The sequence below is a fragment of the Rubellimicrobium sp. CFH 75288 genome (assembly GCF_009904055.1).
Lineage (GTDB): Bacteria > Pseudomonadota > Alphaproteobacteria > Rhodobacterales > Rhodobacteraceae > Rubellimicrobium.
The window spans coordinates 1-55,421 of sequence record NZ_WYDP01000017.1 but is presented as its reverse complement, the minus strand read 5'-3'; the positions used below and the strand labels follow the sequence as shown (position 1 = coordinate 55,421).

General features: G+C 72.7%; 52 protein-coding genes and 1 tRNA gene. 36 read left to right on the top strand and 17 right to left on the bottom strand.

Annotation, left to right across the window (positions count from 1 at the left end; translation table 11 throughout):
- The first annotated feature begins 175 nt into the window (after positions 1-175).
- From hemJ to GT358_RS13110, 7 genes are all read left to right on the top strand, one after another.
- Entirely contained in the window at positions 176-634 is a 459-nt protein-coding gene (gene hemJ / locus GT358_RS13140) for a protoporphyrinogen oxidase HemJ (protein ID WP_166583088.1), read from the top strand.
- A 187-nt stretch (positions 635-821) separates the two neighbouring features.
- Positions 822-2,093 (top strand): transcription termination factor Rho, encoded by a 1,272-nt coding sequence (gene rho, locus GT358_RS13135; protein ID WP_166583087.1) that lies wholly within the window; start codon positions 822-824, stop codon positions 2,091-2,093.
- 20 nt (positions 2,094-2,113) lie between these two features.
- The gene (gene mnmE, locus GT358_RS13130) at positions 2,114-3,391 is read left to right on the top strand and encodes a tRNA uridine-5-carboxymethylaminomethyl(34) synthesis GTPase MnmE (protein WP_166583086.1); all 1,278 of its coding nucleotides are present in this window, start codon (positions 2,114-2,116) and stop codon (positions 3,389-3,391) included.
- A 4-nt stretch (positions 3,392-3,395) separates the two neighbouring features.
- Positions 3,396-5,270, top strand: coding sequence for a tRNA uridine-5-carboxymethylaminomethyl(34) synthesis enzyme MnmG (gene mnmG / locus GT358_RS13125; protein WP_166583085.1), 1,875 nt, complete (start codon positions 3,396-3,398; stop codon positions 5,268-5,270).
- Positions 5,267-5,890, top strand: a complete 624-nt coding sequence (locus tag GT358_RS13120) for a 16S rRNA (guanine(527)-N(7))-methyltransferase RsmG (protein ID WP_371416293.1) — start codon at positions 5,267-5,269, stop codon at positions 5,888-5,890. Before mnmG ends, GT358_RS13120 begins: the two co-directional genes overlap by 4 nt.
- Positions 5,883-6,671, top strand: coding sequence for a ParA family protein (locus tag GT358_RS13115; RefSeq protein ID WP_371416292.1), 789 nt, complete (start codon positions 5,883-5,885; stop codon positions 6,669-6,671). The genes GT358_RS13120 and GT358_RS13115 overlap by 8 nt, the downstream gene beginning before the upstream one ends.
- Before the next feature lie 10 nt (positions 6,672-6,681).
- On the top strand, positions 6,682-7,548 hold the full coding sequence (locus tag GT358_RS13110) for a ParB/RepB/Spo0J family partition protein (RefSeq protein ID WP_166583083.1): 867 nt from the start codon (positions 6,682-6,684) through the stop codon (positions 7,546-7,548).
- Here the strand turns inward: GT358_RS13110 and hemW are convergent.
- From hemW to rph, 3 genes are read right to left on the bottom strand one after another with little or no spacing between them, the layout of a single operon-like run.
- On the bottom strand, positions 7,545-8,699 hold the full coding sequence (gene hemW, locus GT358_RS13105; protein WP_166583134.1) for a radical SAM family heme chaperone HemW: 1,155 nt from the start codon (positions 8,697-8,699) through the stop codon (positions 7,545-7,547). The two genes, GT358_RS13110 and hemW, sit on opposite strands and share 4 nt — an antisense overlap.
- Positions 8,700-8,742: 43 nt before the next feature.
- Positions 8,743-9,354 carry an RdgB/HAM1 family non-canonical purine NTP pyrophosphatase gene (gene rdgB, locus GT358_RS13100; RefSeq protein WP_166583082.1) on the bottom strand — a complete coding sequence of 204 codons (612 nt, stop codon included), beginning with the start codon at positions 9,352-9,354 and terminating at the stop codon, positions 8,743-8,745.
- Positions 9,351-10,061: a ribonuclease PH gene (rph, locus tag GT358_RS13095; protein ID WP_166583081.1), complete on the bottom strand. Its 711-nt coding sequence runs from the start codon at positions 10,059-10,061 to the stop codon at positions 9,351-9,353. Before rph ends, rdgB begins: the two co-directional genes overlap by 4 nt.
- A 147-nt stretch (positions 10,062-10,208) precedes the next feature.
- Here rph and hrcA point away from each other — a divergent pair, with 147 nt between their 5' ends.
- From hrcA to GT358_RS13080, 3 genes are all read left to right on the top strand, one after another.
- Positions 10,209-11,303, top strand: a complete 1,095-nt coding sequence (hrcA, locus tag GT358_RS13090) for a heat-inducible transcriptional repressor HrcA (RefSeq protein ID WP_243730885.1) — start codon at positions 10,209-10,211, stop codon at positions 11,301-11,303.
- An 11-nt stretch (positions 11,304-11,314) separates the two neighbouring features.
- Entirely contained in the window at positions 11,315-11,875 is a 561-nt protein-coding gene (locus GT358_RS13085; RefSeq protein WP_166583080.1) for a nucleotide exchange factor GrpE, read from the top strand.
- Between the two features lie 99 nt (positions 11,876-11,974).
- A complete protein-coding gene (locus tag GT358_RS13080) occupies positions 11,975-13,015 on the top strand; it encodes a LacI family DNA-binding transcriptional regulator (RefSeq protein ID WP_166583079.1) in 1,041 nt (346 codons plus the stop codon).
- 334 nt (positions 13,016-13,349) lie between these two features.
- On the opposite strand, the gene GT358_RS13075 is transcribed toward GT358_RS13080, so the two are convergent.
- Positions 13,350-13,790: an NUDIX domain-containing protein gene (locus GT358_RS13075; protein WP_166583078.1), complete on the bottom strand. Its 441-nt coding sequence runs from the start codon at positions 13,788-13,790 to the stop codon at positions 13,350-13,352.
- Positions 13,791-13,911: 121 nt separating this feature from the next.
- Here GT358_RS13075 and GT358_RS13070 point away from each other — a divergent pair, with 121 nt between their 5' ends.
- The 7 genes from GT358_RS13070 (at position 13,912) to GT358_RS13040 (ending at position 22,368) form a co-directional block, all read left to right on the top strand.
- A complete protein-coding gene (locus GT358_RS13070) occupies positions 13,912-14,913 on the top strand; it encodes an Hsp33 family molecular chaperone HslO (RefSeq protein WP_166583077.1) in 1,002 nt (333 codons plus the stop codon).
- A complete protein-coding gene (locus GT358_RS13065) occupies positions 14,900-15,568 on the top strand; it encodes a CoA pyrophosphatase (protein ID WP_371416291.1) in 669 nt (222 codons plus the stop codon). Before GT358_RS13070 ends, GT358_RS13065 begins: the two co-directional genes overlap by 14 nt.
- Positions 15,565-16,722, top strand: a complete 1,158-nt coding sequence (locus tag GT358_RS13060; protein ID WP_166583076.1) for a CCA tRNA nucleotidyltransferase — start codon at positions 15,565-15,567, stop codon at positions 16,720-16,722. The genes GT358_RS13065 and GT358_RS13060 overlap by 4 nt, the downstream gene beginning before the upstream one ends.
- 111 nt (positions 16,723-16,833) lie before the next feature.
- Complete coding sequence (locus GT358_RS13055; RefSeq protein WP_166583075.1) at positions 16,834-18,687, top strand: ABC transporter ATP-binding protein; 1,854 nt, start codon at positions 16,834-16,836, stop codon at positions 18,685-18,687.
- A complete protein-coding gene (locus GT358_RS13050) occupies positions 18,684-20,549 on the top strand; it encodes an ABC transporter ATP-binding protein (protein ID WP_166583074.1) in 1,866 nt (621 codons plus the stop codon). The genes GT358_RS13055 and GT358_RS13050 overlap by 4 nt, the downstream gene beginning before the upstream one ends.
- Positions 20,550-20,593: 44 nt before the next feature.
- Entirely contained in the window at positions 20,594-21,763 is a 1,170-nt protein-coding gene (locus tag GT358_RS13045) for a class I SAM-dependent RNA methyltransferase (protein ID WP_166583131.1), read from the top strand.
- Between the two features lie 86 nt (positions 21,764-21,849).
- Entirely contained in the window at positions 21,850-22,368 is a 519-nt protein-coding gene (locus GT358_RS13040) for a L,D-transpeptidase family protein (RefSeq protein ID WP_166583073.1), read from the top strand.
- 31 nt (positions 22,369-22,399) lie between these two features.
- On the opposite strand, the gene GT358_RS13035 is transcribed toward GT358_RS13040, so the two are convergent.
- Complete coding sequence (locus GT358_RS13035) at positions 22,400-22,921, bottom strand: CAP domain-containing protein (protein WP_166583072.1); 522 nt, start codon at positions 22,919-22,921, stop codon at positions 22,400-22,402.
- 170 nt (positions 22,922-23,091) lie between these two features.
- On the opposite strand from GT358_RS13035, the gene GT358_RS13030 reads away from it, so the two are divergent.
- Positions 23,092-23,694, top strand: coding sequence for a L,D-transpeptidase (locus GT358_RS13030; RefSeq protein ID WP_166583071.1), 603 nt, complete (start codon positions 23,092-23,094; stop codon positions 23,692-23,694).
- A 23-nt stretch (positions 23,695-23,717) separates the two neighbouring features.
- Positions 23,718-24,386 carry a ribulose-phosphate 3-epimerase gene (rpe, locus tag GT358_RS13025; RefSeq protein ID WP_166583070.1) on the top strand — a complete coding sequence of 223 codons (669 nt, stop codon included), beginning with the start codon at positions 23,718-23,720 and terminating at the stop codon, positions 24,384-24,386.
- 16 nt (positions 24,387-24,402) lie between these two features.
- Here rpe and hemH read toward each other — a convergent pair whose 3' ends face one another.
- Together hemH and GT358_RS13015 are read right to left on the bottom strand one after the other, a co-directional pair.
- Entirely contained in the window at positions 24,403-25,488 is a 1,086-nt protein-coding gene (gene hemH, locus GT358_RS13020) for a ferrochelatase (RefSeq protein WP_166583069.1), read from the bottom strand.
- Positions 25,485-26,288, bottom strand: a complete 804-nt coding sequence (locus GT358_RS13015) for an SAM-dependent methyltransferase (protein WP_166583130.1) — start codon at positions 26,286-26,288, stop codon at positions 25,485-25,487. Before GT358_RS13015 ends, hemH begins: the two co-directional genes overlap by 4 nt.
- A gap of 84 nt (positions 26,289-26,372) precedes the next feature.
- On the opposite strand from GT358_RS13015, the gene GT358_RS13010 reads away from it, so the two are divergent.
- The 3 genes from GT358_RS13010 (at position 26,373) to GT358_RS13000 (ending at position 28,269) form a co-directional block, all read left to right on the top strand.
- Entirely contained in the window at positions 26,373-27,134 is a 762-nt protein-coding gene (locus tag GT358_RS13010; RefSeq protein WP_243730883.1) for a ComF family protein, read from the top strand.
- Between the two features lie 64 nt (positions 27,135-27,198).
- Complete coding sequence (gene grxC / locus GT358_RS13005) at positions 27,199-27,456, top strand: glutaredoxin 3 (protein ID WP_166583067.1); 258 nt, start codon at positions 27,199-27,201, stop codon at positions 27,454-27,456.
- Positions 27,457-28,269, top strand: a complete 813-nt coding sequence (locus GT358_RS13000; RefSeq protein WP_166583066.1) for a carbon-nitrogen hydrolase family protein — start codon at positions 27,457-27,459, stop codon at positions 28,267-28,269.
- Between the two features lie 8 nt (positions 28,270-28,277).
- Here GT358_RS13000 and ubiG read toward each other — a convergent pair whose 3' ends face one another.
- Positions 28,278-29,066, bottom strand: coding sequence for a bifunctional 2-polyprenyl-6-hydroxyphenol methylase/3-demethylubiquinol 3-O-methyltransferase UbiG (ubiG, locus tag GT358_RS12995; RefSeq protein ID WP_166583065.1), 789 nt, complete (start codon positions 29,064-29,066; stop codon positions 28,278-28,280).
- A 46-nt stretch (positions 29,067-29,112) separates the two neighbouring features.
- On the opposite strand from ubiG, the gene pip reads away from it, so the two are divergent.
- From pip to GT358_RS12960, 7 genes are all read left to right on the top strand, one after another.
- The gene (gene pip, locus GT358_RS12990) at positions 29,113-30,144 is read left to right on the top strand and encodes a prolyl aminopeptidase (RefSeq protein WP_166583064.1); all 1,032 of its coding nucleotides are present in this window, start codon (positions 29,113-29,115) and stop codon (positions 30,142-30,144) included.
- A 3-nt stretch (positions 30,145-30,147) separates the two neighbouring features.
- The gene (locus tag GT358_RS12985; protein WP_166583063.1) at positions 30,148-31,452 is read left to right on the top strand and encodes an ABC transporter substrate-binding protein; all 1,305 of its coding nucleotides are present in this window, start codon (positions 30,148-30,150) and stop codon (positions 31,450-31,452) included.
- Between the two features lie 178 nt (positions 31,453-31,630).
- A complete protein-coding gene (rimP, locus tag GT358_RS12980) occupies positions 31,631-32,278 on the top strand; it encodes a ribosome maturation factor RimP (RefSeq protein ID WP_166583062.1) in 648 nt (215 codons plus the stop codon).
- Positions 32,278-33,999, top strand: coding sequence for a transcription termination factor NusA (nusA, locus tag GT358_RS12975; protein WP_166583061.1), 1,722 nt, complete (start codon positions 32,278-32,280; stop codon positions 33,997-33,999). Before rimP ends, nusA begins: the two co-directional genes overlap by 1 nt.
- Positions 34,000-34,005: 6 nt before the next feature.
- Entirely contained in the window at positions 34,006-34,647 is a 642-nt protein-coding gene (locus tag GT358_RS12970) for an RNA-binding protein (protein ID WP_166583060.1), read from the top strand.
- Positions 34,648-34,662: 15 nt separating this feature from the next.
- Positions 34,663-37,158 carry a translation initiation factor IF-2 gene (infB, locus tag GT358_RS12965; protein ID WP_166583059.1) on the top strand — a complete coding sequence of 832 codons (2,496 nt, stop codon included), beginning with the start codon at positions 34,663-34,665 and terminating at the stop codon, positions 37,156-37,158.
- Between the two features lie 144 nt (positions 37,159-37,302).
- Positions 37,303-38,442 (top strand): hypothetical protein, encoded by a 1,140-nt coding sequence (locus GT358_RS12960; RefSeq protein WP_166583058.1) that lies wholly within the window; start codon positions 37,303-37,305, stop codon positions 38,440-38,442.
- Positions 38,443-38,600: 158 nt separating this feature from the next.
- Here the strand turns inward: GT358_RS12960 and GT358_RS12955 are convergent, their stop codons facing one another.
- The 4 genes from GT358_RS12955 to GT358_RS12940 form a co-directional block, all read right to left on the bottom strand.
- Positions 38,601-39,530, bottom strand: coding sequence for an IS1595 family transposase (locus GT358_RS12955; RefSeq protein ID WP_166583057.1), 930 nt, complete (start codon positions 39,528-39,530; stop codon positions 38,601-38,603).
- Positions 39,531-39,679: 149 nt separating this feature from the next.
- On the bottom strand, positions 39,680-40,111 hold the full coding sequence (locus GT358_RS12950; RefSeq protein WP_166583056.1) for a (deoxy)nucleoside triphosphate pyrophosphohydrolase: 432 nt from the start codon (positions 40,109-40,111) through the stop codon (positions 39,680-39,682).
- A complete protein-coding gene (gene argJ, locus GT358_RS12945; protein WP_166583055.1) occupies positions 40,080-41,315 on the bottom strand; it encodes a bifunctional glutamate N-acetyltransferase/amino-acid acetyltransferase ArgJ in 1,236 nt (411 codons plus the stop codon). Before argJ ends, GT358_RS12950 begins: the two co-directional genes overlap by 32 nt.
- A 4-nt stretch (positions 41,316-41,319) precedes the next feature.
- Positions 41,320-42,222 carry a peptidylprolyl isomerase gene (locus GT358_RS12940; RefSeq protein WP_166583054.1) on the bottom strand — a complete coding sequence of 301 codons (903 nt, stop codon included), beginning with the start codon at positions 42,220-42,222 and terminating at the stop codon, positions 41,320-41,322.
- 201 nt (positions 42,223-42,423) lie between these two features.
- Here GT358_RS12940 and secA point away from each other — a divergent pair, with 201 nt between their 5' ends.
- Together secA and GT358_RS12930 are read left to right on the top strand one after the other, a co-directional pair.
- Positions 42,424-45,162, top strand: a complete 2,739-nt coding sequence (secA, locus tag GT358_RS12935) for a preprotein translocase subunit SecA (RefSeq protein WP_166583053.1) — start codon at positions 42,424-42,426, stop codon at positions 45,160-45,162.
- A 110-nt stretch (positions 45,163-45,272) separates the two neighbouring features.
- Positions 45,273-46,250, top strand: a complete 978-nt coding sequence (locus tag GT358_RS12930; protein WP_166583052.1) for a hypothetical protein — start codon at positions 45,273-45,275, stop codon at positions 46,248-46,250.
- A gap of 8 nt (positions 46,251-46,258) precedes the next feature.
- On the opposite strand, the gene radC is transcribed toward GT358_RS12930, so the two are convergent.
- From radC to dnaK, 3 genes are all read right to left on the bottom strand, one after another.
- Positions 46,259-47,011 carry a DNA repair protein RadC gene (radC, locus tag GT358_RS12925; protein ID WP_166583051.1) on the bottom strand — a complete coding sequence of 251 codons (753 nt, stop codon included), beginning with the start codon at positions 47,009-47,011 and terminating at the stop codon, positions 46,259-46,261.
- A gap of 96 nt (positions 47,012-47,107) precedes the next feature.
- A complete protein-coding gene (dnaJ, locus tag GT358_RS12920; protein ID WP_166583050.1) occupies positions 47,108-48,259 on the bottom strand; it encodes a molecular chaperone DnaJ in 1,152 nt (383 codons plus the stop codon).
- Positions 48,260-48,341: 82 nt separating this feature from the next.
- Positions 48,342-50,255, bottom strand: coding sequence for a molecular chaperone DnaK (dnaK, locus tag GT358_RS12915; protein WP_166583049.1), 1,914 nt, complete (start codon positions 50,253-50,255; stop codon positions 48,342-48,344).
- Between the two features lie 178 nt (positions 50,256-50,433).
- Here dnaK and GT358_RS12910 point away from each other — a divergent pair, with 178 nt between their 5' ends.
- From GT358_RS12910 to GT358_RS12890, 5 genes are all read left to right on the top strand, one after another.
- Positions 50,434-51,069, top strand: coding sequence for an alpha-ketoglutarate-dependent dioxygenase AlkB (locus GT358_RS12910; RefSeq protein ID WP_166583048.1), 636 nt, complete (start codon positions 50,434-50,436; stop codon positions 51,067-51,069).
- Positions 51,066-51,482: a DUF1810 domain-containing protein gene (locus GT358_RS12905; protein ID WP_166583047.1), complete on the top strand. Its 417-nt coding sequence runs from the start codon at positions 51,066-51,068 to the stop codon at positions 51,480-51,482. Before GT358_RS12910 ends, GT358_RS12905 begins: the two co-directional genes overlap by 4 nt.
- Positions 51,479-52,339: an SDR family oxidoreductase gene (locus GT358_RS12900; RefSeq protein ID WP_166583046.1), complete on the top strand. Its 861-nt coding sequence runs from the start codon at positions 51,479-51,481 to the stop codon at positions 52,337-52,339. Before GT358_RS12905 ends, GT358_RS12900 begins: the two co-directional genes overlap by 4 nt.
- Before the next feature lie 163 nt (positions 52,340-52,502).
- Positions 52,503-53,525, top strand: coding sequence for a TerC family protein (locus GT358_RS12895; protein WP_166583045.1), 1,023 nt, complete (start codon positions 52,503-52,505; stop codon positions 53,523-53,525).
- Between the two features lie 82 nt (positions 53,526-53,607).
- Entirely contained in the window at positions 53,608-54,447 is an 840-nt protein-coding gene (locus GT358_RS12890) for an ion transporter (RefSeq protein WP_166583044.1), read from the top strand.
- On the opposite strand, the gene GT358_RS12885 is transcribed toward GT358_RS12890, so the two are convergent.
- A tRNA-Trp gene (locus GT358_RS12885) sits at positions 54,448-54,523 on the bottom strand.
- A gap of 61 nt (positions 54,524-54,584) precedes the next feature.
- Positions 54,585-55,280, bottom strand: coding sequence for a tellurite resistance TerB family protein (locus GT358_RS12880; RefSeq protein ID WP_166583043.1), 696 nt, complete (start codon positions 55,278-55,280; stop codon positions 54,585-54,587).
- Between the last annotated feature and the right edge of the window lie 141 nt (positions 55,281-55,421).

Below are 55,421 nucleotides of genomic sequence, written 5' to 3'. Positions count from 1 at the left end.
CCAGACTGGGGAGGACTCGCCCCGGAAACCGGCCGCTGCGCCCTCCGGCGGGCCTCAGCCCCTGGGGACGACTCGGAGGACAGTGCCGAGTCGTCCCCTCCGTCCACAGACCCACCGCCCCCTCTTCCCTTTCCCCTTCGACGGGAAGAAGAAGGGCGCCGAGGAGGGATCGCCGATGCCCGATGCCGTCCAGGAGGCGCTCGCGCCCTTCTACCTGTGGCTCAAGGCGGCCCATGTGATCGCCATGGTCGCGTGGATGGCGGGGCTGTTCTACCTGCCGCGCCTCTTTGTCTATCACGCCGAGCAGGCCCCCGCGGGCTCGGCGCTCGATGCCACCTTCCGCGTCATGGAACGCCGGCTGCTGCGCGCCATCATGAACCCCGCGATGGTCGCGACCTGGCTTCTGGGGCTTCTGCTCGCCAGCCTCGGCGGCTGGTGGACGGCCGGGTGGTTCCACCTCAAGCTCGCCGCCGTTCTCGGGCTCACGGCCTTCCACGGCTGGTGTGCCTTCCGCCGGCGGGATTTCGCCGCCGGACGCAACACCCGCTCGGGGCGCACCTTCCGCCTGATGAACGAGGTGCCGACGCTTCTTCTGGTGGTGATCGTCGCGGCCGTCGTCGTGAAGCCGTTCTGAACCGCCCCGCCGCCCCCTCGTCGGGACCCCCGTTGACCGCCGCCCCGGAGGCGCTTATGTCGAGGGCGCCGCCCGTCCGGGCCGGCCTTTCACGACCCTTGACTCCGTCCTCCCTCGCGGGAGCGTCCGACCAGCGCCGCCCCCCGGTCCACCGGACCGCGGGCGGGCCGCGCGTCACAGGATTTCCATGACCCAGGACCGCCTGAACCTCGCCGATCTCAAGGCGCAATCGCCCAAGGACCTTCTCGCCCTCGCCGAGGAACTCGAGATCGAGAACGCCTCGACCATGCGCAAGGGCGACATGATGTTCGCCATCCTCAAGGAGCGCGCCGAGGAGGACTGGGTCATCGGCGGGGACGGCGTGCTCGAGGTGCTCCAGGACGGCTTCGGCTTCCTGCGCTCCCCCGAGGCCAACTACCTGCCCGGCCCCGACGACATCTATGTCTCCCCCGAGATGATCCGCCAGTACGGGCTCCGGACCGGCGACACGGTCGAAGGCGTGATCCAGGAGCCGGGCGAGAACGAACGCTACTTCGCCCTCGTCTCGGTCGAGCGCATCAACTTCGAGGAGCCCGAGCGCGCGCGCCACAAGGTCGCCTTCGAGAACCTCACGCCGCTCTATCCCGACCAGCGGCTGCGCATGGAGATCGACGATCCCACGCTCAAGGACCGCTCGGGCCGCGTCATCGACCTCGTGGCCCCCATCGGCAAGGGTCAGCGCTGCCTGATCGTGGCCCCGCCCCGCACCGGCAAGACGGTGCTCCTGCAGAACATCGCCCACTCGATCGAGAAGAACCACCCCGAGTGCTACCTCATCGTGCTGCTGATCGACGAGCGGCCCGAGGAGGTGACCGACATGCAGCGCTCCGTGAAGGGCGAGGTCATCTCCTCGACCTTCGACGAGCCCGCCTCGCGCCACGTCGCCGTGGCCGAGATGGTCATCGAGAAGGCCAAGCGCCTCGTCGAGCACAAGCGCGACGTGGTGATCCTGCTCGACTCGATCACGCGGCTCGGCCGCGCCTACAACACGGTCGTGCCCTCCTCGGGCAAGGTGCTGACGGGCGGCGTGGACGCCAACGCGCTGCAGCGGCCCAAGCGCTTCTTCGGGGCCGCGCGCAACATCGAGGAGGGGGGCAGCCTCACGATCATCGCCACCGCGCTCATCGACACCGGCTCGCGCATGGACGAGGTGATCTTCGAGGAGTTCAAGGGCACCGGCAACAGCGAGATCGTGCTCGACCGCAAGGTGGCCGACAAGCGCACCTTCCCGGCCATGGACATCCTCAAGTCCGGCACCCGCAAGGAGGACCTGCTGGTGGACAAGGCCGACCTGCAGAAGATGTACGTGCTGCGCCGCATCCTCAATCCGATGGGCACGACCGACGCCATCGAGTTCCTGCTCTCCAAGCTCAAGCAGACCAAGACCAACGCCGACTTCTTCGACTCGATGAACGCCTGATCCCGGCCCGCCGGGGCCCCATGGACACGATCTTCGCCCCTGCCACGCCGCCCGGCCGGTCGGGCATCGCCGTCCTCCGCCTGTCGGGGCCCAGCGCCCGCGCCGCCGCCGAGGCGCTGGCGGGGCCGCTGCCCGCCCACGGGCGCGCCTTGCGCATCCTGCGCGACCCCTCCTCGGGCGAGCCGCTCGACGAGGCGCTGGTCCTGACCTTCGCCGAGGGGCGCTCCTTCACCGGCGAGGAGGCGGCCGAGATCCAGGGTCACGGCTCGCCGGCCGCGGTCGCGGCGATCCTCGCCGCCCTGGCCGCCCAGCCCGGGCTGCGCCTCGCCGAACCGGGCGAGTTCGCCCGCCGGGCGCTCGCGAACGGCCGGCTCGACCTCGCCCGCGTCGAGGGACTGTCGGCGCTTCTCGACGCCGAGACCGAGGCCCAGCGGCGCCAGGCGATGCGCGTCTTCGGCGGCGCGCTCGGCCGCCGGGCCGAGGGCTGGCGCAACCGCCTGCTCGAGGCCGCGGCCCTGACCGAGGCGATGATCGACTTCGGCGATGAGGACGTCCCCGAAGCCTTTCCCGAGATCGCCCGCCTCTGCGGCCGGCTCGCCGCCGAACTCGAGGCCGAGGCCGAGGGCGCGCGCGTGGCCGAGCGGCTGCGCGAGGGCTTCGAGGTCGCCATCGTCGGCCCCCCCAACGCGGGCAAGTCCACCCTCCTCAACCGCCTCGCCGGACGCGAGGCCGCCCTCGTCTCCGAGATCGCGGGCACCACGCGCGACGTGATCGAGGTGCGCCTGGTGCTCGACGGACTGCCCGTGACGCTGCTCGACACGGCCGGCCTGCGCGAGACCGGGGACGCGGTGGAGCGCATGGGTGTGGAACGAGCCCGCGCGCGGGCCGCCGCCGCCGACCTGCGGGTGCATCTCGTGCTCCCCGGCCATTCCGCCCCGCCCGAGGGGCCCGACGACATCGTGCTGCGCGCGCAGGCCGACCGCCATCCCGGCCCCGGCCCCGGCCTTTCGGGGGTGACGGGCGAAGGGGTTGACGCGCTCGTGGCCGAGATCGCCCGGCGCCTGTCCGCCCGCACGGCCCTTCTCGGCGCGGGGCTCACGCTGCGCCACGCCGCCGCCATGACCGAGGGCGCGCAGGCCCTGCGCGAGGCCGAGGCCCTTGCAATCGCCGCCGCCTCCCCCGAAGTGACGGCCGAGGCCCTGCGCCGGGCGCTCGCCGCCCTCGACGCCCTTGTGGGGCGCGTCGGGGTGGAGGATATTCTCGGCGCGATCTTCGGGCGGTTCTGCATCGGCAAGTAGGGCGGTGTTTCACGTGAAACAGGCCAGGGAACGGGATTTCGACGTCGTCGTGGTCGGCGGCGGGCATGCGGGCACCGAGGCCGCCGCGGCCGCGGCGCGGACGGGTGCGCGCACCGCGCTTGTCACCCTGCGCCCCGAGACGATCGGCGCGATGTCCTGCAACCCGGCCATCGGGGGGCTCGGCAAGGGCCATCTCGTGCGCGAGGTGGACGCGATGGACGGGATCATGGGCCGCGCCGCCGACGCGGCCGGCATCCAGTTCCGCCTGCTCAACCGCTCCAAGGGGCCCGCCGTCCAGGGGCCCCGCGCCCAAGCCGACCGGCGCCTCTACCGCGCGGCCGTCCAGCGGATGCTGGCCGCGCAGCCCCGGCTCTCGATCCTCGCGGGCGAGGCGTCCGACCTGCTGGTGGAAGGGGGCCGCGCCGCGGGCCTCAGGCTCGCGGACGGCTCCGAGATCTGCGCCGGGGCCGTGGTGCTGACCACGGGAACCTTCCTGAACGGCGTCATCCATCTGGGCGAGGAGACGCGTCCCGGCGGCCGGGTGGGCGAGCCGCCCTCCCGGGCGCTGGCCGCGCGCCTCTACGGTCTCGGCCTGCCCATGGGGCGGCTCAAGACCGGCACGCCGCCGCGGCTCGACGGGCGCACGATCGCCTGGGACCGGCTCGAGAGGCAGCCCGGCGACGACGATCCCGCCATGCTGTCCTTTCTCTCGGACGGCCCCGCCGTGCGCCAGGTCGCCTGCGCCATCACCCACACGAATGCCGCGACGCACGCGATCATCCGCGACAACCTGCACCGCTCGGCCATGTACGGGGGGCGCATCGCGGGGACGGGCCCGCGCTACTGCCCCTCCATCGAGGACAAGGTGGTGCGCTTCGCCGACAAGGAGAGCCACCAGGTCTTTCTCGAGCCCGAGGGGCTCGACGATCCGACCGTCTATCCCAACGGCATCTCCACCTCTCTGCCCGCCGCCGTGCAGGAGGCCTATGTCCGCACGATCCCCGGCCTCGAGGCGGCCGTCATCACCCAGCCGGGCTATGCGATCGAGTACGATTTCGTGGACCCGCGCGCGCTCTCGCCCGCGCTCGAGCTCAAGGCCCTGCCGGGCCTGTTCCTCGCCGGCCAGATCAACGGCACGACCGGCTACGAGGAGGCCGCGGCCCAGGGGCTGGCCGCCGGGCTCAACGCCGCGCGCGCCGTGCGCGGCGAGCCGCCGGTCGAGTTCAGCCGCGCCACGTCCTATCTCGGCGTGCTCATCGACGACCTGACCGCGCGCGGCGTGCTCGAACCCTACCGGATGTTCACCTCGCGCGCCGAGTTCCGCCTGTCCCTGCGCGCCGACAATGCCGACCAGAGGCTCACGCCGCTCGCGCGCGGCTGGGGACTCGTGGGCGAGGCGCGCTGGGCCGCCTTCTCGGCCAAGGCCGAGGCGCTCGAGGCCGCGCGCGAGGCCTTGCGCGCCCGCCGCTTCACCGCCCGCGCGCTCGCAGGCGCCGGGCTCAACCTCTCGCCCGACGGGCCGAGCCGCGACGGGCTGGGCGCGCTCGCGCTCGCCGATGCGGGCTGGGAGGCGCTCGCCGCGCTCGATCCCTCGCTGCCGCTGCCGCCGCCCCCCATCCGCGACCAGATCCGGCGCGAGGCACTTTATGCCCAGTATCTCGACCGGCAGGCCCGCGACGCCGAGGCGCTGCGGCGCGAGGAGGGTCTGCGCCTGCCGCCCGATTTCGACTATGCCGCGCTCCCCGGCCTGTCGCACGAGCTGCGCACCAAGCTCGAGCAGGCCCGCCCCCCGAGCCTCGGCCATGCCGCGCGCCTCGACGGCATGACGCCCGCGGCGCTCTTGCTGATCGCCGCCCGGCTGCGGCGCGAGGCGGCGTGAGCACGGCGCTGCGGGACCTGCCGGGGCTGGAGGCGTCCCCGGCCGCGCTCGAGCGGCTCGCGGCGCTGGAGGGCCTGGTGCGGCGCTGGACCGCACGGATCAACCTCGTCGCGCCCTCCACCCTGCCCGATCTCTGGACGCGCCACATCGTCGATTCGGCCCAGCTCTGGCCGCTCGCGCCGCCCGGCGCGGGGCTCTGGGCCGATCTCGGCGCAGGCGGCGGCTTTCCCGGCCTCGTCGTCGCCGCGCTCGCGGCCGAGAGGGGCGCGCCGCGGGTGGCGCTGGTCGAGGCGGATGCGCGCAAATGCGCCTTCCTGCGCGAGGCCGTGCGCCAGCTCTCCCTGCCCGCCGTGGTCCATCACGCCCGCGCCGAGACGCTCCCCCCCCTCGGGGCGGATGTGGTCTCCGCCCGCGCGCTCGCGCCCCTGCCCGCGCTGCTGCCGCTCGTCGCGCGCCATCTCGCGACCGACGGGGTGGCGCTGCTGCCCAAGGGCCGCGCCTGGCAGGAGGAGGAGGGGGCCGCGCGGGAGGCCGGCTGGCGCTTCGCAGCCGAGGCGCTGCCCTCGGCCACGGACGCCTCCGCGCGCATCCTGCGGCTGCGGGAGATCGCCCGTGGCTGAGCGCGCCTCCCCCCGCATCATCGCGATCGCCAACCAGAAGGGCGGCGTCGGCAAGACCACCACCGCCATCAATCTCGGCGCCGCGCTCGCTCGGCGCGACCGGCGCGTGCTCCTTGTCGATCTCGATCCGCAGGGCAACGCCTCGACCGGCCTCGGCATCCCGCCCGAGGCGCGCGAGCGCACCTCGCTCGACCTTCTCCTGGGCGAGGCCACGCCCGAGGAGGCGGCCAGGCCCACCGGGGTGGAGGGGCTTCTTCTGGTGCCCGCCTCGCCGGATCTCTCCTCCGCCGACACGGACCTCGCGTCCCGTCCCGGCCGGGCGGGGCTCTTGCGCGGGGCGCTGCGCCAGCCGCTGATGGACCGGCTCGCGCCCGACTACATCCTGATCGACTGCCCGCCCTCGCTCAACATCCTGACCGTCAACGCGCTGGTGGCGGCGCGCTCGGTCCTCGTGCCGCTGCAGAGCGAGTTCTTCGCCCTCGAGGGGCTGTCGCAGCTCATGCTGACCATCCGCGAGGTGCGCCTGTCCGCCAATCCCGCGCTGCGCATCGAGGGCGTGGCGCTGACGATGGTGGACCGGCGGACCACGCTGGCCCAGGCCGTCGAACAGGACGCGCGCGAGAATCTCGGGGAGCTGGTCTTCCAGACGGTGATCCCCCGCAACGTGCGCCTGTCGGAGGCCCCGTCCCACGCGCTCTCCGTGCTCGACTACGACCCGGCCTCGGCCGGAGCCGCCGCCTATCGCGCGCTCGCCGCCGAACTTCTCGCCCGCGAAGCCTGAAAGGAGTCCCATGGCCGACAGCCGATCCCTCCGCCGCGGCCTCGGGCGTGGCCTCTCAGCCCTGATGGCCGATCTCGGCGCCGCCGCGCCCGGCGCGGAGCCCGAGGCGCCCGCCGCCCCCGCGCCCGACCGGATGCTGCCCATCGCCCTGATCCGGCCCAATCCCGACCAGCCGCGCCGCCGCTTCGACCCCGAGGCGCTCGAGGATCTCGCCGCCTCCATCCGCCGCAAGGGCGTCATCCAGCCCCTCATCGTGCGCCCGCGCGGCGACGGATTCGAGATCGTCGCCGGCGAACGGCGCTGGCGGGCGGCGCAGAAGGCGGGTCTGTCGGAACTGCCGGTGCTCGTGCGCGACTATTCGGATGCCGAACTGCTCGAAGTCGCCATCATCGAGAACGTCCAGCGCGCCGACCTCAACCCGATCGACGAGGGCGCGGCCTATCGCGCGCTGATCGACCGCTTCGGCCACACCCAGGAGGAGGTGGCCGACGCGCTGGGCAAGAGCCGCTCGCACATCGCCAACCAGATGCGCCTGCTGCAACTGCCCCCCGAGGTGCAGGAGATGCTCTCGGACGGCCGCCTCACGGCCGGCCAGGCCCGGCCGCTGATCGGTCATCCGCGGGCGGCCGAACTCGCCCGCCGCATCCACGACCGCCGCCTGAGCGCGCGCGAGGCCGAGCGCCTCGCCCGCCGCCCCGAGACGCCGCCCCGCCCCCGCCGCGCCAGGGACCCCGACACCGTCGCGCTCGAAGCCGAGCTCTCCGCCTCGCTGGGTCTTTCGGTGCGCATCGACCATGGCGCCGCGGGCGGGCGGGTGACGATCGCCTACCGCACGCTCGAGGAGCTCGACGACCTGCTCGCGCGGCTCGGCCGCTAGGCCAGGATCGCGCGCAGCAGCGCATCGAGAAGGGGCCGCCCCCGCTCGGTGGCGCGCAGCCGCCCGCCCTCCCGCACCAAGAGCCCCTCCGCCTCGAGCGGCCCGAGCCGCGCCTCCAGATCGCCCAGCGGCCCGAGCGCGGCCTCCTCCACCCCCTCGGCCAGGCGCAGCCCCATCATCAGCCGCTCCTCCGCCGCCTCCCGGGGCGGGAGCGCCTCGCGCGCCGCCTCGCCCGAGCCGCGCCCGGCCACCGCGGCAAGCCAGGCGCCCGGCGCGCGCACGGCCTCCGTGGCCCAGCGCCGGCCCCCCAGCGTCAGACGCCCATGCGCGCCCGGCCCGATCCCCACCCAGTCGCCGCCGCGCCAGTAGGTCAGGTTGTGCCGGCTTTCCTCGCCGGGGCGCGCATGGTTGGAGATCTCGTAGGCGGGCAGCCCCGCGGCCTCGGTCAGCCGTTGCGTGACCTCCCACAGGGCCACGGCCCGGTCCTCGTCGGGCAGCCCGCGCAGCCGCCCCGCCCGCCAGCGCGCCCCGAAGGCCGTGCCGTCCTCGATCGTGAGCGCATAGAGCGACAGATGCCCGTCGGCGAGCCGCAGCGCCTCGGCCAGTTCCGCCGCCCAAGCCTCGGGCGTCTGGTCCTGCCGCGCATAGATCAGGTCAAGGCTCACCCGGCCGAAGACCTCCCGCGCGAGCCGCAGCGCCGCCCGCGCCTCATCGGCGCCGTGCAGCCGGCCCAGCGCTCGCAGCGCCCGGTCGTCCAGCGCCTGCACCCCCAGCGACAGCCGCCCCACCCCGGCCGCCGCATAGGCGCGAAAGCGCCCCGCATCGGCCGAGGCCGGGTTGGCCTCCATGGTGATCTCCACGTCGTTGCGGAAGCCCCAGGCGGCGCGCGCGGCCTCCAGCACCGCCTCGACCGTCTCGGGCTCCATCAGCGAGGGCGTGCCGCCCCCGAAGAACACCGACGAAAGCGGCCGCGGCCCCGTCTCCGCCCGCATCCGTGCGATCTCCGCCACCAGCGCGCGCCGCCAGCCCTCGTGGTCCACGCGCGGGGCGACATGCGAGTTGAAGTCGCAATAGGGGCACTTGGCCGCGCAGAAGGGCCAATGGACATAGAGCGCGAGCGGCTCCGCGGGCGGGGCGGGGTCGGGGATCATCGGCGGCAGATAGGCGCTCGGGCCCCCCGCCCGCAAGCGCGCCTCAGGGCAGGCAGGCGGCGGCAAAGGCCCTGAGCGCGCGGCCCCGGTGGCTCAGCGCGTTCTTCTCGGCCGGGTCCATCTCGGCAAAGGTGCGCGTCTCGCCCTCGGGCACGAAGACCGGATCGTAGCCGTGCCCCATCCGCCCGCGCGGGGGCCAGACCACGCGCCCCTCGCAGATGCCCTCGAAGGCGGCCTCCGAACCGTCCGGCCAGGCCAGGACCAGCACGCAGACGAAGCGCGCGCGCCAGGGCTCGGGCGCGCGGGCCGCGAGCAGCGCCTCGTGGGTGCGCGTCATCGCGCGCAGGAAGTCGCGCCCCCCCGGCCCCTCGGCCCAGTCCGCGGTCCGCACCCCCGGCGCGCCGCCCAGCGCCTCCACCGCGATGCCCGAATCGTCGGCCAGCGCCGGCAGCCCCGTCGCCCGCGCGGCCGCCAGGGCCTTGAGGCGCGCATTGCCCAGAAAGGTCTCCTCCGTCTCGGCGGGCTCGGGGAGACCGTGCGCGGCCGCCCCCTCCACGCTCAGGCCGCGCGGCCCCAGGATCTGGCGCATCTCCTCGAGCTTGCCCGCATTGTGCGTGGCCACGAGCAGCCTCGCCCCGCTCCCGAGCCGCCTCATGTCCCCGCCGCCTCGCGCTGCGCGGCGGCCAGCGCCGCCGCCCCGCCCGCGGCGAGGTCCAGCAGGCGGTCCATCTCCGCCCGCCCGAAGGTCGCGCCCTCGGCGCTCATCTGCACCTCCACGAGGCGGTCGCCGCAGAAGACCACGTTGGCATCCACGCCCGCCTCGCTGTCCTCGGGATAGTCGAGGTCGAGCACCGGCACGCCTGCATAGAGGCCCACCGACACGGCCGAGACGGGCTCGCCCAGGGGGTCGCGCAGGATCGCCCCGGCCGCCATCAGCCGCGAGAATGCCAGGCGCAGCGCCACCCAGCCGCCGGTGATGGCCGCGCAGCGCGTGCCCCCGTCGGCCTGCAGCACGTCGCAATCGACGACCACCTGCCGCTCGCCCAGCGCCACGAGGTCGCAGCCCGCCCGCAGGCTGCGGCCGATCAGGCGCTGGATCTCCTGCGTCCGGCCCCCCTGCCCCTCCTTGGCCTCGCGGCGCATCCGCGTGGTCGTGGCGCGCGGCAGCATCCCGTATTCGGCCGTCACCCAGCCCCGCCCCATGCCCTTGAGAAAGCGCGGCACGCCCTCCTCCACGGTGGCGGTGCAATGGACGACCGTGCGGCCCAGCCGGATCAGGCAGGAGCCTTCGGCATGGACGTTGACATGGGTCTCGATGGAAAGCGGGCGCAGCGCGTCGGGGGCGCGGCCGGAAGGTCGCATGGATCGGGGCTCCGTCAGGGGGGCGTCGGCGCTCCCATACGCGCGGGCCGGCCGGAAGGAAACCCGTCCCCCCGGGCCGGGACGGGCGTTGACGCTCCCGCCCGCTTCGCTTACATCCCCTCGCCCCCCCGGCGCCAAAGGACGCCCATGCCCACCCGCCCAGGCCTGATCGAGGAGATGAACGAACGCTCGCGCGAGGTCTTTCGCCGGGTGGTCGAGGCCTATCTCGAGACCGGCCAGCCCGTGGGTTCGCGCACCCTCACCCGCTCCATGTCCGAGCCGGTCTCGGCGGCCACGATCCGCAACGTCATGCAGGACCTGGAGGAGATGGGGCTTCTGGGCCATCCGCATGTCTCGGCGGGCCGGATGCCGACCCAGGCGGGCCTGCGGCTCTTCGTGGACGGCCTTCTGGAGGTGGGACCGCTCGAGGGCGAGGATCGCGCGCGCATCGAATCCACCCTGGCCGCGGCCCTGCCTCCGGGGCGGGCGGGCGCGGACATCCCGGCGGCGCTCGACCGGGTGGGGGCGGCGCTGTCGGCGCTGACGCGCGGCGCCTCGCTCGTCCTCGCGCCCAAGCGCGATGCCGCGCCGATCCGGCATGTGGAATTCGTCCCCCTCGCGCCCGGCCGCGCGCTGCTCGTGCTCGTCTTCGCCGACGGGCATGTGGAGAACCGCGTCTTCTCCCCGCCGCCGGGCCAGACGCCCTCCTCCATGCGCGAGGCGGCCAATTTCGTGAACGCCTTCGCCGAGGGCCGCACCCTGCCCGAACTGCGCGCCGCGCTGGCCGCGGCGGCCGAGCAGCGCCGGCGCGAGGTGGACGGGCTCGCGCGCGAGCTGGTGGAATCGGGCCTCGCCGCCTGGGTCGAGGAGGACGGCGCCGGCAGCGCCACGGGCCGGCTCATCGTGCGCGGCACCGCCAACCTCCTGTCCTCGCCCGAGGCGCAGGCCGATCTGGAGCGGCTCGGCACGCTGATGGACGATCTCGAGCGCAAGAGCGACATCGTGCGCTTTCTCGAACTCGCCGAGGCTGCCGAAGGCGTACGCGTGTTCATCGGCTCCGAGAACCCACTCTTCTCGCTGGCGGGTTCCTCGCTCGTCGTGTCGCCCTACATGAACGCCGAGCGCACCGTCGTGGGCGCCGTCGCCGTGCTGGGGCCCACGCGGCTCAATTACGGACGCATCGTGCCGCTCGTGGACTACACGGCCCAGCTCGTGGGCCGCCTTCTTTCCGAACGCAGCTGACAGGACAGATCATGGCCGAGGACCGCGAACCCCTCTCGCTCGACGAACTCGCCGCCGAGGGCGACGCGATGGAGGCGGAGGCTGCCGAGGCGGAGGCGCTGCGCGCCGAGCGCGACGCCCTGGCGGCCGAGCGCGACGCGCTCAAGGATCGCCTCCTGCGCGCGCTGGCCGAGACCGAGAACCTGCGCAAGCGGGCCGAACGCGATCGCCGCGAGGGCGAGCAATACGGCGCCACCCGCCTCGCCCGCGATCTCCTGCCCGTCCACGACGCGCTGCGCCGGGCCCTCGACGCGGCCGACGAATCCGTGCGCGAATCGGCCGCCCCCCTCGTGGAGGGGGTGGAGCTCACGCTGCGCGAATTGCTGGCCGTCTTCGGGCGGCACGGCATCACGCCCGTCTCGCCGCAGGTCGGCGACCGCTTCGATCCCGCCCTGCACGAGGCGATGTTCGAGGCGCCGCTCCCCGGCACCCGGGCGGGCGAGATCATCCAGGTCGCCGCCGAGGGCTTCCTGCTCCACGACCGCCTCCTGCGGCCGGCCCAGGTCGGCGTGTCCTCCACCCCCACCTCCTGATGCGTCCCGAGGGGTTCCGGCGGGCGGCCGCCATCATGGCTTGATGGAACCCCTCAGGATGGGGCACAAGGACCCGCAGAACCCTGCGGAAGTCCCCTCATGGATCACGGCCCCGTCCCCGACCGCCGGTCCCGTCCGACCCTGACCGACCTCGCGCGGGAGGCCGGCCTGTCCCCGGCCACCGTGGACCGCGTCCTCAACAACCGCCCCGGCGTCCGCCCCCGCACGCGCGAGGTCGTCCTCGATGCGGCCCGGCGGCTCGGCTATCTGCCCGAGGGTCCCGCCGCGCCCCTCCGCCCCGTCCGCCTGCTGTTTCTCCTGCCGGCCGGTTCCAACGCCTTCATGGCCACGCTGCGCCAGCAGATCGAGACCCAGAGCCGCGCGCTGGACGGGGTGGAGGTGCGGGTGGACGCGATCGAGGGCTTCGATCCGCGCAGCCTCGCCCGCGAGCTCGATGCGGTGCCGCAGGGGGTGGACGGGATCGGCCTTGTCGCGCTCGACCATCCCCTCGTGCGCGAAGCCGTCCGCCGCCTCGCCGCGCGCGGCATCCATGTCGTGACGCTGGCCTCCGACGTCCAGAACGTGCCTCGCCTCGCCTATGTGGGCATCGACAACCGCCAGGCCGGGCGACTCGCCGGCTATGTGCTGGGCCGCTTCCTCGGCGGCCGCGAGGGGGCGGAGGTGGCGGTCTTCGCCGGCTCGCGCGCCTATCGCGGCCACGAGGAGCGCGAGATGGGCCTGCGCGCGATCCTGGCCGAGGAATTTCCGGGCCTGCGCATCGTCGCCTTGCGCGAAAGCCGCGACGACCGCGACCGCGCCCATGCCGAGACGCTGGCCCTGCTCGACGCCCATCCCCGCCTTGCGGCGATCTACAATGCCGGCGCGGGCAATCCCGGCATCGCCCGCGCCCTGGCCGAGCGCGGCCGGACGGGCCGGGTCCTGCTCGTGGGGCACGAGGCGACCGAGGCCAACAAGCGGCTGCTGCTCGAAGGAGCCATGGATGCCGCCATCGACCAGAACCCCCGGGTGGAAGCGCGCGAGGCGCTGGCCCTCCTTGTCGCCGCCGCGCGCGGAGGAAGCCACCGGCTCGTGCCGCCGCGCCTTGCCATCGTGGTGCGCGAGAACCTGCCCGACGACTGATCCCCTTTGCCGCAGCGCGGCGCAACACCACCGCGCGGTGGTGTAACGCTTTGTTAACCTCTCCGTGGCAGGGTGCCCCCCACGCGCCCGATCCTTCCGTCCCGGCGGACCGGAGGGGCGGCGCGGACGACCGGGGCGGGACCTGCAACGATCAGGCGGCCGCCCGTGCTCTTTGCAGGGGTGGGGCGCCACGGACGCGCCCGAGGTTCCGCCGCATCCCACCGGGCCGCTTGGCTGCGCAGGTGCTCGTCCACGGCGCGGAGGCGGACATCCCCGGCCGCCGCGCGTCGCAACGCGCCCGCCCCCGCAGCAGCGGGCGGTATCCCGTGCGCCTCTAGAGGCGCGGCAGCAGGCGCCGCAGGGCGTCGCGCTCGGCCGGGTTGGCGAGCATCTCCAGCGCCGCCCCCGGCGCCGCCCAGAAGGCGGCATGGCCCGCCTCGCGCGGCTCTCCCAGACGCAGCGCGGGCCGCGCCAGGAAGAGGTGGCAGACCTTTTCGGCCCACAGGTCGTATTCGGGCATGAAGGCGAAGCGCCGGTAGGCCCCGATGCGCCGGGCGGCGCCCAGCGTCCAGCCGGTTTCCTCGCGCACCTCGCGATGGAGCGCCGCCAGAAGCCCCTCGCCGGGATCGGCCCCCCCGCCGGGCAGCTGCACCTCCGGCCTCGGTTCGGCCTGAAAGGTCAGAAGCACCCGCCCCTGCCGCCAGAGCACGGCATAGGCGCCCGGTCGCGTCCGGTAGCGGCGATCGCGCCTGACCGTCTCGCCCCAGCGCCGCACGGCCCTTTATCCCCGTTCCGCCCGCCCCTATATGGAGGGGCCGACCCCCTGCCGTCCAGCCCGGCCTGTGCGGCGCAGCCTGCCCGCCGGCCGGTCACCGGACCGCTGACAAGGAACCTCCATGAGCCTCGGCGCCCGCCTTGCCTGGGACGACACCGTCCTGCCCTTCACCCTCGATGCCTCGGACATCCGCGGCCGCGTCGCCCGTCTGGACGGCGCGCTCGAGCGGATCCTCGCCCAGCACGACTACCCCTCCGCCATCGAGCCGCTCGTGGCCGAGACCGCGCTGCTTGCGGCCCTGATCGGGCCCACCGTCAAGCTGCGCTGGAAGCTCTCGGTGCAGGTGCGCGGCGACGGGCCGGCCCGCATCGTCGCTGCCGACTACTACGCCCCGGCCGAGCCCGGCCAGCCTGCGCGCCTGCGCGCCTGGGCGAGCTTCGACCCTGCCCGCCTCGACCCCGAGGGGCCGTCCTTCTCCCAGCTCGGCTCGGGCTATTTCGCGCTCCTGATCGACCAGGGCGAGGGGATGCTGCCCACCCAGGGCATCACCCCGCTCGCCGGCGGCAGCCTCGCGGCCTGCGCCGAGACCTATTTCGCCCAGTCCGAGCAGATCCCGACCCGCTTCGCCCTCGGCATGGGCCGGGATGCTGAGGACCGCTGGCGCGCCGGCGGCGTCATGCTCCAGCACATGCCGCGCCCCGGCGGATCGGTCGCCGCCGCGCAGGGCTCGGGCGAGGGGGGGCTTCTCGGGCCGGCCGACATCCTCGACGGGGCCGAGGGCGAGAACTGGTCGCGCGCCACGATCCTGCTCGACACCGCCCGCCCCGAGGAGCTCGTGGGCCCTGCAGTGGGCTCGACCGACCTGCTCGTGCGCCTCTTCCACGAGGAACGCCCCCGCGTCCACGAGGCCCAGCCGCTGGCCTTCGGCTGCTCCTGCTCGGAGGAGCGCGTGCGCCGGTCGCTTTCGATCTACTCCCGCAAGGACATCGCCCACATGACGACCGACGACGGGGTGGTAACGGCCGATTGCCAGTTCTGCGGCGCCCATTACGAGTTCGACCCCCGGACGCTGGGCTTCGAGGCGGAAGGACGGGCCGGGCGCGACGCCGGTGCCGCGCTCTGAGGCCGGACGCCGCGCCTGCGCGGACGCGGCGGCGGCCGAGGAGGCCCTGCGCGCCGCCCTCCGGCGGCCGGGCCTGCCTTCCTCGGATCACGACCTGTCCGCCGATCCCGTGCCGCCGGGGCCGGTTCCGCTCCCCGCCCGGCCGCTGCGGCCCGCGGCCGTGCTGCTGGCGGTCGATCTGTCCGCGCCGGAACCCCGGGTGATCCTGACCAAGCGGGCCGCCCATCTGCGCCACCATCCCGGCCAGATCGCCCTGCCCGGCGGGCGGATCGAGCCCGGCGAGACGCCCGCCGCGGCCGCCCTGCGCGAGGCGGCCGAGGAGGTGGGCCTGCCCCCGGACCGCCCCGCCATCCTCGGAACGCTTCCGGTCCACGAGACGGTGACGGGCTTTGCCGTCACGCCCGTGCTCGCCGTGATCCGCACCCCCTTCGTTCCCAGGCCCCAGGCCGGAGAGGTGGAGGAGGTCTTCGGCCTGCCGCTCTCCCATTGCGCCGATCCCGTGCGCTACCGGGTGGAGGGCCGCGTCTGGGGCGGACGGCGGCGCCTCTACTGGGTGGCGCCCTGGGGACCCTACTACCTCTGGGGGGCCACCGCCTGCATCCTGCGCGGCCTTGCGCTGCGTCTGGCCCCCGAGGCCCGCCCGGAGGCCCCATGACCGATCCCCGCCTCGCCGCGCTGCTCGAGGACCCCGCTGCCCGCGCCGCGCTCGACCTGCTCCGCGACGGCGGCCACCGCGCCTGGATCGTGGGCGGAGCCGTCCGCGACGCCCTGATGGGCCGGCCCGTCGGCGATACCGATCTCGCCACCGACGCCCCGCCCGAGCGCGTCCTCGCCCTTGCCCGGGCGGCCGGTCTGCGGACCCTGCCCACGGGTCTCGACCACGGCACGGTCACGCTGCTGCCCGGCGGACGGCCCGTGGAGACGACCACCCTGCGGCGCGACGTGGAGACCTTCGGCCGGCGCGCCGCGGTGGCCTTCGGCGCCTCGGTCGAGGAGGATGCCCGGCGGCGCGACTTCACCGTGAACGCGCTCTTTCTCGCGCCCGACGGCACGCTGCTCGATCCCGTCGGGGGCCTTGGGGATCTCGCGCAGCGCCGCATCCGCTTCGTGGGCGATCCGGCCACCCGCATCCGCGAGGACGCGCTGCGCGCCCTGCGCTACTTCCGCTTCCACGCCACGCACGGCGATCCCGAAGGAGGAGCGGACCCCGACGCGCTCGACGCCGTGGCGCGCCATCTCGACGCGCTCGACGCGCTCTCGCGCGAACGCGTGGGCCACGAGATGCGCCGTCTGCTCGCCGCGCCCGACCCTGCGCCCGCGATGGCGGCCCTGCGCGCCACCGGGGCGCTCGCGCGGCTCCTGCCCGGAGCGGGCGACGCGCTTCTCGCACCCCTCGTCCATGTGGAGGGCCTCGCGGGGCTTGCCCCCGAGCCGATCCGCCGCCTCGCCGCCCTGGGCGGAGAGGACGCCGCCGCCCGCCTGCGGCTGTCGCGCGCCGAGGCCGCCCGCCTCTCCCGCCTCTCGGCGGCCATGGCCGAGTCCGCCGGACCGGGCGAACTCGGCTACCGGCTGGGCCGGCCCGAGGCCGAGAGCGTGCTCGCGCTCCGCGCCGCCCTCGGGGGCCGCCCCATCGACCCGTCCGACCTGGAGGCGGCGCGGATCGGCGCGGCCGCCCGTCTGCCCGTCGGGGCGGCCGACCTCGCGCCGCTGACGGGACCGGCGCTCGGCCGGCGCCTGCGCGAGATCGAGCGCGCCTGGATCGACTCGGGCTTCCGCCTCGACCGGGCGGCGCTGCTCGGCCAGCGCTGACGCGCCCCCGTTTCCTTTCCGCGCGCCGCGGCCTATATCCCGGCGGCATCCCCTCTCCAGCGCCTCTCCGCCGCGGCCGCCGCGGCCCAGGGGCCAGCCCGTTCCGGCCCCATGTTCCGCCTGTTCGAAGATCTCGTCGATCCCTTTGCGCCCCACCCGCCCGAGGATCGCCCCCCTGCCCGGCTCTGGCCCTTCCTGCGGGCCTGGCTGCGGCCCTTCCGCGGCGTCTTTCTCGTCACCGCGCTGGTCGCGGCCGCCGTGGCGGGGGTGGAGCTGTGGCTCATCGCCTATTCGGGCCGCCTCATCGACACGCTGCAGGCCGCCGATCCCGGCCGCGTCTGGGCCGAGCACGGGGCGGAACTCCTTCTGGTCGCCGCCTTCGTCCTCGTGCTGCGCCCGCTCGTCTTCGGGCTTCAGGCGCTGCTTCTGAACAACGCCATCCTGCCCAATGTGGGCACGCTGATGCGCTGGCGCGCCCACCGCCACGTCCTGCGCCAATCCGTGGGCTGGTTCGAGAACGACCTCGCGGGGCGCGTCGCCAACCGCGTGATGCAGACCCCGCCCTCGACCGGCGACGCCGTCTATCAGAGCTTCGACGCCATCGCCTATTCGCTCTCCTATGCGGCGGGGGCGGCGATCCTGCTGTGGTCGGCCGACCCGCGCCTCCTCGTGCCGCTGCTCCTGTGGGCTGCGCTCTACGGCCTGCTGCTGCGCTGGGTCGTCCGGCGGATCGGCCCGGCCTCCGAGGCCTCGTCGAACGCGCGTTCGGCCGTCAACGGGCGCATCGTGGACGCCTATACCAACATCCATGCCGTCAAGATGTTCGCCCAGGGCGAGCGCGAACTCGAACACGCGCGCGAGGCCATCGCCGCCACCCGCGCCACCTTCCAGCGCGAGATGCGCCTGTTCACGACCATGGACATCTGCCTGACGCTGCTCAACGGCCTCTTGATCGTGGGCGTGGTGGGCTGGGCCATCGTGCTCTGGACGGGGGGCTATGCCACCGTGGGCGTGGTCGCCGCCGCCTCGGCCCTGGTGCTGCGGCTCTCGGCCATGTCGGGCTGGATCATGATGGCCGTGTCGGACTTCTTCCGCGCGCTCGGCATCATCCGCGAGGGGATGGAGACGATCGCCCAGCCCATCGCCCTTCTGGACGCCCCCGACGCCAAGCCCCTGCGCGTGACCGCGGGCCGGATCGAGACGCAGGGCCTCGTGCACCGCTATCGCCGCCGCTCGGGCGGTCTGGGCCCGCTCGATCTCGTGGTGCAGCCGGGCGAGAAGGTGGGCCTCGTCGGCCGGTCCGGGGCAGGCAAGACCACGCTCGTCAAGCTGCTCCTGCGTTTCTACGACCCCGAGGAGGGGCGCATCCTGATCGACGGGCAGGACATCCGCACCGTCACCCAGGACTCGCTGCGCGCGGCCATCGGCATGGTGGGACAGGACACCTCGCTCCTGCACCGGTCGGTGCGCGACAACATCCTTTACGGCCGCCCCGACGCCACCGAGGCCGAGATGATCGAGGCCGCGCGGCGCGCGGAGGCGCACGACTTCATCCTCGGGCTGCGCGATGCCGAGGGACGCACGGGCTACGACGCCATGGTGGGCGAGCGCGGCGTCAAGCTCTCGGGCGGCCAGCGCCAGCGCATCGCGCTCGCCCGCGTGCTGCTCAAGGACGCACCCATCCTCGTGCTCGACGAGGCGACCTCGGCGCTCGACTCGGAGGCCGAGGCCGCCATCCAGGAGACGCTCGCGGGCCTGATGGAGGGCAAGACGGTGATCGCCATCGCCCACCGCCTGTCCACCATCGCGCGGATGGACCGGATCGTGGTGCTCGAGGGCGGGCGGATCGTCGAGGACGGCCCGCACGAGGCGCTGATCGCCCGGGGCGGCCTCTATGCCCGGCTCTGGTCGCGCCAGTCTGGCGGCTTCCTTGCGGCCGAACCCGTGGCGGAGCCCGTGGCATGACGGGCGTCTGGCAGCGCCTGTCCGGCCTGATTCCGCCCTTCGACGAAGGGCCGGTCCCGCCCCCGCCCCGCCGGCTCGCCCGCTTCTACGGCTGGGCGCTGCGCGGGACCTTTCCCGTCCTCTTCGCGGCTGCGGCCGTCAGCGTGCTCGCCGGCACGACCGAGGTCGTCTCGGCGCTGCTTCTGGGCCTCGCGATCGACCTCGCGGAGTCGGCCGGGCCCGAGGCTCTGTGGTCCGCCCACGGCGCGCTGTTCGCGGGCATGGCGCTGTTCCTGATCGTGCTGCGCCCGCTCGCCTTCGGCGCCTCGGCCGCCTTCCAGTCGGTGGTGATGACCCCCTCGCTCACGGTGCTGGTGCTCTCGCGGCTGCACCGCTGGACGCTCGGACAGGACGTGGCCTTCTTCGACAACGACTTCGCGGGGCGCATCGCGCAAAAGCAGATGCAGACCGCCCGCGCCCTGACGGAGACGACGGTGGAGTTCATCAACACCGTCGTCTTCGCCGCCTCCTCCGTGATCGCGACCGCGCTGCTCGTCTGGGCGATCGACGGGCGCATCGCCCTTCTGCTGCTGGCCTGGTTCGCGGCCTACCTGCTCTATATCGGGCGCAACCTGCCGCGCATCCGGGCGCTGTCGCAGGGGCGTGCGGCCGCCCGCGCGCAGGTCACGGGCCAGGTGGTGGACACGATCACCAACATGCGCACCGTCAAGCTCTTCGCCCATGACGAGCACGAGGACAGCGCCGCGCTCGAGGCGATGGGCCGCTACCGGGCGCGCACGCTCGATTACGGCGTGATCGCCACGCGCTTCCGGGCAGGCCTCATGGTGCTCGCCGGCATCCTGCCCGTGCTCCTCGTGGGCACGGTGCTGCACCTGTGGACGCAAGGCGCGGCCAGCGCGGGCGACATCGCCGCCACGGGCACGGTCGCGCTGCGCATCGCCCAGATGACGGGCTGGGTCAGCTTCGCGCTGATGAACCTCTATGCCGGCGTGGGCGAGGTGCAGGACGGCATGGAGACGCTGGCCCATGCCCATGCCCTGACGGACGCGCCCGATGCCGTGCCGCTTGCGGGCGACGCCTCGGTCCGCTTCGAGGACGTGACCTTCACCTATGGCCGCGAGGAACGCGAGGGCGGCGCGGGCGGGGTCGAGGGCGTGACCCTTTCCGTCGCGCCGGGCGAGAAGATCGGCCTCGTGGGCGCCTCGGGCGCGGGCAAGTCCACGCTGGTCGCGCTGCTGCTGCGCCTCTACGACGTCGAGGAGGGCCGCGTCCTCGTGGGGGGGCAGGACGTGCGCCGCGTGACGCAGGACTCCCTGCGCCGGGCCATCGGCATGGTCACGCAGGAGACGGCGATGTTCAACCGCTCGGCCCGCGACAACATCCGCTACGGCCGCCCCGACGCCACCGATGCCGAGGTGGAGGCGGCCGCCCGCGCCGCCCGCGCGCACGACTTCATCCTCGGGCTCGAAGATTACAAGGGCCACAAGGGCTACGACGCCCATCTGGGCGAGCGGGGCGTCAAGCTCTCGGGCGGCCAGCGCCAGCGCATCGCGCTGGCCCGCGCGCTCCTCAAGGACGCCCCCATCCTCGTCCTCGACGAGGCGACCTCGGCGCTCGATTCGGAGGTCGAAGCCGAGATCCAGGAGGCGCTCGAATCCGCGATGCGGGGCAAGACCGTGATCGCCATCGCGCACCGCCTGTCCACCATCGCCCGCATGGACCGCATCGTGGTCATGGATCGCGGCCGGATCGTCGAGGACGGCCCGCACGAGGCGCTGCTCGCCCGCGGGGGCCTCTATGCGCGCTACTGGCGGCGCCAGTCCGGCGGCTTTCTCGACGCCGCAGGCGCGGCGGCCGAGTGAGCGCGGGGACGGGCACCCGGGTCGAGACCCTGACCCATCACGGCATGGGCCGGCTGGCGGACGGCACGCTCGTCCCCCGCACCCTGCCGGGCGAGACCGTCGCGCCCCGCCCCGACGGCACCTGGCGCATCCTGCAGCCGTCCCCCGACCGCGTCGCCGCCCCCTGCCCCCATTTCGGCTCCTGCGGCGCCTGCGCCGTCCAGCACCTGCGCGACGAGGGCGTGGCCGCGTGGAAGGCCGGCATCGTGCGCGAGGCCCTCTCCGCGCAGGGTCTTGCCGCCGAGATCGCGGACGTGCTGACCTCGCCCCCGCGCTCGCGCCGACGCGCCCGTCTCGCCGGCCGGCGGTTGAGAAAGGGGGGCGCCACCTTGGGCTTTCACGCCCGCGCCTCGGAGGCGATCGTGGACAATCCCGGCTGCCTCGTCCTCGATCCGGCGCTGATGACGCTGCGTCCGGCGCTTCTCGATCTGGTGGCTCTGGCCGCGCCGCGCGGGCGCGCGGTCGCGCTGACGGTCACGGCCTCGCCCGCCGGGGCGGACGTGCTGGTGGAGGAGGCCCGTCCCCTCGACGCCGCCCTGCGCGCCGAGGCCGCCGCCTGGGCCGCTTCCGCCGGTGTCGCGCGCCTGACCTGGGGCGCCGAGCCGGTGGCGCAGGCCGCGCCCCCCTGGCAGCCGATGGGTCGCGCCCGGGTCGTGCCGCCCCCCGGCGCCTTTCTCCAGCCCACGCGCGAGGGCGAGGCAGCGCTGGTGGCGGCGGTCCGCGCCGCCACGGCCGGCGCGCGGCGCATCCTCGACCTGTTCGCGGGCTGCGGCACCTTTGCCCTGCCCCTGGCCGAGGCGGCCGAGGTCCACGCCGCCGAGGGCGACCGCGCCATGGTGGCGGCGCTGCTGGCGGGCTGGCGTGGGGCCGGGGGGCTGCGCCGCCTGTCGGCCGAGGCGCGCGACCTGTTCCGCCGGCCGCTCGAGGGGCCGGAGCTCGCGCGCTTCGACGCGGCCGTTCTCGACCCGCCGCGGGCCGGGGCGGCCGCGCAGGTCGCCGCGCTGGCGGCGGCGCGCGTGCCGGTTCTGGCCTATGTCTCCTGCCATCCGGCAAGCTTTGCCCGCGACGCGCGCCAGCTGGCCGGGGCAGGCTATGCCATGGACCCCATCCTGGTGGTGGACCAGTTCCGCTGGTCGCCGCATGTGGAACTGGTGACACGCTTCCGCCTGCCCTGACGGAGGGCTCGCGCTTTTCTCTCGCCTTTGCGAGCGCCGGCCGCTACCGTCGGGCGCGGAAACGGCGCAAGACCGGGACGGGCACAGTGATTCTCAGCAGGCGATTCCTTCTGGCCGCCGGGGCGGCCGCGTTGACCACCCTGGGGGCCTGCGCGCCCCAGTCCAAGTTCCGCTCCTATCGCGGACCCCAGGTGACGAGCGTGCTCGTCTACAAGTCCGCCCGCCGGATGCACCTGATGCATCACGATCGCGCCATCCGCACCTTTCCGATCCGTCTTGGGGGCGATCCGATCGGCCACAAGGTGATGGAAGGCGACGGCAAGACCCCCGAAGGGTCCTACTGGATCGACCGGCGCAACCCCAACTCGGCCTATCACCTGTCGCTCGGCATCTCCTATCCCAATGCCGAGGACCGGGCCCGGGCCGAGGCGCTGGGTGTCGATCCGGGCGGCAACATCTTCATCCACGGCCTGCCCAACGGTCAGGCCGGGCGCGACGAATGGGGCCGCGACTGGACGGCCGGCTGCATCGCCGTCACCAACCCGGAGATGGAGGAGATCTACGCCATGGTCCGGGACGGCACGCCGATCCACATCTTCCCCTGAGGGGAGGCAAGCGCCTCCCCCGTCCGGGGGATCAGTTGCCGAGGACCATCGTCCACCAGATCTTGCCCGATTCCTCCTGCAGCCAGGCCACGCCCATCCGCGTAGCCCGGCGGTCGAGGATCACGTCGCGCGTGACGGGATCGCGTGCCCAGGCCGCCAGCGTGGTCGTGTCGTCCTCGTAGGTTTCCGAGATCACCTCGCCGACCAGCCCGCCCCGATAGCCCACGCGCCGCAGCCGGTCGAGCGGCGAGGACCCGTCCGAGCCGAAATGCCACGGGCGGTTCTGCACCGCCATGTCGCGGCTGTGGGTCGCCGCCGCCGCCGTCAGCGCGGGGTCGAGTTCCACCGGGCCGGCCCCTGCGGCGCGGCGCAGGGTGTTGAGCCCTTCCTGCATGCGGAAGGGAATGGCCTGCGCATCGGCTTCGGTGATGCGCCACAGCGTCGGCAGGGGCAGGCCGTCGGCACCCACGAGCGGACGCGCCGCCTGGCGCGGCGCGCAGGCTCCCAGAAGCGCCGCCGATGCCAGTCCTGCCAAAGCCGCCCGCCTGTCCATCCCGCGCCTCCGTGAGCGTCCCGTGTTCGCCGGCCTCCTTACCGGGGCGGGCGTGTCGTTTCAAACCCTCTCCGGCGGCCGCTTGCGCATCTGACGAGAGCTTGAATTGAGCCCCCCGATCGCGCCCTGTAACGGAACGATCACGGACAGAGGAGCAGGAGGCCACACGCATGGCGAACGATTCGAGCTGGAGCCGCCGGCGCATCCTGGGGGCGGGGGTGGCGGCGATGGGGGCGGCCATGGCCGCGCCGGCCCTGGCGCAGCAGGCGAATTCGACCGAGTGGGAAACCCCCGTCTCGCAGTCGAGCCGCCACAACATCTCGAGCTTCCGTTCGCTGGACTGGAGGCCCTATTTCCCCAACCTGAACCGCGGCGCGATCCTGTGCGACATCCAGTCCCGCGCGCTCCACTTCTGGAGCGAGGACGAGTCGATCTACCGCCTCTATCCGACCTCGGTGCCGCTGACGGACGACCTCACGCGGCTGGGGGTCACGGAGGTGACGCAGAAGGTGGTGGCGCCCCCGTGGCGGCCCACGCCCTCCATGCGCCAGCGCAATCCCGAATGGCCCGAATTCGTCGCCGGGGGCGATCCGATGAACCCGCTCGGACCCTATGCGCTCTATCTCTCGTGGCAGTACTACCGCATCCACGGCACGCACGACACGCGCAAGATCGGCCGGCGCTCGTCGAACGGCTGCATCGGCCTCTACAACGAGCATATCGAGGAGCTGTTCGGCCTGGCCCAGGTGGGAACGCAGGTCCGGCTGATCTGACACCGGCAAGGGGCAGGGGGTCCATGGCCGTCACCATCGCGCCGTCCATCCTCGCGGCGGATTTCGCGGCCCTGGGCTCGGCCTGCCGGGCCCTGGGCGAGGCAGGGGTGGACTGGGTCCATGTGGACGTCATGGACGGCCACTTTGTCCCCAACCTCACCTTCGGGCCGCCGATGGTGCGGGCGCTCAGGCCCCACATCCGCGGGACCATGGACGTCCACCTGATGATCGCGCCGGTGGAGCCCCTGCTGCCCGCCTTTCTCGAGGCGGGCGCCGACATCGTCACCGTCCATGCCGAGGCGGGCCCTCACGTGCACCGCAACCTCCGGGCGATCCGGGCGGCCGGGGTGCGGGCGGGCCTCGCGATCAATCCCGGCACGGGACTCGACGCGCTGCCCTGGCTGCTCGACGATGTGGACCTGCTCTGCGTGATGACCGTCAATCCGGGCTTCGGGGGGCAGTCGCTGATCCCCTCGGCCGCCGCCAAGATCCGAGCCGCCGCCGCCCTCTGCCGCCCGCGCGGCATTCCCGTCATGGCGGATGGGGGCGTCTCGGCCGAGACCGCCCGCAGCCTGGCCGCGGCGGGCGCCGAGGTGCTCGTGGCCGGCTCGGCCGTGTTCGCCGGCCCTCAGGAGCGCTGGGGCGCCAACATCGCCAGCCTGCGCCGGGCGGCCGAGGACGTGGCCGCCTGACGTTTCACGTGAAACGTCACAGCCAGCCGCCGAGATTGCGCAGGATGATTCCTTCCAGCGCATCGAGATGGGCGGGGTCGTCGTTGAGGCAGGGGATGTAGTGGAACCCGTGGCCGCCCGCCTCCTCGAAGCTCTCGGCCACCTCCCCGCGGATCTCCTCCAGCGTTTCCACGCAATCGGCGGCAAAGGCGGGCGCCACGACCGCGATCCGCCGCACCCCTTCCTCCCGCGCCAGCCGCGCCACCTCCTCGGCCGTGTAGGGCTTGAGCCATTCCTCGCGCCCGAACCGGCTCTGGAAGGTCGTGACCATCCGCCCCTCGGGCCAGCCCAGCGCCTCGCGCAGGAGCCGCGAGGTCTTGCGGCACTGGCAATGATAGGGGTCGCCCCCTTGTGTGAGATACCGCTCGGGCATCCCGTGATAGGAGACGACCAGGCGCTCGGGCTCGGCCCCGAAGGCCTCCGCCGCCTCGGCCCAGCCGCGCCGAACCGACGCAGCCAGCGCGGCGATGAAGGCCGGATCGTCTCCATAGGCCTCGACCACCCGCACGGGGGGCTGCCAGGGCTCGCGCATCAGCGCGCGAAAGAGCTGGTCGCAGGCCGTGGCCGTGGTCGCGCCCGCATATTGCGGATAGAGCGGAAAGAACAGGACCCGCCGGCAGCCCTCGGCCAGCATCCGGCGCAGCACGTCCGCCGTCGCGGGATTGCCGTATCGCATGCAGAACTCGACCCGGACCCGATCGCCGAACCGCGCGACGAGACGCTCGCGCAGGCCCTCCGTTTGCGCCCGGGTGATCGTCAGAAGGGGGCTCTCGTTGCGCTCGGTGTCCCAGATCTTACGGTAGTTCGCCCCCGAGGTGAACGGCCGCTTGGTCAGGATGATCCCCTGAAGGATCGGCTGCCACTTCCAGGCCGGATAGTCGATCACGCGCCGATCGGACAGGAACTCGTTGAGATAGCGGCGCATGGACCAGTAATTGGTCGCGTCCGGCGTGCCGAGATTGGCCAGCAGCACGCCCGTGCGGGCCGGCGGCAGGCGGGGGTGATCGTCGGGGGCATGGGCGGGGCGGGCCGCCTCGCCGGCGGCAGGATAGGGGGCGTTCATGGAAGCTCTCCGTGCGGCTGGCCGGGGGCTGAGACCCCTTGGCGGGCGTTCTCCAGCGCCTCGGCGAGGCGCTTCGCGGCCGATCCGGGCCGCAAGGGGCGGGGCTGTCCGGGGGCGGGGGCCCAGGCGGTCAGCGTGACGACCTCGAAGCGCGCGAGCACGCGCCCGTCGGGCTCGACCGGATAGCGTGCGGCCGCACCCGCGATCACCGCACGCCGCGTGAAGCGGCGCAACCGGCCGGCCAGCGCATTGCCCTCTCCCATCCGGCGCAGGTCCCGCATCAGCGCGAGCGCGTCGGGGTAGCTCACCGAGAGGGTCTGCGCATCCGCCACCGGCAGCGCGAGGCCCGCACGGCCCAGCAGGTCGCCCCAGTCGCGCAGGTCCGCCATGGGCAGCACGCGCGGGCTGAGCCCGCCCGTGGCCTCCGCCTCGGCCTCGGCGAGCGCCCCGCGCAGCTCGGCCAGGGTGCGGCCGCCGAAGGCGGTACCCAGAAACAGCCCGTCGGGGCGCAGGGCGCGCGCGCACTGGACGATCTGACCCACCGGGTCCTCGGCCCAGTGCAGGCAGAGGTCGTGCACCACGAGGTCGTGCGCGCCGGGCTCCAGCGCGAGCACCGCCTCGTCGGGAACGGTGCAGGCGCCCGGCAGGATGGTGCGCCAGGGGGCCGGAAACGGCGTCACGATCGCGGGGGCCGTAAACCGTCTGTTAACCTCCCGGAGCCTATCCTCCACCTCGGCGGCGACCGCTTCCCGCAAGAACAGCGCATCGGCGCGCGCGCAGGCGGCGGAGAGCTGGCGGATCGGTCAGGCGGGCCATGCCGCGCCATGTAGGAGAGGGGGTGGAGGATGGAAAGCGGTCAGGTGGACGCACGGAATGCAGAAGGGTTGCGCGCGAAGGGATCGCGCCTCCGGCTGCGGGAGGGCGCGGCCCGGCTGCGCCGCCTCCTCTATCCGCCCGCCTGTCTGGCCTGCGGCGACCTTGCCGAGAGCGAGGCGGGCCTCTGCCCGCCCTGCTGGCGCGACGCGGGGTTCCTGCAGGGCGTGCTCGTCTGCGACCTCTGCGGGGCGGCCCTGCCCGGGCGGGACGACGGGGAGGTGCAGTGCGACGACTGCCTGCGCCAGCCTCCCCCCTGGTCGCGCGGGCGCGCCGCACTGGCCTATGGGGGGACGGGCCGCGCGCTCGTCCTCGCTCTCAAGCACGGCGACCGGACGGATCTCGCTCCGGCTCTCGGCGGCTGGATGGCGGCGGTCGCGGCCCCGCTGCTCGCAGGGGTACGCCGACCCGTCCTGGTGCCCGTGCCGCTTCACTGGACGCGCCTTCTGGCCCGGCGCTACAACCAGGCCCAGCATCTGGCCGCGGGCGTCGCGCGGGTGCTCGACCTGCCGGTCCGGGTGGATGCCCTCTGCCGGACGAGGCGGACGGCGCCCCAGGGGGCGGGTGGCCGGGCAGGCCGCCTGGCTGCCCTAGAGGGAGCCATCCGCCCCCATCCCCGTCGCGCCGGCGGCGTCGAGGGCTGTACGGCCATCCTCGTGGACGACGTGCTGACCACGGGGGCCACGCTCGGCGCCTGCGCGAGGGCCCTCCGGGCGGCAGGGGCAGCCGATGTGCGCGTGCTCGTGCTCGCGCGCGCGGGACGGGACGGGTGAGGGTGCCCACTGGACGCAGGCCGGACGCGCGCCTAGGTCCCTTGTCCGCAACAGGAGGCGGAGCATGCCCCGGATCGAGATCTATACCTCTCCCACCTGCGGCTATTGCCATGCCGCCAAGCGGCTGCTGCGCGCCAAGGGCGCGGCCTTCGAGGAGGTGGACGTGGTCCGCCATCCCGAGCGGCGGGCCGAGATGGTCGCGCGCGCCGGCGGGCGGCGGACGGTGCCGCAGATCTTCATCGACGGCCGCCATGTCGGCGGCAGCGACGACCTGCACGACCTCGACGCGCGCGGCCGCCTCGACCCGCTGCTGGCCGGCTGAATGCGCGCGGCGCTGGTCCAGTTCACGGCCGGCGACGACCCCGCGGCCAACCTCGCCCGGCTGCGCCCACTCCTGGCCGAGGCGGCCGCGCGAGGCGCGGGCCTGGTCTGCACACCCGAGATGACCAACTGCCTCGCGCCCCGCGAGGTCCTGCTCGCCCGCGCACAGGAGGAGGGGGCCGACCCGGTCCTCGCCGGCCTGCGCGAGGAGGCTCGGCGCCACGGCGTCTGGATTGCCGCGGGCTCTCTCGCGCTGCGCCTGCCGGGCGAGGCCCGGCTGGCCAACCGCTCGGTCCTGATCGGGCCGGACGGGGAGATCGCGGCGCGCTACGACAAGATCCACCTCTTCGACGTGGACCTCTCGCCCGCCGAGACCTGGCGCGAGAGCGAGGGGTTCCGGCCCGGCAGCCGGGCCGTCCTGGCGCGCACGCCCCTGGCCGCGCTGGGTCTGACGATCTGCTACGACCTGCGGTTTGCCCACCTCCACCGCGCGCTGGCGCAGGCCGGGGCGGAGGTGATCCTGTCGCCTGCGGCCTTTACCCGCCCCACGGGCGAGGCCCATTGGGAGGTGCTGCTGCGCGCCCGTGCCATCGAGACGGGAAGCTTCCTGCTCGCTGCCGCGCAGACGGGCGAGCACGGGTCTGGCCGCCGCACGCATGGCCATTCGCTGGCGGTCGGACCCTGGGGCGAGGTGCTGCTCGACATGGGCCGCGAGGAGGGGGTGGGGGTCGTGGACCTCGATCCGGGCGCCGTGGCCGAGGCGCGCCGGCGCCTGCCCTCGCTGCGCCACGACCGCCCCTTCGAGGGGCCCTGAGCGGGGGCTCAGCCGTCGCGGCGGGCGGCGATGGCGTAGTTCACCGACAGGTCCTCCTCCGACAGGTGCCAGGCACCCCGCAGCGGGTGAAAGACGAACCCCGTCGTCCCGAGCGGGCGCAGACCCGCCGCGGCAAGCCAGCCGGACAATTCCTCGGGGCGCGGAAAGCGGCGCCAGTCGTGCGTGCCGCGCGGCAGCCAGCCCAGGACCCATTCCGCCCCCACCACCGCGAGCGCAAAGGACCGCGCCGTGCGGTTCAGCGTGGAGAGCAGCACGAGACCGCCCGGACGGACCAGCGCCGCGAGCGTGCAGAGGAAGGCCGGCCGGTCCTCCACATGCTCCACCACCTCGAGCGCGAGCACCGCGTCGAAGACCGCGCCCGAGGCGGCCAGCGCCTCGGCGGTCCGGGCCTGGTAGTCCACGGCGAGGCCCGCCTGGGCGGCATGGGCCCGCGCCGCCGCGATCACCTCGGCCGAAGGGTCGATTCCCGTCACCGCGGCTCCGAGCCGGGCGAGCGGCTCGGCCACGAGGCCGCCGCCGCAGCCGACGTCGAGCACCCGCAGGCCGCCGAGCGGACGACCCGGGTCCGCGTCCGGCCGCGCCTCCCCGGCCAGGCTGCGCAGCCAGGGCAGCATCCAGTCCAGCCGGACGGGGTTCATCGCATGCAGGGGCGCCATCGGCCCCGCCGGGTCCCACCACCGGGCCGCCATCGCCTCGAACTTGGCCAGTTCGGCCGCATCGATGCTGGAGGCGGAGTCCGCCCCGCGCACCGGGTCTTCTGCTCGCTCGCTCGTCATCCCTCCCCCCTCGCCCCGGGCGGTCCGGGGATGATATAGGCCTGTCATGGACAAGGTCTCCGCCCCCGTCCGGTCGCGGCTCGCGCCGCATCCGGCCCTCTACCCGGCCATCGAGCCCTTTGCGACCCACATGCTCGATGTGGGCGGAGGGCACAGGCTCCATGTGGAGGAATGCGGCAACCCGCGCGGCCTGCCCGTGGTCGTGCTGCACGGAGGGCCCGGCGGGGGATGCAGCCCGGCCATGCGGCGCTATTTCGATCCCGCCGCGTTCCGGATCGTCCTGTTCGACCAGCGCGGCTGTGGCCGCTCGCGGCCCCATGCCGCGGTGGAGGCCAACACGACCTGGCATCTGGTCGCCGATATCGAGCGGATCCGCGCAAGGCTGGGCATCGAGGCCTGGGCCTGCGTGTTCGGCGGCTCCTGGGGGGCGACGCTGGCGCTGCTCTATGCGCAGTCGTATCCCGACCGCGTCCGCCACCTCGTGCTGCGGGGCGTGTTCCTGATGACGCGACCCGAACTCGACTGGTTCTATGGCGGCGGCGCGGGCGCCTTCTGGCCCGACCTGTGGGAGCGCTTCGTGGCCCCCATCCCCGAGCCGGAGCGCGGCGACCTGATCGCCGCCTATCACCGGCGGCTGTTCTGCGGCGACCTGCGCGAGGAGATCCGCCATGCCCGCATCTGGGCCGGATGGGAGAACGCGCTGGCGTCCATCGACAACGAGGGGGTGGCCTTCGACGCGCCTGCCGATTACGCCCGGGCCTTCGCCCGCATCGAGAACCACTATTTCGTCCATGGGGGCTTTCTGGCCCCGGATCAGGCGATCCTGCACAACATGGCACGGATCGCCGGCATCCCCGGCACGATCGTGCAGGGCCGCTACGACATGATCTGCCCGCCCGCCTCGGCCTGGCGGCTGGCGCAGGCCTGGCCTGCGGCGCGGCTCGAGATGGTCGGGCGTGCCGGCCATGCCCTGTCCGAGCCGGGGATCACCGCGGCGCTGGTGCGGGCGACGGACCGGATCGCCGAGCGGGCCGGCGCCGCGGTCGGGCGGCCCGGCCTGTCCGGCGCGGGCGGCTGAGCCATGGCGCCGCGCTGGCCTGTCGCGCGACGGCCCGTCCCCCCGCTGCGACGGCTCGACGGGCGGATGAGCCGGCGGGGCCTTCTGGCCGCCGGTGTGCTCGCCGGCGTCCTCGCGGCGTCGGGGGTGCCGCTCGAGGCGCGGGGGCGCGGGGGCGTTCTGCGCCTCGCCGTGGCCGGGCCGCTGCCGCGGGGGCGCGAGGGCTGGGACACGTGCGGCGCCTGCCCGCGCCTGGCGCTCGCCTGCGGGGGCGTGGCCGAGACCCTGACCGAATGGGGAGCGGACGGGGCGCTGCGCCCGGCCCTCGCCGTCGCCTGGGAGGCCGACGGGGCAGGACGCGACTGGCGGCTGCTCCTCGACCCCGAGGCGCGGTTCGCCGACGGCACGCCCGTCCGGCCGCAGGATGCGATCGCCTCGCTGGAGCGGCACCGGCACGGCTCTCCCCTGGCCTGGCTCCTGCGGCGGATCGAGCGGACCGCCCCGGACGGGGCGGGGGGGCTGCGACTCGTGCTGCGCGAGCCCGATCCCGACCTGCCTCTCCATCTCGCCGATCCGCGCCTCGTGATCTGGCCCGAGGGGCGGGCGGAGGGCACGGGCAGCGGTCTCTACCGTCCGACCGAGCAGGCGGAGGGCCTCCTGCGCCTGCTGCGCGTGGACGGACATCGCCGCGACGGAGCGGCTGGGTTCTTCGATGCAGTGGACATCGTGGCGCTGCCCGAGGCGCGCGACCGGCTCGCGGCGCTGGAGAGGGGTGCCGTCCACGCCGCCGACCTCGCCGGACCGGGGCTCGTGGCGGCGGCGCGCCGCGCAGGGCTCGGCCTTGCGGAGGCCGCGGGGCCGCGCCAGCTCCTGCTCGAGGGGGAGGGAACGGCCGAGGACTGGCCCCGCCTCTGGGAGGGGGAAGCGGCCGCCGCCGATCCGTTCGGGCCCTGCCATGCCGCGCTCGCCCCCGAGCCTGCCCCGTCCGCGGCGCCGGCAGGCGGCCGGCCGGTCCTGCACGACTGGTCCGCGACCGAGGACGGCACGCTGGCCCTCGCCCTTGCCGGGCCCTGGGCGCCGCGCCTGGCCCGCGACCCGGAGGGTTTCGGGGCGCTGCGGCGCAGGCTGCGCGAGGCGCGAGGGGCCGGCGAACGCGCCGAGGCCTGGGCCGCCCTGCGCCGCTGGCTGCGCGGCGATGGGGCGCCGTCCGTCGCGCTGAACCTGCCGCTGCGCGTCGCGCACGATCCTGCCCTCGGCCACGGCCCGGTCTCGGGCGTGGCGCCGCTCGACGGCGGGCGGCTGGCCGAGCGGTGGTGGTTCGCGGCCTGACGGGGCACGCGCTCCCCGAGCTTTCGACGCGGGGGACGCTTGCATCCGCACGGGGCCTTGCCTATATGCGCCCTTGACAGCGGCGCGCCGGTCTCCACCCCCGGCGTCCACCGGCAGACCACCGACGGGCCGCGCGCCCGTCTTTTCGTTTCCGGCCTGTCCCTTCCGCGGAGCCTTCATGCCAGACCTCGTCGCCCGAACCGCCATAGACCGCCGCCTGGCCGATCTGGCCGCGCCCGTGGCCGAGGGGCTGGGGCTGGAACTCGTGCGGCTCAGGCTGATGGGGGGGCAGCGCAAGACCCTGCAGGTCATGGCGCAGCGCCCCGACGGGACCATGGAGGTGGAGGATTGCGCGCGTCTGTCCACGGCGCTGTCGGCCGTGCTCGACGTGGAGGACCCGATCGCCGAGGCATACACGCTCGAGGTCTCCTCGCCGGGGATCGACCGGCCCCTGACCCGTCCGGCCGACTTCGCCCGCTGGGCGGGCTTCGAGGCCAAGATCGAGACGGAGGCGCCCATCGACGGGCGCCGGCGGTTCCGCGGCACGCTCGGAGGCCTCGAGCCGGGTCCCGAGGGCGACGAGGTGCTCATCGAGATCGATGCGCCGGGGGGCGAGGGGCGCGTGACGATCGGGCTGCGCTTCGACTGGATCGCCGAGGCCAAGCTCGTGCTCACCGACGATCTGATCCGTGAAAGCCTGCGCGCCGCCAGGGATGGCGGTCGCATCGATCCCAGCCGATTCGACGCCGTCGAGACCCTGTCCGACGACGAGGAGGACGAGCCGGATCCCGGCCCCTCCGGCGGCCTTCCAGAGGAGAAGCAGTGATGGCCATCACCTCCGCCAACCAGCTCGAACTGTTGCAGACCGCCGAGGCGGTCGCGCGCGAGAAGATGATCGACCCCGGCCTCGTGGTGGAGGCGATGGAGGAGTCGCTCGCCCGCGCGGCCAAGTCGCGCTACGGCACCGAGATGGACATCCGCGTGTCCATCGACCGCAAGACGGGCCGCGCGACCTTTACCCGCGTGCGCAGCGTGGTCGAACCCGAGGCGCTGGAGAACTACCAGGCGCAGGTGACGCCCGAGGAGGCGCGGCTCATCGTCGCCCAGGCGCGCCCTGCCGTGACCGTCCTGGGCCCGGAAGGCGCACGGCGCTTCCTGCTGCGCGCCCGCACGGAGGCCGACCGCAAGATCGACGAGGCCGCGCAGGAGGCCGAGCCCGCCCCCGGCGACGAGATCGTGGACGAGGTGCCGCCCGTCGAACTGGGCCGGATCGCCGCGCAATCGGCCAAGCAGGTCATCCTCCAGAAGGTCCGCGAGGCCGAGCGCGACCGGCAGTACGAGGAGTTCAAGGATCGCGTCGGCACGATCGTCAACGGCACCGTCAAGCGCGAGGAGTTCGGCAACCTCATCGTCGATGTGGGCGCGGGCGAGGCCGTGATGCGCCGCGCCGACCGCATCCCGCGCGAGGCCTGGCGCCCCGGCGACCGCGTGCGCGCCTATGTCAAGGACGTGCGCCGCGAGCCCAAGGGGCCGCAGATCTTCCTCAGCCGCGCGGCGCCCGAATTCATGGCCGAATTGTTCAAGATGGAGGTGCCCGAGATCTACGAGGGCGTCATCGAGATCAAGGCCGTGGCGCGCGATCCCGGCAGCCGCGCCAAGATCGCGGTGGTCTCCTATGACAACTCGATCGACCCGGTGGGCGCCTGCGTGGGCATGCGCGGCAGCCGCGTGCAGGCGGTGGTGGGCGAGCTCGGGGGCGAGAAGATCGACATCATCCCCTGGAACCAGGACGTGCCGACCTTCCTCGTCAACGCGCTCCAGCCGGCCGAGGTGTCCAAGGTCGTGCTCGACGAGGAGGCCGAGCGCATCGAGGTCGTCGTGCCGGAGGACCAGCTTTCGCTCGCCATCGGGCGGCGGGGGCAGAACGTGCGCCTGGCCTCGCAGCTCACCGGGCTGATGATCGACATCATGACCGAGGAGCAGGACAGCCAGCGCCGTCAGGCCGATTTCGACCGCTGCACCCAGCTCTTCGTCTCCACGCTCGATCTCGACGAGTTCTTTGCCCAGCTTCTGGTCTCCGAAGGCTTCCGCACCGTCGAGGAGGTGGCCTATGTGGACCGCGAGGAGCTTCTGGCCATCGAGGGCGTGGACGAGGACACGGCCGAGGAGCTGCAGGCGCGCGCCCGCGACCATATCGAGGCCGAGCGCGCGGCCGCGCTCGAGCGCGTGCGCGCCGCGGGCGTGGAGGAGAGCCTGATCGGCTTTCCCGGCCTCACCCCGCCCATGCTCGAGGCGCTGGCGCGCGAGGGCATCCGCACGCTCGAGGATTTCGCCACGCTGGCCGACTGGGAACTGGCCGGTGGCTGGACCGAGGTGGACGGCAAGCGCGTCAAGGACGAGGGCATCCTCGAGGGCTTCGATCTCGGAATCGAGGAGGCGCGCGACATGGTGATGTCGGCGCGCGTGGCCCTGGGCTGGGTCGATCCGGACGAGATCGCCGCGCAGGCCGAGGACGAGGCCGAGCCGGCCGCCCAGGCCGGGAGCTGACGGGCGATGGGGCGCGGAGGCGCGCGGGCGGAGCGGGACGGGCCGGAGCGGCGCTGCGTCATCACCGGCGAGACGGCGCCCAAGGAGGGGCTAGTCCGCTTCGTGGTGGGCCCCGACGGCGTCCTGTGCCCCGACGTCACGGGAAAACTGCCGGGGCGGGGGCTGTATGCGACCGCGTCGCGCCCCATCTTGGAAAAGGCGGCCCGCGGGCCGTTCGCGCGGGCCGCGCGCGCGCCCGTGACCGTCCCCGAGGGTCTGGCCGACGAGGTCGAGCGCCTGCTGGCCGCGCGGGTGGTCGAACTGGTCTCGCTGGGCCGCAAGGCGGGGGTCGCGATCTGCGGCTTCGAGAAGGTGCGCGACGCGCTGGCCGCCCATGGCGAGGGCCGCGGGCGCGGGGCCTGGGCCCGGGTGCGGGTGCTCCTGCAGGCCGCGGACGGGTCGGAGCGCGGCAAGGCCAAGCTCTGGACGCCGGAGGGGGCGCGGTGGTTCGGCTGCCTCCGGGCGGCGGAACTCGGGCAGGCCTTCGGGCGCGAGGCGGTGATCCATGCGGCCGTGGCGTCTGGCGCCCTGGCCGAGCGTGTTGTAGAGGAGGCCGCGAAACTCCGCGGCCTGAGGCAAGAGGACGGCGGCGCGCGCGTCGCCCCCTGAGGACAGATATTCCTGATGAGCGATACCGGCGACAAGAAACCCCTTGGCCTCCGCGCCCCCGGCGCCCGGCCCGGCAGCGTGAAGCAGAGCTTCAGCCACGGGCGGACCAAGAACGTGGTGGTGGAGACCAAGAGCCGCAAGCGCGTGGTCGCGGCTCCGCCCCCTTCCGCGCCTGCGGGCACGGCGACGCGCGCCGCCGCCATCCTGGGCGATCCCGCGCGCAGGCCCGCCGGCATCTCGGACGCCGAACTCGAGCGGCGCATGAAGGCGCTCGCCGTCGCGCGGGCGCGCGAGGCCGAGGAGGCACAGCGCCGCGCCCAGGAGGAGGCCGAGCGCGAGGCCGAGCGGCAGCGCAAGCTCGCCGAACTCGCCCAGCGCGAGGCCGAGGAGGCCGCCCGGGCCGAGGAAGCCCGCCGCAAGGCCGAGGAGGAGGAGCGCCGGGCCGCCATCGCCGCGCGCAAGGCCGCCGTGCAGGCCGCGCCCGCCGCGCCGGCGGCGGTCGAGGAGCGCCGGGCCGGCGCCGCGCCCTCGCCCTCGCCGCGCAAGACCGACCGCGAGCGGATGGGGCGCGACCTCGACAAGGCCGCCCGTCCCGCCCGTCCCGGCCGCGAGGGCGAGGAGCGCCGCGGCGGCAAGCTGACGCTCGCCCAGGCGCTCGATGCGGAAGGGCGCCAGCGCAGCCTGGCCGCCATGCGCCGCAAGCAGGAGCGCGCGCGCCAGAAGGGCGCGGGCCAGGAGCCGCGCGAGAAGGTCGTCCGCGACGTCCAGATCCCCGAGGCGATCACCGTGGGCGAGCTTGCGCAGCGGATGGCCGAGCGCGTGGCCGACGTCATCAAGGCGCTGATGCGCATGGGCGTCATGGCGACGCAGAACCAGACCATCGACGCCGACACGGCCGAGCTGATCGTGGAGGAGTTCGGCCACCGCGTGAGCCGCGTGTCGGCCGCCGACGTGGAGCACGCCATCGACACGGTCGAGGACCGCCCCGAGGACCTGCGTCCGCGGCCGCCCGTGATCACGATCATGGGCCATGTGGACCACGGCAAGACCTCGCTTCTGGACGCGATCCGCAAGACCAACGTCGTCGCGGGCGAGGCCGGCGGCATCACCCAGCATATCGGGGCCTATCAGGTGACGACCGATTCGGGGGCGGTGCTCACCTTCCTCGACACGCCCGGCCACGCCGCCTTCACCTCCATGCGCGCGCGCGGCGCGCAGGTCACCGACATCGTGGTGCTGGTGGTCGCCGCCGACGATGCGGTGATGCCCCAGACGGTGGAGGCGATCAGCCACGCCAAGGCCGCGGGCGTGCCGATGATCGTCGCGATCAACAAGATCGACAAGCCCGATGCCGATCCCAACAAGGTCCGCACCGACCTGCTCCAGCACGAGGTCGTGGTGGAGAAGATGTCGGGCGACGTGCAGGACGTGGAGGTGTCGGCCAAGACGGGCCAGGGCCTCGACGACCTGCTGGAAGCGATCGCGCTGCAGGCCGAGATCCTGGAACTCAAGGCCAATCCCGACCGCGCCGCGCGCGGCGCCGTGATCGAGGCCAAGCTCGATGTCGGCCGCGGGCCCGTGGCCACCGTGCTCGTGCAGAACGGCACGCTGCGGCAGGGGGACGTGTTCGTGGTGGGCGAGAAGTGGGGCAAGGTGCGCGCCCTGCTCAACGACCGCGGCGAGCGCGTGACCGAGGCCGGCCCCTCGGTTCCGGTGGAGGTGCTGGGCCTGAACGGCACGCCGGAGGCGGGCGACACGCTGGACGTGGTGGAGACCGAGGCGCAGGCGCGCGAGATCGCCGATTACCGCGAGCGTCTGGCGCGCGAGACCCGTGCCGCCGCGGGGGCGGCGACCACGCTCGAGCAGCTCATGGCGCGGGCGCGGGCCGACAAGGACGTGGCCGAACTGCCCGTGGTGGTCAAGGCGGACGTGCAGGGCTCGGCCGAGGCGATCGTGCAGGCGCTCGAGAAGGTCGGCAACGACGAGGTCCGCGTGCGCGTGCTCCATTCGGGCGTGGGCGCGATCACCGAATCGGATGTGGGGCTCGCCGAGGCGTCCAAGGCGCCCGTGATCGGCTTCAACGTCCGCGCCAACGCGCCGGCGCGCGCGGCCGCGGGCCAGAAGGGCGTGGAGATCCGCTACTACTCGATCATCTACGACCTGGTGGACGACATCCGCGCCGCGGCCTCGGGGCTGCTCAAGGACGAGGTGCGCGAGAAGTTCATCGGCTATGCCCGCATCCTGGAGGTCTTCAAGGTCTCGGGCGTGGGGCGCGTGGCGGGCTGCCTCGTCACCGAAGGGGTGGCGCGCAAGTCCGCGGGCGTGCGTCTGCTGCGCGACAACGTCGTGGTCCACGAGGGCACCCTCAAGACGCTCCAGCGCTTCAAGGACCAGGTCCAGGAGGTCCAGTCGGGCCAGGAATGCGGCATGGCCTTCGACAATTACGACGACATCCGCCAGGGCGACGTGATCGAGATCTTCGAGCGCGAGACGGTGGCCCGCGCCCTCTAGAGGGCGCGCCCGCCCCTCCCGCCGGAGGCGGGCTGCAAGGGGGGCGGAATCGGGGCGGTCCTGTGTCATGGGCCGCAGCATGGAGCCTGAAGGTTAACGAAAGGCAATATTATACTTGCGAAACCCGGCAGGGAGGGTGCTAGCATGATGCACCTTCTCGATTCGCTGTGGACTGATGAGATGGCCTTTGTAGCGCCTCTCTACTCAAAGCGTCAGATCGAACGCGCAGGCAGGGTCCTTGGTGAAAGGATACCTGCCGACGGACTCACGCCCGAGGTCATTGAAGCGTTCAACATTGCTCACAACCATCGGGAGTCGTGCGCGCTCCCCATGGTCAGCGTCAGGCACGAGCTGCGCCACAAGGTGCAACGCGACGGCGGGTCTGGGATTGCGGTAGGCCGGCTCAAGCGCATGTCGTCAATTCGGCGTAAACTGTTCGCCAAGAACCGGACATTATATCAGATCCAAGATATTGCCGGCGTAAGAGCAATCCTGCCAGCGATGGCTGACGTTCACAGAGTTGCCGGCTACTTCCATGACGGTGAAACTCGCCACGGTATTGTGAGGACCGACGATTATATTCAGAGGCCCAAACGGGACGGCTACAGGTCGCTGCATATCGTCCTCAAGTTCAATGGCGAGCGGCGACTTGAGAAATGGAGTAAGAGCTTCGTAGAGGTGCAGTTGCGCACCAATCTACAACATGCCTGGGCCACCGCCGTTGAGGCTGTCGGCTTGATGCGAGGCGAAAATCTAAAGGCGGGTTTGGGCGATCCTGACTGGCTGAGGTTCTTTGCTCTTATGTCAGGGGAGATCGCCCACCGCGAAGGAGAGCCAATCAGCGCCACCTTGGATCAGAATAGATCAACAAGGCTGGTAGAACTACGAGACTTGGAAGCGCGTCTGCATGCCATCGATCATCTGGACGGGTATGCTGGGGCTATAAAATACATCAATGAAGAAGCGATGGCGGGCCGTGGTTACTTCCTTATATCCTTCGACAGGGAAACCAAGACCGTTATTGTTAGGCCCTATTCGATATTTAGCGAAGGCGCTCAAGCTTATAACTCTGGCGAAGGACTGGGCGCAAAGCAGAATGTTGTTCTAGTGGAGGCCGATAGGGCGCGAGATTTGACAGAAGCCTATCCGAACTATTTTCTGGATGTTCGGAAGTTTCTCTCAGAATGCAGGATGGCGATTTCGGAGAATCCGAACAACCCGCCGGACACTGGCGACTATTCTTGGCTCCATAACTGGCGACGACGAGCAAGGTCAGGGCGATGATGGATCGGTCTTGTGTTTGCCGATCTGGCCTATTGCCTGCTCAAACCTTTCTTCAGCCTCGGTGGGGCTTAGTTCGCCAGCGTCGATCAGCTCCTGAACGGCCTTTCGGAACCGCTCCGACTGCTCCTGCTGACTTTCCTGCTTTTGCTTCCTTGGCATCACGCACGAGCCGTTTGGTAGGTAAGGCGCTTCCCGCGCACCCCGAGCAGGGCGATGTCGGCCCGCTCGCTGTCCCCAATGCCGAGCGCCTTCCGGTTGCTGTAGCGGAAATCGAACTCGGCCAGATAGCGGTGAAGGTGCTGCTTCCCGCAATGCTGGTAGATGCCACGCATCCCGCGCTTGAAGATGGAGAAGAACCCCTCAACGGTGTTGGTGTGAGCCTCGCCGCGCACGTATTCGTCGTGGCTGTGGAACACCTTCTGGTGATCCGCGAACTCGCGGCCAATGGGCCAATACCAACGCCCTTCGTCGGTCATGAGGCGGGCTTCCTTGGCGACGTTCTCCCGCACGATGGGCAGGATGGTTGCGGTATCGACGTGATCCACGACGAACGAACGCGCTTGCCCGCTCGCGCGGTCCACGAGACTGAGAACCTTCATCTTGTGGTGAAAGCCGCGCGACTTGGCGGCCTTGACGCCTTTCTCTCCGGGCTCACGTCCGATGAAGGTTTCATCTGCTTCAACGGCACCGCCTTCCGAGCCGAAGGCGAACATGGCGCCATCCCGCATGGCCTCGCGGATGCGGTGCGACATGAACCAAGCGGTCTTGAGGGTAACGCCGAGGATGCGGTGAAGCTGGTTGGAGCTGATCCCCTTCTTCGATCCGCAGATCAGGTAGAAGGCTTGAAGCCACAGGTGCATCGGGACGTGACTGGACTCGAACACAGTCCCGACCTTGACGGTAAACTGCTTGCGGCAGGCGTAGCACTTGTGGGCTCCGATCCGGGTGGCCTTGCCGCCCATCCGGCCTACGCGCTTGGCCTCGCCGCAGTGGGGGCAGACTGCGCCGTTCGGCCAGAGCCGCGCTTCAACGAAGGCGTACGCCGCTTCTTCGTTGTGGAAGTAGGGGGCGGACAGATGCGAAGCCATGGCGAGTTCTCCTTGCAACTCAACATACTAGGGCAAGTTGGGTTTCGCAAGTATAATATCGCCTAACGAAACCTTGGGGCACCGCGCGCACCGGAGCTCGGTCGCGCAACACCCCCCGGACCCGTGCGATCCTGCGGCCCCCCGGCGAATCAGAGCCAGTCGCGCAGGATGGGGATGAGGGGGCGGTCGGCGGGGGGCATGGGCCAGGACGCCATCTCGCGCGGGCGCACCCAGGCGATCTGCTGCCCCTCGCGCGGGCGGGGATGGCCCTGCCAGCGGCGGCAGGCGAAGAGCGGCATGAGCAGGTGGAACCCCTCGTAGCCGTGGGAGGCGAAGGCGAGGGGGGCGAGGCAGCTTTCCTGCGTCTCGAGGCCGAGTTCCTCGCGCAGCTCGCGGATGAGGGCGGATTCGGGAGTCTCGCCCGGCTCGATCTTGCCGCCGGGGAATTCCCACAGGCCCGCCATGCTGCGCCCCGGCGGCCGCTGCGCCAGCAGCACGCGGCCGTCCGCGTCGATCAGCGCGGCGGCCGAGACGAGGACGAGCGGCCGGTCAGGAGCGGTAATCGGCGTTGATGCTGACATAGCCGTGGGTCAGGTCGCAGGTCCAGACCGTGGCCTCTCCGTCGCCGAGGCCGAGATCGACTCCGATGCGGATCTCGGACCCCGCCATGTGGGCGGAGGTCGCCTCCTCGGAATAGGCGGGGTCGCGCGCGCCGTCGCGGGCCACGACCAGCTCGCCGAAGCGGATGAGGAGGCGGTCGCGGTCGGCGCGCGCGCCGGACTTGCCCACGGCCATGACGATCCGGCCCCAGTTCGCATCCCCGCCCGCGCAGGCGGTCTTGACCAAGGGCGAGTTGGCGATGGAGAGCGCGACGCGGCGGGCGTCCTCGTCGGAGGCCGCGCCGGTCACGGCGACCTCCACGAGCTTGGTCGCCCCCTCGCCGTCGCGGACGATCTGGAGGGCGAGGTCGCGCATCACCCCCTCGAGCGCGGCGGCAAAGGCCGGGTCGTCGCCGGCCGCGACGCCCGAGGCGCCGGTCGCGGCCACGAGCAGCGTGTCGGAGGTGGAGGTGTCGCCGTCCACGGTGATGCGGTTGAAGGTGCGTTCGCAGGCCGCGCGGGTCAGATCGGCCAGCCGGTCGGGGGGGATGGCCGCGTCGGTGAAGACGAAGGCGAGCATGGTCGCCATGTCGGGGGCGATCATGCCCGAGCCCTTGGCGATCCCGGCGATCGCGACCCGCCCGCCCGCGCTCTCCACGGTCGTGCCCGCCCCCTTGGGAAAGGTGTCGGTGGTCATGATGGCGCGCGCGGCCGCCTCCCAGGCGGGACCCTCGGCCGGGGCGAGGGCGGCGGCGAGGGACGGCAGCAGGGCGGCGATCCGCTCCCAGGGGAGGGGCTCTCCGATGACGCCGGTCGAGGCCGCGAGGACGCGGTCGGGGGAGAGGTCCAGCGCCTCGGCCGCCGCATGGGCGAGGCGGGCGACGGCCTCCTCGCCGGCGCGGCCGGTGAAGGCGTTGCTGTTGCCCGAATTGACGAGGATCGCGGCCGGTCCCGCGGCGCGGGCGGCGAGCTTGCGCTCGCAGTCGAGCACGGGCGCCGAGCGGGTGGCCGAGCGGGTGAGGCAGCCCGCGAGCGCGGCCTCGCCCGAGATCCGGGCGAGGAGCACGTCGGTGCGCCCTCGGTAGCGCACCCCGGCCGCGCCCGCCGCGAGCGACAGGCCGGCGATGGGGGGCAGGTCCGGGAAGCGCGCGGGCGCGAGCGGCGAGACCGGGGGTGCGGCCTTCATGGCGTCAGTCGTCGAGCAGCGACAAATCGCCGATCACGGCCGCGTCGATCCCCGACAGGTCGGTCTGCTCGACCGAGCCGGCGGCGGTCAGCTCGGCCAGCCGGGCCTCGATGGCCTCCTGGCGCAGCCGGGCCTCGATCTCGCCGCGGACCTCCTCGAGCGGAGGCACGGGGCGCTCGCGCGTCTCCTCGAGGCGGACGATGTGCCAGCCGAACTGGGACTGGGTGGGGGCAGACAGTTCGCCGGGGGCGAGGGCGGCGACGGCACCCTCGAATTCGGGGACCATGGTGTTGGGTCCGAACCAGCCCAGATTGCCGCCCTGCCGGCCCGAGCCCGTGTCGGTGGACAGCTCCGCCGCCAGGTCGGCGAAATCCTCTCCGGCCTCGAGCCGGTCGAGGACGGCCTGCGCCTCCTCCTCGGTTTCCACGAGGATGTGCGAGGCGTTCCATTCGGTGACGGGCTCGGCCGAGGCATAGGTCTCCTCGTAGGCGGCCGCGATCGCCTCCTCCGTCACCGCGGCGTCGCCGAGGGCCTGCACGGCCTCGCCGGCGAGCAGCGAGCGGCGTTCGACGGCCAGCGCGATGGCGGCGCGCGGGGGCAGGTCCGGGACGGTCTGGGCCAGAAGCTCCTGCTGGACGAGCTGGTCGAGGATGCCGGGCAGCAGGATGTCCGGGGGCAGGGCGCGGAACTGGGGCGGCAGCTGGGCCGCGGCGACGATGGCCTCGCCCAGGGTGATCTCCGTGCCGTTGACGGTGGCGAGCACCGTGTCGCGGGTCGGGGCCGCGGCGGCGCCTTCCGGTGCGGCCGTCTCGGGAGCGGCGCTCTCGGGCGCGGTCTCCTGCGCGGCGAGGGGGAGGGCGGCGAGCAGCGCGGCGAGCGAGACCGCCGACAGATGGGGAAGGCGCATGAAACGAACCCTTGAAGGGCGGACCGGACGGCCCGCGTTGACAGGCGCGGCCGCCCCCCTTATCTCCGCGGACGGCCGGGGGACGGCCTTCGGTCCTCCCTTTAGGCCGGGCGCGCGTGGCCCACAAGGAATCCCTTCGGACATCGATGCGGAGGGCGCCGGGGCCGGCGCAGGGCGGCGGACACGGAAAGGACGCACCGCATGGGTCTGGCAGCGCTGGCGCGCAGCATCTTCGGCACACCCAACGACCGGCGGATCAAGGCCGCGCGGCCCATCGTGGAGGCGGTCAACGCCCAGGAGGCGCGCGTGGCCGCCCTCTCGGACGAGGGGCTGCGCGAGGAGACCGCAAAGCTGCGCGAGCGGGCGCGGGGCGGCGAGGACCTCGACCGGCTGCTGCCCGAATGCTTCGCGCTGGTGCGCGAGGCGGGCCGCCGGGCGCTCGGCCTGCGTGCCTTCGACGTGCAGATCCTGGGCGGCTACTTCCTGCACAAGGGCAACATCGCCGAGATGAAGACCGGCGAGGGCAAGACGCTGGTCGCCACCTTTCCCGCCACGCTGAACGCGCTCTCGGGCAAGGGCGTGCACATCGTCACCGTCAACGACTATCTCGCGCGGCGCGATGCGGAATGGATGGGCAAGGTCTATGCCATGCTGGGCCTGACCACCGGCGTGGTGGTGCCCCAGCAGCCCGAGGCCGAGAAGCGCGCGGCCTATCAGGCCGACATCACCTATGCCACCAACAACGAACTGGGCTTCGACTACCTGCGCGACAACATGAAGTCCGACCTCGCGCAGATGGTCCAGCGCGGCCACCATTACGCGATCGTGGACGAGGTGGATTCCATCCTCATCGACGAGGCGCGCACGCCGCTCATCATCTCGGGCCCCTCCCAGGACCGCTCGGCGCTCTATCAGGCGGTGGACGGGCTGATCCCCCGCCTGGACCCGTCGCATTACGAGGTGGACGAGAAGACGCGCAACGTCACCTTCACCGACGAGGGCAACGACGCGCTTGAGACGGCGCTGCGCGAGGCGGGGCTCCTGCCCGAGGGGCAGTCGCTCTACGATCCCGAATCCTCCACGCTCGTGCACCACGTCAACCAGGCGCTGCGGGCGCACACGCTGTTCCACAGAGACAAGGAATACATCGTCCGCGACGGGCAGGTGGTGCTGATCGACGAGTTCACGGGCCGCATGATGGTGGGCCGGCGCCTGTCGGACGGGCTTCACCAGGCCATCGAGGCCAAGGAGGGCGTGGCCATCCAGCCCGAGAACGTCACGCTCGCCTCCATCACCTTCCAGAACTACTTCCGCCTCTACGCCAAGCTCGCCGGCATGACCGGCACGGCGCTGACCGAGGCCGACGAGTTCCGCGAGATCTACAACCTGGGCGTGGTCGAGATCCCCACCAACCGCCCCGTCCAGCGCGTGGACGAGCACGACCAGGTGTTCCGCACGGCGCGCGAGAAGTACGAGGCCATCGTGCGGGCCATCAAGGAGGCGCATGGGCGCGGCCAGCCGATCCTGGTGGGGACCACCTCGATCGAGAAGTCCGAGATGCTCTCGGCGCTGCTGCGCAAGGAAGGCATTCCCCACAACGTCCTCAATGCCCGCGAGCACGCGCGCGAGGCGCAGATCGTGGCCGAGGCGGGCCAGCCCGGCGCGGTGACCATCGCCACCAACATGGCCGGGCGCGGCACCGACATCCAGCTGGGCGGCAATGTCGAGATGAAGGTGCTCGAGGCGCTGGCCGCCGACCCGGAGGCCAACCCCGACGAGGTGCGCGCGCGCATCGAGGCCGAGCACGCGGCCGACAAGGAGCGCGTCAAGGCGGCGGGCGGCCTCTACGTGCTGGCCACCGAGCGGCACGAATCGCGGCGCATCGACAACCAGCTGCGCGGCCGGTCGGGCCGGCAGGGCGACCCGGGGCGGTCGTCCTTCTTCCTCAGCCTCGAGGACGACCTGATGCGGATCTTCGGCTCGGAGCGGCTGGACAAGGTGCTGTCCACGCTGGGCATGAAGGAGGGCGAGGCGATCGTCCACCCCTGGGTCAACAAGAGCCTGGAGCGCGCGCAGGCCAAGGTCGAGGGGCGCAACTTCGACATCCGCAAGCAGCTGCTGAAGTTCGACGACGTCATGAACGACCAGCGCAAGGTGATCTTCGCCCAGCGCCGGGAGATCATGGAGGCGGCCGATGTGGGCGAGATCACCGCCGACATGCGCCGCCAGGTGGTCGCCGACCTGGTGGATACCTGGATGCCGCCGCGCTCCTATCCCGACCAGTGGGAGACCGAGGCGCTGGCGGCCGCGGTGCGCGAGAAGCTGGGGCTCGACCTGCCCATCGCGGAATGGGCCGCCGAGGAGGGCGTGGACCAGGAGGGCGTGCGCGAGCGCATCGAGGCGGCCGCCGACGCCTTCATGGCCGAGAAGGAACAGGCCTTCGGCCCCGAGACCATGCGTTCGATCGAGAAGCAGGTCCTGTTGCAGACGATCGACGCCAAGTGGCGCGAGCACCTGCTGCGGCTCGAGCATCTGCGCTCGGTGGTGGGGTTCCGCGGCTATGCGCAGCGCGACCCGCTCAACGAGTACAAGGGCGAGGCGTTCGGCCTGTTCGAGCGGCTGCTCGAGAGCCTGCGCGAGGAGGTGACGGCCAAGCTCGCGCAGGTGCGGCCCATGACGGCCGAGGAAAGCCAGGCGATGCTGCAGGCCCTGCTGGCCCAGCGCCGGGCCGAGGCCGCGCCGCGCCCGCCCGGCGGGCAGCAGGCCCCGTCCCGCGCGCCGATGGGCGCCCTGATGGCCGCGGGCGCGGCGGAGGGTGCGGGCACGCCGCGCGAAGGGTTCCGCGAGGACGATCCGACCACCTGGGGCCAGCCGGGGCGCAACGATCCCTGTCCCTGCGGATCGGGACGCAAGTTCAAGCACTGCCACGGCGCCTTCTGACAGGCCTGCCGCATCCGCGCCCGCGCCCGGCCGCGCGAGCGGCGAACGGGCGCCCCGCGGCTGCCGCGAATCGCGGGCATGCTGGTCCGGCCGAAGCCCTGGAGGTCCCCATGCGCCGCGCTCCGACCCTGCTCGACCATGCCCTCGCCGCGCTGGGGGCCTTTGCTGTGACGCTCGCCGGGGGCTGGTGGTTCGGGGCCGCGGGGCCAGCCTCGGGTGCGCAGGCGGTGCGGGCCGAGGCGGCACCGGCCCGGCTTCTGGTCGTCGCGGCGCCCTCCGGGCCGGACCGGGCGGGGGCCCCGGCCCTGGGCAACCTGCCGCTGCCGCGCCTGCCCGCGGAGACGCCCGTTCGCGTTCCGGCGGCCGATCCGGCGGCGATCCGCCCCGTCGCCCTCGAGGCTCCGCCGCTGCCCGCCCTTCCCGCGGCGTCCGCCTGCGACCTGCGCCTGACCGCCGAGCCCGCGCCGGCGGCGATGCTGCATCTGCGGCTGGAGGCGCCCTGCGCGGCGGGCGGCCCGGTGACGGTGCACCATGCGGGGCTGGCGCTGACGGTGGCGACGGATGACGCGGGGCGGGCCGATCTGCGCCTGCCCGCGCTTGCCGATCCGGCCGTGATCGTGGCGGAGGCGAACGGGGAGAGCGCGGTCCTGCGCCATGCGGTGCCCGACCTGGCCCGCTGGCAGCGGGCGGTGCTCGGCTGGCGCGGCGAGGGTCTGGCGGCGCTGCATGTCCGCGAGGCGGGCGCCGCCTATGGCGAGCCCGGCCATCGCCATGCCGACGCGCCCGGTTCGGAGGAGGCCGCGCTGGCGGGCGAGGGGGGATGGGTTCTGCGCCTGGGCTCGGGCGAGGGGCCCGAGGCGCGTCGGGCCGAGGTCTGGACCGCGCCGCGCGACCTCTCCGCGCAGGTCACCGTGGAGGCGCAGGTGACCGAGCGGAGCTGCGGGCGCGTCCTGGAGGCGCAGGCCTTCGTGGTCGGCCCGCAGGGGTCCGGCGCGGCGGACCTGTCGCTCTCCGTGCCGGGCTGCGACGCCCTGGGCGAGTGGGTCGCCATCGGGGCCGAGGCGGCGCTGCGGCTGGCCGCGCGCTGAGGCGGCCCTCAGAGGAGCCCTTCGGCCCGGAAGCTGACCTCTCCCCCCCGGCCGATCACGAGATGGTCGTAGAGCGCCAGCCCCAGAGCCTCGGCCGCGGCCTCCACCTGGCGGGTGAGCGCAATGTCCGCCTCGGACGGGGTGGGGTCGCCCGACGGGTGGTTGTGCACGAGGATCAGCGCGGAGGCGCCGAGTTCCAGGGCCCGGCGGACGACCTCGCGCGGGTAGAGGGGAACATGGTCCACGGTCCCCTCGCCCTGGCCCTCGTCGGCGATGAGCTGGTTCTTGCGGTCGAGATAGAGCACGCGGACCTGCTCGCGGTCGCGGCAGGCCATGCGGGTCCGGCAATAGTCGAGAAGCTGCGACCAGGACGAGACGACGGGCCGGCCCATGACGCGCGCACGCGCGGCGCGGTGGACCACGGCCTCCGTCACCTTGAGTTCGAGCGCGACGGCCGGGCCCGCCCCCTCCACCGCCTCGATCCGGGAGGGGGCGGCGGCCAGCACGCCGGGCAGGTCGCCGAACGCCTCCAGCAGCCGGCGCGCGAGGGGCTTGACGTCCTGCCGGGGGATGATGCGGAACAGCAGGAGTTCCAGAAGCTCGTAATCGGGCATCGCATCGGCCCCGCCGCCGAGAAACCGCTCGCGCAGACGGGCGCGGTGATCGGCGACATAGGACGGCAGGCGGCCGGGCCGCAGGGGCGCGCCCTCCGCCTCGTCGGACGGAAAGAGGGCCGGCGAATCGGACAGGCCGTGGGGCATGGCCGATCCTGGCACGGCCGCGGTTAACAAAGGGTTAACGCGCGCGGGGCAGGCGGCTGCCTGCCGGGGTCCCGTGCACGGCCCGGTCCCGCCGCCTCAGCCCTTCATCGAGTCCCAGAAGCCCTTGACGGCCGAGAAGAACCCGGCGCTCTGGGGGTTGTTCTCCTCCGACAGGCGCTCGAACTCGCGCAGAAGCTCCTTCTGGCGGGGGCTCAGGTTCACCGGGGTCTCGACGGCGAGCTCGATGAACATGTCGCCCGTGTCCTGCCCGCGCAGCCGCGGCATGCCCTTGCCGCGCAGGCGCATCTGCCGGCCGGATTGCGAGCCTTCGGGGATGCGGACGCGGGCGCGGCCGCCGTCGATCGTCGGCACCTCGATGTCGCCGCCGAGCGCGGCCGTGGTCATGCTGACGGGCACCCGGCAATGGAGGTCGGCGCCGTCGCGCACGAAGATCGGATGCTCGCGCACCTCGATGAAGATGTAGAGATCGCCCGGCGGGCCGCCGCGCAGCCCGGCCTCGCCCTCGCCGGCCAGACGGATGCGCGTGCCCGTCTCCACCCCGGCGGGAATGGTGACGGAGAGCTGGCGTTCCTTTTCCACCCGCCCCGCCCCGTGGCAGGTCCGGCAGGGATTCTTGATCGTCTGACCGAGCCCGTTGCAGGTGGGGCAGGTGCGCTCGACGGTGAAGAAGCCCTGCTGGGCGCGCACCTTGCCCAGGCCCGCGCAGGTGGGGCAGGTCAGGGGCTCGGCCCCGCCCTCGGAGCCGGTGCCGCGGCAGGTCGTGCAGGTGACGGCGGCCGGGACGGTGATCGTCTTCTGCAGGCCGGCAAAGGCCTCCTCGAGGGTGATGCGCAGGTTGTAGCGCAGGTCGTTGCCGCGTTGGGCCGCCTGGCGGGCGCGGGCGCCGCGCGCGCCCATGATGTCGCCGAACAGGTCGTCGAACACGTCCGAGAAGGCCGAGGCGAAGTCGCCGTTGGCGCGGAAGCCGCCGGCGCCCGGGCGGGGACCGCCGCCCATGCCCCCCTCGAAGGCGGCATGGCCGAAGCGGTCATAGGCGGCCTTCTTGGTCTCGTCCTTGAGGACGTCGTAGGCCTCCGAGACCTCCTTGAAGCGCTTCTCGGCCTCGGGGTCGTCCTTGTTGCGGTCGGGGTGCAGCTCCTTGGCCTTGCGCCGGTAGGCCTTCTTGACCTCCTCGGCGGAGGCGCCGCGGGGCACGCCCAGGATCTCGTAATAGTCCCGTTTCGCCATCGTCGCGTCCTTTCAGGCCCGGGGGCCGAACGAAACGGCCGGCCCCGGAGGGCCGGCCGGGCGCGGTCCGGGGGCCGTGCCCTCAGCGGCCCCTCCTGTCCTCGCCCAGATCCTCGAAATCGGCATCCACGATCCCGTCCTCGTCGGCCGGGCGGCCCGAGGCGGACGTCGCCCCGTCGGCCTCAGCGCCCTGGGCCTTGTAGATCGCCTCGCCCAGGCGCATCGCGGCCTCGGTCACGTTCTGGATGCCCGAGCGGATCTTGGCCACGTTGTCGCCCTCGATCTCGTCCTTGAGGGCGGCGATGGCCAGTTCGATCGCTTCGACGGTGGAGGGGTCCACCTTGGAGCCGTGCTCCTGGATCTGCTTCTCCGTGGTGTGGATCAGCGATTCGGCCTGGTTCCTGGCTTCCACGAGCTCGCGGCGCTTGCGGTCGGCCTCGGCATTGGCCTCGGCGTCCTTGATCATGCGCTCGATCTCGGCATCCGACAGGCCGCCCGAGGCCTGGATGGTGATCTTCTGCTCCTTGCCGGTGCCCTTGTCGCGCGCGGAAACCGACACGATGCCGTTGGCGTCGATGTCGAAGGTCACCTCGATCTGGGGCATGCCGCGCGGCGCGGGCGGGATGTTCTCGAGGTTGAACTGGCCGAGCAGCTTGTTGTCCGCGGCCATCTCGCGCTCGCCCTGGAAGACGCGGATCGTCACCGCGTTCTGGTTGTCCTCGGCGGTGGAGAAGATCTGGCTCTTCTTGGTGGGAATGGTCGTGTTGCGGTCGATGAGCCGCGTGAACACGCCCCCCAGCGTCTCGATCCCCAGCGAGAGCGGCGTGACGTCGAGCAGCACCACGTCCTTGACGTCGCCCTGCAGCACACCGGCCTGGATCGCGGCGCCCATCGCCACGACCTCGTCGGGGTTGACGCCCCGGTGCGGCTCCTTGCCGAAGAACTTCGTCACCTCCTCGATGACCTTGGGCATCCGCGTCATGCCGCCCACCAGCACCACCTCGTCGATGTCGGCGGTGGTCACGCCCGCATCCTTGAGCGCGGCCTTGCACGGGTCGATCGTCTTCTTGATGAGATCGGCCACCAGCGATTCCAGCTTGGCGCGGGTGAGCTTCATCACCATGTGCAGCGGCTGGCCGTTCTGGCCCATGGAGATGAAGGGCTGGTTGATCTCGGTCTGCTGGGTGCTCGACAGCTCGATCTTGGCCTTCTCGGCCGCCTCCTTGAGCCGCTGCAGCGCCATGCGGTCCTTGGAGAGGTCCACCCCGTGCTCCTTGCGGAACTCGTCCACGAGGTAGTTGACGATGCGCATGTCGAAATCCTCGCCCCCGAGGAACGTGTCCCCGTTGGTGGACTTCACCTCGAACAGGCCGTCGTCGATCTCGAGGATGGTGACGTCGAAGGTCCCGCCGCCGAGGTCATAGACGGCGATGGTCTTGCTGTCCTTCTTGTCGAGCCCGTAGGCCAGCGCGGCGGCGGTGGGCTCGTTGATGATGCGCAGCACCTCAAGGCCGGCGATCTTGCCCGCGTCCTTGGTCGCCTGGCGCTGGGCGTCATTGAAATAGGCGGGCACGGTGATGACGGCCTGCCTGACCTCCTCGCCGAGGAAGGCCTCGGCCGTTTCCTTCATCTTCTGCAGGATGAAGGCCGAGATCTGGGAGGGCGAATACTTCTGGCCGCGCACCTCCACCCAGGCGTCGCCGTTGCCGCCGTCCACGATCTTGTAGGGGACGAGCTTCTTGTCCTTCTGCACTTCGGGGTCGTCCACCCGGCGGCCGATCAGGCGCTTGACGGCAAAGATGGTGTTTTCGGAATTCGTCACCGCCTGGCGCTTGGCCGGCTGGCCGACGAGACGTTCGCCCCCTTCGGTGAAGGCGACGATGGAGGGGGTCGTGCGGGCGCCCTCGGCGTTCTCGATCACGCGGGGCTTGGACCCTTCCATGATGGCGACGCAGGAATTCGTGGTGCCGAGGTCGATCCCGATGACTTTGGCCATGATCACATCCCTTTCAGGCGATACTGATACGGGGGCCCTCCGCCGAGGCACCCCTGGTTGGCAGGATTCCGCACGGGTCCGCAAGCGGTTCCGTCCGGGACGGAGGCTATATAGGGAGGGGCTTGTGGGGCTGCAACGGTCGGCCCCGCCCTGCAGCAGCAGAGCAGGAGACGAGACCATGCCACCACCCCGTCCGGGCGGACCCGAGGGCGAGACGATCGAACTGGGCGGCGTCGTCGTCCGGCCGGGCTGGCTCGACCGGGCGGCGCAGGAGCGGGTCCTCCACGACATCCTGGCGGTGCTGGACGAAGCGCCACCCGTTCACCCGGTCACCCCCTGGGGCAAGCCCATGAGCGTGGGCATGAGCGCGGCCGGGGAATGGGGCTGGGTCTCCGACCGGCGGGGCTATCGCTACGAGCGGCGCCATCCGGTGACGGGGCGGCCCTGGCCGGCGATCCCGCCCTCGGTCCTGGCGGTGTGGGAGGCGCTGTGCCCGGGGGCGCGGGCGCCGGAATGCTGCCTCGTCAACCTCTATCGCGGCCGGGCGCGGATGGGGATGCACCGCGACGCCGACGAGGCCGATCCCGGCCAGCCCGTCCTGTCGATCTCGCTTGGCGACGAGGCGCTGTTCCGGGTGGGCGGCCTCGTGCGGGGCGGGCCCACGCGCTCGGTCTGGCTGCGGTCGGGCGACGTGGCGGTGATGGCAGGGGCAGGGCGGCTCGCCTTTCACGGGATCGACCGGGTGCGGGAGGGCTCGAGCGACCTCGTGCCGGGGGGCGGGCGGATCAACCTGACGCTGCGGGTGGTGACATGAGCCTCGGGCGCTTCGTGGGCCCGCTGGAGGCCACCCATGCGCAGGCGCTGGCCGAGCTGCGCGCGGGGGCCAAGCGGGGGCACTGGATGTGGTGGGTCTTTCCGCAGCTGCGGGGGCTCGGCCGGTCGGAGACGGCGCGCCTTTACGGGATCGCGGACCGGGCGGAGGCGGAGGCGTTCCTGCGCGACCCGCGACTGGGCCCGCGCCTGGTCGAGGCCGCGCGCGCGATGCTGGAGAACCGGGGCCGGCGGGCGGAGGACGTGCTGGGCGCGGTGGACGCGCTCAAGCTGCGCTCCTCGGCCACGCTGTTCGCAAGCCTGCCCGGCGCGCCGCCCGAATTCGCGGCCCTGCTCGAGGCGTTCTTCGACGGCGAGCCCTGCGCGCGGACGCAGGGAATGCTGGAGGAGCCATGAGGCCGGTCCTGCTGTCGGTGGGCCACGGCTATTCGGCGCGCGCGCTGGGGGCGCTGCTGCTGGCCGAGGGCTGGGGCGTGATCGGCACGGCGCGCAGCCCCGAACGGCTGGCGGAGATCCGCGCGACCGGGGCGGAGGCCGTGCCTTGGCCGGGAAGCGATCTGGGCGCGCTGCTGGGGCGGGCCACGCATCTTCTGGTCTCGGTCGCGCCCGATGCGGAGGGCTGCCCGGTCCTGCGGGCGGAGGGGGCGGCGGTGGCGGAGGCGGCGGGGCGCCTCGCCTGGGCTGGGTATCTCTCCACCACGGGGGTCTATGGCGACCGGGGCGGGGAATGGGTAGACGAGGAGAGCCCCCTTCGGCCCGCGACCGAGCGCGGCCGATGGCGCGTCGCGGCCGAGGCGGCCTGGGGCGCGGTGCCGGGCCTGCCGCTGCACGTCTTTCGCCTGGCGGGGATCTACGGGCCGGGGCGGGGGCCGTTCGAGAAGGTCCGCCGCGGCACGGCGCAGCGCATCGCCAAGCCGGGGCAGGTCTTCTCGCGCATCCACCGCGACGACATCGCCGCGGCTTTGCGCCTGTCGATCGCGCGGCCCCGGCCGGGCGCGGTCTACAACCTCTGCGACGACGAGCCCGCGCCACCGGGAGACGTGATCGGGGAAGCCGCGCGCCTTCTGGGCCTGCCGCCCCCACCGGAAGTCGCCTGGGAGGAGGCCGCGCTGTCGCCCATGGGGCGCAGCTTCTATGCCGAGAGCAAGCGCGTGAGCAACGCCCGCGCCAAGGCGGAGCTGGGCTGGCAGCCGCGCTATCCCACCTATCGCGAGGGGCTGCGGGCCATCCTGGCCGCGGAAGGGGGGTCTTGAACCGCGGGCAGCTCTGCTCCACATGGGGCCGGCGGGCCGGGCCCCTCTGACGACGCTGCCCTCGGGGCGTCGCCATGTCGGACCGTGACACGGATCTCATTCGCGGTCCTGCGGCCCCCGGACGGGTCGGATCGGGCCGCCTGCGAGGGGAAGGGCCCGCGGCATGGAATTCCTGTTCGCTCTCTGGATGGGCAAGCCCGTCTGGATGTGGCTGCTGTTCATCGGCATCGTGCTGGCGCTGCTCGCCTTCGACCTGGGCGTGCTGCACCGCAAGGACCACGAGATCGGCGTGGGCGAGAGCCTGCGGCTGTCGGCCATGTACATCGTCCTGGGCGTGGCCTTCTCGGGCTTCGTGCTGTGGCGGATCGGGGCCGAGGAGGCCAAGCTCTACCTCACGGCCTTTGTGGTCGAGAAGACGCTGGCGATGGACAACGTCTTCGTCATCGCGCTGATCTTCAGCTATTTCGCGATTCCTCGCCTGTACCAGCACCGGGTCCTGTTCTGGGGCATCCTGGGCGTGATCGTGCTGCGCGGCACGATGATCGGGCTGGGGGCCACGATCGTCGCGCAATATCACTGGGTGCTCTACCTGTTCGCGGTATTCCTGGTCTTTACAGGGATCAAGATGCTCTTCTCGGGCGACGAGGAGATGGACGTCTCGCAGAACCCGGTGCTGCGGTTCCTGAAGGGGCGGATGCGGGTCACGGACGAGATCGAGGGCAACCGCTTCTTCGTCCGCCGCCCCGACCCGGCGACGGGGCGGCTCGTGCGCTATGCCACGCCGCTGTTCCTGGCACTGGTGCTGATCGAGATCGCGGACCTGATCTTTGCGGTCGATTCGATTCCAGCCGTGTTCGCGATCACCACCGACCCGTTCATCGTCTATACCTCGAACATCTTCGCGATTTTGGGGCTGCGGGCGCTGTTCTTTGCGCTCTCGGCGATCATGCACCGCTTCCACTACCTGAAATACGCGCTCTCGCTGCTGCTGGTCTTCATCGGCTCCAAGGTTTTCGTCGCCGACCTGATGGGCTGGGAGAAGTTCCCCGCCGCCTGGTCGCTGGGCATCACCTTCGCCATCCTGGGCACGGGCGTGGCCTGGTCGCTGTGGAAGACGCGCGGCGGGGTGGCCGAAGCCTTGGAGCCGGCGGCCGTGCCCCCGGCCCCGCGTCCGGCCGCCGAGTGAGGCCCCAGTCCGGCCGCGGCGCGGTTGCGCGAACGGCCGGGGCACAGCATAGGGACCGGCAGGACAGCAGGGGAGAGGGGGCATGAGCGGGGCCGCCGGGCCGGAGCGCGAGGGGGGAACGGGTCTGCGCGAGCGGGCCGCCTGGTGGATCGAGAGCCCGCCCGTCCGGCGGGCGATCATGGCGGTGATCCTGTTCAACGCCGTGCTTCTGGGCCTCGAGACCAGCCCACGCATCATGGCGGTGGCCGGCCGGCTCATCCTTGCGCTCGATGCGCTGTGCCTGTCGATCTTCGTGGCGGAGATCGCGATCAAGCTCTGGGCCTTCGGGCTGCGCTTCTTCCGCTCCGGCTGGAACCTGTTCGATCTCGCCGTGGTGGGGGTGAGCCTCGCGCCGGTGGGGCAGGGGTTGACGGTGCTGCGCGCGCTGCGGGTGCTGCGGGTGCTGCGGCTGATCTCGATGGCGCCGGCGCTGCGCCGCGTGGTGGACGGGTTCGTGAGGGCCCTGCCGGGGATGGGGTCGGTGTTCCTGCTGATCGCGCTGATCTTCTATGTGGGCGCGGTAATGGCGACCAAGCTGTTCGGGGCGACGCATCCCGAATGGTTCGGCTCGATCGGCGCGTCGGCCTATACGCTGTTTCAGGTGATGACGCTGGAATCGTGGTCCATGGGGATCGTGCGGCCCGTCATGGAGGTGCATCCCTTCGCCTGGGCCTTCTTTGTGCCCTTCATCCTGGTGACGACCTTTGCCGTGCTGAACCTGCTCGTGGGGCTGGTGGTCAACGCGATGCAGGATGCCGCGCAGGAGGAAAGCAAGGCCGCCGAGGATGCCTGGCGCGAGGAGATGGTGGCGCGGCTGCGCGCGATCGAGCGGCATCTGGGGGGCGAGGCGCCCCGGCGCGCCGCGCGCGGCGGGCCGGAGTGATGGCAGGGGCAGCAGGATTCGAACCCGCGACCTACGGTTTTGGAGACCGTCGCTCTACCGGCTGAGCTATACCCCTGTGCCGCCCCGTCCCTAGCCCGAGGCGGGACGGGGTTCAAGAGGGTCGGGACCCCCGGCGGTCAGGCCGCGTGGAGCCCGCCCTCGATGCGCCGCGCTTCCTCGTCCGACAGGCCCAGCGCACGGGCGAGGCGGTCGAGGTAGTTCTGCTCGTCGGGGTGGTCGCGCCCGCAGAGCAGCGCGGAGGCGGCATAGACCTCGCGGCCCTCGGCCTCGTCGCGGACCATGGCGGCGATCGCCTCGGGATCGGCGGGACGCGCCATGGCCTCTCCCATCAGGGCCTTGACGGCCTCTGGCGCGTCCTCGAGCTCGGCCTCGATGGCGGAATGCTCCTCGTCGTCAATATGGCCGTCGGCCTTGGCGGCGGCGACGAGCGCAAAGAGCAGGGTGCGCGCCCGCGCCTCGCCCTCGTCCTCGGAGAGATCGGCCAGTGCGCGGACCTGCGCGCCCTTGTTCTGCCAGGCGTCGAAGGCGATCTTGCCCAGCGCGCTGAGGCCGCCCACGAGGAGCGCGTTGCGCGAGAAGGTGTTGCGCCGGCGCCCGCCGAGCAGCATGGCCGCCACGCCGAGCGCCGCGCCGCCGGCCAGACCCGCCTGGCGCATCCGCTCGCGCGCGGCGGGGTCGTCGGCGATGCCGAGGCGCTGGGCGGCGGCCTCCTCGCCCTTCTGCGCCAGCGTGCGCCCTTCCTGCAGGAGGCGGTCGAGGCCGCCTTCGCCCAGCAGGCGGTCGAGATAGGATCGGATGGTCGCTTCGGGCATGGGCCCTCTCCCTTGGTTTCAGGCCCGAGGAAGATAGGGCGGCGATGCGCCGGCCCAAGGGGGAACGGCAAAAGGGCGCCCGGAGGCGCCCTTCGCGACGGCGGCCCGGAAGGGCTTTACGCCAGGATCTTGGAGACGACG

Coding starts and splice junctions, on each gene's coding strand:
- hemJ (WP_166583088.1), top strand. CDS start 176: ATGCCCGATGCCGTCCAGGAGGCGCTCGCGCCCTTCTACCTGTGGCTC.
- rho (WP_166583087.1), top strand. CDS start 822: ATGACCCAGGACCGCCTGAACCTCGCCGATCTCAAGGCGCAATCGCCC.
- mnmE (WP_166583086.1), top strand. CDS start 2,114: ATGGACACGATCTTCGCCCCTGCCACGCCGCCCGGCCGGTCGGGCATC.
- GT358_RS13110 (WP_166583083.1), top strand. CDS start 6,682: ATGGCCGACAGCCGATCCCTCCGCCGCGGCCTCGGGCGTGGCCTCTCA.
- hemW (WP_166583134.1), bottom strand. CDS start 8,699: ATGATCCCCGACCCCGCCCCGCCCGCGGAGCCGCTCGCGCTCTATGTC.
- rdgB (WP_166583082.1), bottom strand. CDS start 9,354: ATGAGGCGGCTCGGGAGCGGGGCGAGGCTGCTCGTGGCCACGCACAAT.
- rph (WP_166583081.1), bottom strand. CDS start 10,061: ATGCGACCTTCCGGCCGCGCCCCCGACGCGCTGCGCCCGCTTTCCATC.
- hrcA (WP_243730885.1), top strand. CDS start 10,209: ATGCCCACCCGCCCAGGCCTGATCGAGGAGATGAACGAACGCTCGCGC.
- GT358_RS13085 (WP_166583080.1), top strand. CDS start 11,315: ATGGCCGAGGACCGCGAACCCCTCTCGCTCGACGAACTCGCCGCCGAG.
- GT358_RS13080 (WP_166583079.1), top strand. CDS start 11,975: ATGGATCACGGCCCCGTCCCCGACCGCCGGTCCCGTCCGACCCTGACC.
- GT358_RS13070 (WP_166583077.1), top strand. CDS start 13,912: ATGAGCCTCGGCGCCCGCCTTGCCTGGGACGACACCGTCCTGCCCTTC.
- GT358_RS13060 (WP_166583076.1), top strand. CDS start 15,565: ATGACCGATCCCCGCCTCGCCGCGCTGCTCGAGGACCCCGCTGCCCGC.
- GT358_RS13055 (WP_166583075.1), top strand. CDS start 16,834: ATGTTCCGCCTGTTCGAAGATCTCGTCGATCCCTTTGCGCCCCACCCG.
- GT358_RS13050 (WP_166583074.1), top strand. CDS start 18,684: ATGACGGGCGTCTGGCAGCGCCTGTCCGGCCTGATTCCGCCCTTCGAC.
- GT358_RS13045 (WP_166583131.1), top strand. CDS start 20,594: ATGGGCCGGCTGGCGGACGGCACGCTCGTCCCCCGCACCCTGCCGGGC.
- GT358_RS13035 (WP_166583072.1), bottom strand. CDS start 22,921: ATGGACAGGCGGGCGGCTTTGGCAGGACTGGCATCGGCGGCGCTTCTG.
- GT358_RS13030 (WP_166583071.1), top strand. CDS start 23,092: ATGGCGAACGATTCGAGCTGGAGCCGCCGGCGCATCCTGGGGGCGGGG.
- rpe (WP_166583070.1), top strand. CDS start 23,718: ATGGCCGTCACCATCGCGCCGTCCATCCTCGCGGCGGATTTCGCGGCC.
- hemH (WP_166583069.1), bottom strand. CDS start 25,488: ATGAACGCCCCCTATCCTGCCGCCGGCGAGGCGGCCCGCCCCGCCCAT.
- grxC (WP_166583067.1), top strand. CDS start 27,199: ATGCCCCGGATCGAGATCTATACCTCTCCCACCTGCGGCTATTGCCAT.
- GT358_RS13000 (WP_166583066.1), top strand. CDS start 27,457: ATGCGCGCGGCGCTGGTCCAGTTCACGGCCGGCGACGACCCCGCGGCC.
- ubiG (WP_166583065.1), bottom strand. CDS start 29,066: ATGACGAGCGAGCGAGCAGAAGACCCGGTGCGCGGGGCGGACTCCGCC.
- pip (WP_166583064.1), top strand. CDS start 29,113: ATGGACAAGGTCTCCGCCCCCGTCCGGTCGCGGCTCGCGCCGCATCCG.
- GT358_RS12985 (WP_166583063.1), top strand. CDS start 30,148: ATGGCGCCGCGCTGGCCTGTCGCGCGACGGCCCGTCCCCCCGCTGCGA.
- rimP (WP_166583062.1), top strand. CDS start 31,631: ATGCCAGACCTCGTCGCCCGAACCGCCATAGACCGCCGCCTGGCCGAT.
- nusA (WP_166583061.1), top strand. CDS start 32,278: ATGGCCATCACCTCCGCCAACCAGCTCGAACTGTTGCAGACCGCCGAG.
- GT358_RS12970 (WP_166583060.1), top strand. CDS start 34,006: ATGGGGCGCGGAGGCGCGCGGGCGGAGCGGGACGGGCCGGAGCGGCGC.
- infB (WP_166583059.1), top strand. CDS start 34,663: ATGAGCGATACCGGCGACAAGAAACCCCTTGGCCTCCGCGCCCCCGGC.
- GT358_RS12960 (WP_166583058.1), top strand. CDS start 37,303: ATGATGCACCTTCTCGATTCGCTGTGGACTGATGAGATGGCCTTTGTA.
- GT358_RS12955 (WP_166583057.1), bottom strand. CDS start 39,530: ATGGCTTCGCATCTGTCCGCCCCCTACTTCCACAACGAAGAAGCGGCG.
- GT358_RS12950 (WP_166583056.1), bottom strand. CDS start 40,111: ATGTCAGCATCAACGCCGATTACCGCTCCTGACCGGCCGCTCGTCCTC.
- argJ (WP_166583055.1), bottom strand. CDS start 41,315: ATGAAGGCCGCACCCCCGGTCTCGCCGCTCGCGCCCGCGCGCTTCCCG.
- GT358_RS12940 (WP_166583054.1), bottom strand. CDS start 42,222: ATGCGCCTTCCCCATCTGTCGGCGGTCTCGCTCGCCGCGCTGCTCGCC.
- secA (WP_166583053.1), top strand. CDS start 42,424: ATGGGTCTGGCAGCGCTGGCGCGCAGCATCTTCGGCACACCCAACGAC.
- GT358_RS12930 (WP_166583052.1), top strand. CDS start 45,273: ATGCGCCGCGCTCCGACCCTGCTCGACCATGCCCTCGCCGCGCTGGGG.
- radC (WP_166583051.1), bottom strand. CDS start 47,011: ATGCCCCACGGCCTGTCCGATTCGCCGGCCCTCTTTCCGTCCGACGAG.
- dnaJ (WP_166583050.1), bottom strand. CDS start 48,259: ATGGCGAAACGGGACTATTACGAGATCCTGGGCGTGCCCCGCGGCGCC.
- dnaK (WP_166583049.1), bottom strand. CDS start 50,255: ATGGCCAAAGTCATCGGGATCGACCTCGGCACCACGAATTCCTGCGTC.
- GT358_RS12910 (WP_166583048.1), top strand. CDS start 50,434: ATGCCACCACCCCGTCCGGGCGGACCCGAGGGCGAGACGATCGAACTG.
- GT358_RS12905 (WP_166583047.1), top strand. CDS start 51,066: ATGAGCCTCGGGCGCTTCGTGGGCCCGCTGGAGGCCACCCATGCGCAG.
- GT358_RS12900 (WP_166583046.1), top strand. CDS start 51,479: ATGAGGCCGGTCCTGCTGTCGGTGGGCCACGGCTATTCGGCGCGCGCG.
- GT358_RS12895 (WP_166583045.1), top strand. CDS start 52,503: ATGGAATTCCTGTTCGCTCTCTGGATGGGCAAGCCCGTCTGGATGTGG.
- GT358_RS12890 (WP_166583044.1), top strand. CDS start 53,608: ATGAGCGGGGCCGCCGGGCCGGAGCGCGAGGGGGGAACGGGTCTGCGC.
- GT358_RS12880 (WP_166583043.1), bottom strand. CDS start 55,280: ATGCCCGAAGCGACCATCCGATCCTATCTCGACCGCCTGCTGGGCGAA.